Source organism: Sediminibacillus massiliensis (assembly GCF_900156915.1).
GTDB classification, from domain to species: Bacteria; Bacillota; Bacilli; order Bacillales; family Amphibacillaceae; genus Sediminibacillus_A; species Sediminibacillus_A massiliensis.
In genome coordinates this window covers 1-57,671 of sequence record NZ_LT732533.1, presented here as the reverse complement: position 1 = coordinate 57,671, position 57,671 = coordinate 1, and the positions used below count along the sequence as shown (strand labels likewise).

Sequence of the window (57,671 nt, the reverse complement as noted above, 5' to 3'; positions counted from 1 at the left end):
CGATTGCACAATCGTTATAGATACAAAATCCGGAAGCTTTTCTTTTAAAGCCGTGATGCAGTCCGCCACCTAAGTTGAGTGCGTGTTTATTGTTGCCTTCCAATACAGCATCCACAGCCGTAAGCGTGCCGCCGACCAATAAAGCGGCAGCTTCGTGCATGTTTGGAAACATCGGAGTATCTTCGGTTCCAAGCCCGTATTCCCAGCCATCTTCCGGTGTCAGCTTCCCGTTTCCCGCTTTTTTTACAGCATCTATATATTGTCTGTCATGAACCAAAGCTAAATCCTCATCATTTGCCATTTTGGGTGTGAGGATATCGGCTTCATTCAAAAGATATTCTGCATCAAGGAGTTCTTTGGTCATTTTGACACGTAATTGATTGAAGGGATGGTCGTTTGCAAATTGATAGTTAGTAAACTTATCCGAATAGATAAATGCAGATTTGCATGTCATAGGAATAACTCTCCAGTATCAGGCGTCAGCACTTTATAATCAGCAGCTTTTAAGTCTTCTATGATTGGAAGCGGATTCATTGTTTGGATGCGAAAAACCAATATTTTATAATTCGGGTCGTTTTTATACGGATAGACGAGAACAGAGCTGATATTCACTTTCCTTTTTCCAAAAATGCCAGCTACTTCAGGCAGAATCCCAGCCCGGTGGGGCACTTTTACTTCTATTTGTGAACTTTGGACATTCGTGCCCGTCAATTGGATCAAAGTATAGAGCATGTCTTTTTCCGTTACCAATCCAACCAGCACGTTATTTCTGACAACAGGAACACAGGCAAATTCGTGTTCATAAAAAATAGCAGCAGTTTCTTCTACAAAGTCGAGCGGATGGACGGTGATAACCGGCTGACTCATAATGGTTGCTATTTTATTTTGTAATTCGCCTGAATCGGTGTCTTGATGGAAGATGGAAGGACTCGCATCGCGCACATCCCGATCAGAAACAATACCAATCACTTTATTCTCGTTATCGACAATTGGGATATGTCTTATTTTGTTTTCCGTTAAAAGTTTCAAGGCTTGTTGAATAGAGGCTTCAGGAGGCAGTGTAATGACCTCCGTTTTCATTATCTCTTCTACTAACAATTAAATTCCCTCCCTTAAGGATCTGTTCTTTTCTCGGCCTAAAAAGCGAAGCCTGTCGAATTTTTGGACAGAATCCTCTTCTACATGTTTTCCAATTTTCACCATTAGACAATTGGCAGGATGGGAAATGATTTCAGGATCATCAGTGGGGGCTGGAGTAAGACCACCGGCAAACATCATTTTTTCCATCACTTTTCGGTAATCCCAAACACTCATTTGTTTGCCCTTTAAATCCCAATGCCAGTAATATTCAGTTGAAATGATTATATAATTTTCCATAGCTTCATCCATCATCGAAACCCTCAATAATTTTGAACCTATTTTATAGCCTCTGAACTCCGGTGCAATTTCAATTGCGCCCAATTCAATCAAGTCTTCCATGTTGAATATGGACCATCTTTCAAGTGGGTCAGGATGCAAATAGGTAACATAACCGATAATGGTATCACTTGTTCGGGCTACTATAATTCTTCCTTCGTCAAAGTCAGCAATATCCAAAACAGCATCAAATTGTTTTCTAGCTGGGCGGAAAGCGTTCAATTGTTCGTGAAATTCATATTTTCTCAGTTCGGAAGCTGGAAGGGGGCCTTCAATGATAATTGTCCCAAATTCTGTATTTACTTTTTCTGTATGACATGTTTTCTTATGTTCCATGTGCTTCACCACCTATAGAGGACAGTCATTTATTTTTATTATACAGGATTTTCAGACAATTTTATATCGAAACCAAAAGGGGGCAGGGAGATAAAAAGAACCTCTGCATGTAATAGCAGAGGTTCTTTTTGTTGATTACTCTTCGTTATTTTGTTCACCTTCGTCTTGATTTTCGCTGTTTTCCTGTTCAGTTCCTTCATCTTCTTGGTTATCATCATTCCCACTATTTTCTTCAGATGTTTCGGAATCTGATTCGGAGCTTTCGTCCGATTCGTCTGCATTTGTTTCTTGTTCATTATCATTTGATTCTTCTTCGTTGGCATTGTTTTCTTCAGAGTCAGGTTTTTCTTCTTCTTCTTCCTGCTTTTCCTTTTCTTCATTTTCACTGTTCTTGTCGTTATCTTCTTCAGGTTTGTCTTCTTCTATTTTCCCAACTTGGACTGCATTGGATGCAGAAGAGACTCCACCGAAATAATCAACAGCTTTAACATGGTAAATAGCTCCGTTTGTTGGAACCGTATAACTCGTATCGCTTGTATTACCAATCAAACTGAAGGAACCGTCAGGACGGTCGGCGCGAAAAATCCTGTATCCCACGACATCCCCGCTGGAAGATTTTTTCCAACTCAGACTCTTTCCATCATTGGAAAGGGAAGTAGGAGGGGATGGATTCTGACCATCGTCTGAAATATCATTCGATAATTGTCTCCCGGAAGGAATCGCTATGTTGTTCCATCCTCCGCTTGCATTTCTCGGAATTAACTGAGATAAATCATCAAGTTTATCGTACATGTTAGCTGCCAACCATTCTGGATTGAAGGTCACACCGTTTCCGCTCGTATATTCTGATGGAGTATCATCACCGGCAGCCACAGCCTTGCCATCAATTTTTACGAAATTACCGCTGATTAGACTGTTATCTTTCTCATCTGGTACGAATTTTGAGTTGTAAATATCAGAACTTACCAATCCAACTTCCTGACAAAGGCCGGAAGGTGCCATTCCAGAAGTTTGACAATAAGATCTTTCCGTAATACCTTCAGGCCGGCTGAAATTATCAGAAGGAGCCATTAGTTCAGGGTCGACTTCTGTTGCGGCATTAACTAATTCTGCCCACAATCCTTGGTTCCGCTGGCTGTATCCGGTACTGCACGGATACTGAGAATTACATTCCAATGATTTCGGGTTGTCGTACCCGATCCATGTACCTAATGTCACGTTCGGGTTCGTTGCCACAAACCATGCATCGGTCCAATCGTAGGTGGTACCTGTTTTACCAGCCCAATCGACACCAGGATTGTTTAACCTTGCTTTCGCATAGGTAGCGGTTCCGCTGTTTAATACGTCCCTCATCATGTCGAGCGTAAGGTAATTTGTTTGTTTACTGAATACCTCTACAGGATCGCTTTCATGTTCGTAAATGACATCGCCATCAGTTGTTTCGATTTTTTCGATCATATAAGCATCTGCAAATTGCCCGTTATTGCCAAAAGTAGTGTAAGCATTCACGTTTTCTTCAATCGACACCCCATTTACAAGGGAGCCGATCCCTGTTGAAAGATTTGTATGATCTTCCTCATCTAAATTGGTGAATCCCATTTTCTCTAGATATTTAGACGCAGGGTCCCCGCCTACAATCTCTGTATAGGTTTTGACAGCCGGTATGTTATAGGATTGCTCCAAAGCTTTTCGAACAGAAACTAATCCATGGTAGTTGCCTGTATAGTTCTTTGGCCAGTTCCTATTATTTACCCACATTTGCGGATATCTGGCAGGGAGGTGGACATCCAGTACCACAGAACCCGGTTGAACGACTCCTTCTTCCATTGCAGGTCCGTAAACAAGCAGCGGTTTCATTGTACTACCATTATCCCGATGGGTATCTGTCGCATGGTTCACTTCAGAAACATCGAAACCACGGCCGCCAAGAAAGCTGATAATTCTACCGGTGCTATTTTCGACCAGCATACCGCCTGACTGCACCGGCTCCATGATGGTAGTTTCTTCACCTGACTCAGGATCTATGACAACCTCCGGCTTGTCAGGTCCGTAATTGTTGTAGTTCTTTCCAATTTCCTGAAACTTTTCGTATATTTCTTTGTTGATTGTGGTGTGAATCTTGTAACCATTTCGCCGAAGCTGTCTGTCTGCCAGAATCATATATTCTTCATGCAGTGCATCGTTATTATCGATGTCATCCTGTGTGTAGCCATCTTCTTCAGCCAACTGATACATGAGAATTTCTTTTGCTCTGTCTTCCACTTCATTGGTCAGGTATGGGTATTGATCCAATGGTGTAGGTGTCGGTTCGGCAAAATCGGCAGTAATGTCATAATTGATCGCTTCATCATATTCTTCCTGGTTGATGTAGCCGCCTTCCAGCATTCTCCCCAAAACGGACTTCATTCGGTTCAATCCCGGTTCCAAGCCGTCTTCATCCTTTTGTTCTCCACTGTTGGTGAAAGGTGTGTAATAGGAAGGACTTTGCGGAAGACCTGCTATATATGCTGCTTGAGGCAAACTGAGTTCGCTTGCTTCGACGCCGAATATTCCTTCTGCAGCTGTTTCGATCCCTGCTATATTCTGCCCGGAAGCATTTCTTCCAAATGGGACAATGTTGAGATAAGCTTCCAGGATTTCGTCTTTGCTTAGAGATTTCTCCAACCGCATTGCTAGAAGTATTTCTTTTGCTTTTCTTTCAAACGATACTTCATTGGTAAGTATCTGGTTTTTGATCAATTGCTGGGTCAAAGTACTACCGCCGGTTTTGACAGCAGAATTGGTCGCTTCCTGATAGATGGCACGCATGATCGCTTTTGGAACTACTCCGTGATGTTCACGAAAGTAAGCATCTTCTGTTGCGACTACAGCATCTTTTGCATAATCGGATATGTTGTCCAAAGTAGTTTCTTCCCTGTATAAATCTGACCGGATATTACCTAAGTATTTATTATCAGCGAAAAATAATTGCGACGTCTCTTCGTAATTGTATATGTCTTCCTTCATACTTTCTGCAGAGCGTACAGGCTCGTCTTTGACCAGCGAAGCAAAGTAGCCTGCTCCTACACCGCCTGCAAAGAAAAGGCCAATACAGCCTATCAGGATGAAAAACAGGATGACATTCCATACGACATCGTACGTGATTCGGAAACTTCTTTGGACTTTCCCCCTTTGCCACCAATCTTTCAACTTGTTAATAAATTTATTTATGATATCTTTGTTCACGGCAAAACCTCCTAAAATTCAACTTTATTATAGCATAGCCGTCAATCTTCCCGCAGTATTTTCCGCTGGTTCAATATTGCAATTCCCCAAAACTTATGCTAATAATAAAGAAATAGAAATTTTTGTTGAATATTTGTAATCTGAACTTCATAAGCCTATTGGTTTTAAGCTGAATAGATATGCAAAGAAGGAACGGAGTAGCAAAGCAATTCCCTGTTTAAAGAGAGCCGGCGGGTGGTGGAAGCCGGACATAATTGCTTTGACGAATTACATTCTGGAGCATCTTTCCGTAATGGGAAAGACGGTGATCCATCACCGATAACAATCTCGAGTGGCATAGTGATATGCAACAAGGGTGGTACCGCGAGTGAACCTCGTCCCTTTATTGGGATGAGGTTTTTTTGCGTTATTTCAACCATTATTCGGCAGAAGTAAAGCAACGTTTAAATCATCATAAAAGGAGTGGGTAATTATGGATATATTACAAGATTTGCAACAAAGAGGCTTGATTCATCAAACAACGGATGATGAAGGGTTACAAAAACACTTAAGTGAAAACATTGTAACATTGTACTGTGGATTTGATCCTACAGCAGACAGTTTACATATCGGTCATTTGCTTCCCGTATTAATGTTGAAAAGATTTCAGCGAGCTGGTCACCGTCCAATTGCTTTAATTGGCGGTGGTACGGGAATGATAGGCGATCCAAGTGGACGATCAACCGAAAGGACACTGAACAGTGCGGATGTTGTTAAAGGTTTCAGTGAAAAAATTAAAGAACAATTAGCGAAACTGCTTAATTTTGACGAAGGGGAAAATGCCGCTGTTGCTAGAAATAATTTTGATTGGTTATCCAGAATGTCTATTATCGACTTCCTAAGAGACACTGGCAAACATTTTGGCATTAATTATATGCTTGCGAAAGATTCAGTTGAATCCAGAATCGAAAATGGGATTTCATTCACTGAATTCACTTATATGATCCTCCAATCCCTCGATTTCCAAAATCTATATGAAAAAGAAAATTGCACACTTCAGATTGGCGGGAGTGACCAGTGGGGGAACATCACAGCAGGAATGGAATTGATCAGACGTACACGCGAAGAAGGCACAGAGGCAAAAGTATATGGGCTTACGGTCCCGTTGATTACGAAAGCCGATGGTACGAAATTTGGTAAAACGGCTGGAGGTGCGGTATGGCTGGATCCAGAAAGAACTTCCCCATATGAATTTTACCAGTTTTGGATCAATACAGATGACCGGGATGTCATCAAGTTTATCAAGTACTTTACATTCCTTGAACAAGAGGAAGTAGCTGAACTTGAGAAAAAATTGCAGGAAGAACCGGAAAAACGGGCCGCACACACAAGACTTGCTGAAGAAATGACGGAAATGGTACATGGTAAACAAGCTCTGATGCAAGCGAAGAAAATATCTGCTGCCTTATTCAGCGGGGATATAAAGTCTCTGAATGGAACTGAAATCGAACAAGGTTTCAAGGATGTCCCATCTGTTGGTCTTACTAAAGAAGAGGTAAAGCTTATTGATTTATTGGTTGAAGCTGGGATTTCTTCTTCCAAACGCCAGGCCAGGGAAGATATAAGCAATGGAGCGATTTATATCAATGGGGATAGATACCAGGATTTGAATGCAATGGTAGGCGCCGGAGAGAGAATAGACGATAAATTCACGATTATTAGAAGAGGGAAGAAAAAATACTTCCTGATCCGGTTTGAATAAAGAAAAGCAGTCCAAGGCGGACTGCTTTTTTATTAATAAAAAAACTTGATTCCCTAAGGGAACCAAGTTTTTTCAAGAAGCTATTAACGAGAGTAGAACTCAACGATAAGTGCTTCGTTAATTTCTGCAGGTAATTCAGAACGCTCAGGGAAACGAGAGTAAGTTCCCTCAAGTTTGTCCTCATCAAATGAAAGATATTCAGGAACGAAGTTGTTTGATTCAACAGATTCCTTAATAATATCAAGGCTTTGTGATTTCTCACGCAAACCGATTGTTTGACCAGGCTTTACGCGGTAAGATGGAATATCTACGCGTCCACCGTCTACAGTTACGTGGCCGTGTCCTACAAGCTGGCGTGCTTGTCTGCGGGTACGGGCAAGTCCAAGACGATAAACCAGGTTATCCAAGCGGGATTCAAGTAAGATCATGAAGTTCTCACCATGGATACCTTTCATTTTACCGGCTTCATCAAACATACGACGGAATTGACGTTCGTTGATTCCGTACATGAAGCGAAGCTTTTGCTTCTCTTGTAGTTGAAGACCAAATTCTGATAGTTTACGGCGCTGGTTAGCACCATGTTGTCCAGGTGGGTAAGGGCGTTTATCTAACTCCTTACCAGTACCAGTTAAAGAAATTCCAAGACGACGAGACTTTTTCCATACAGGTCCTGTATAGCGAGCCATTGTGCATCTTCTCCTTTATATATAAGATTTGCATAAAATAAGACAGTGTGTTCCCGGGTCGCTGCTCATTTTGTTTTCATGTACCATCGCTCCAGCAGCAGAGAGTTACGCGATACACCTCGATAGCGAGGAACAAAATGAATCAGTCGGAGGTTCACATAGGCTACCTTTTTTACACAAAGACCATTATATGTTTTTTTTTAGAGGAAGTCAATAGAGAGGGGAAAGGGAATTATGTTCGTCCTGATAAGGCTTGGTAATTTAATAGGAATAGAACGTAATATCGTTTATAATATAAATATCGGAATTAAATTTTAGAAATAATTTATATATTCGGACTAAACGTTTGGAAAAACTTGTGTTTCTTCCATTTAGACGGGTGAGATACTTATGAATACTGATTATAAATCACTGCTCAGGCAATTGAGAAGACAAATCGTCGAGGAGTTTATCAACGATCCAGGGGACTCGTTCGGGGAGCTGGCAAGCAATATATGTATGAAGATAAAGGGATTGCCGGCAGTCTGCGATGCAGGGATTTATTTATTTAATCAAGAGTTAAGGGCATATTTCCTAGTTTCCTGCAAAAGCGGGGAACGCGGACATTTAATAGATAGGGTGGATGGTCAAGCCGACTTGACTACCGACCATATAATAAAAGAAAAAGACCGGTTGAACGACGCCTATTCATTTCTGCTGCCTATATATAAGAACGAAACTGACGTATTGGGCCAATTGTTCATCTCATTTAAAGCAAATTCCCGGATACCATTCGCGATATGTGAAAAAATCGGCAGATATGGTGCAAATATACTTGGGGAATTCGGTGATTATTTTGATGATATCCGTAAAGATAGAAACTATCAATGGCATTACCGGATAACTTCCTGCTTTCATGCTTCTATAGATACCAACGAGGTATTGAACAACATCGTGGTCACATTGAAAGAAGTATATCAAAAGGCAGCTTTTTGTTTGTATTTGTCACAGGATTTTCCTGAGGTAGAGGGATTGCCTGTTAAGGAATTAGATTTCAACGATTCAAAGAACATATTGAGCAAGCAGGCTTTTATGAAGGAAAGGCTCCAATATGATGACTTCGAATCTGGGGGCGAATTTTGTGTGTATGTCCCCATACAGGGCAGGCAGGGAGTCTATGGGGTTTTGGAGATTAAAACCTATGACCACTCTCTACTTTCTTTTGATGGGTCTGATTTGCTTAAGGTATTAGCAAAAACCGCAGGTAACGCTCTGGAAAATGCGAGGTTGTATCAACAGTCCAGGCAATTAATCTCAGACTTGCAGTTAATAAACGAAACTTCCCAAACATTGAATTCAAACTTAAGGTTGACGGAAACAACGTCCTATATGAATAGACAGATTAAAGACAAATTTGGAGCGGACGAGATTGGATTTATCATGTTTAAAGAAGAAGCCGAAGGAGGCATGGAAATCCTTGAGGGAAGTACAGATTTCTTTCTTTATAAGGATGCACAGCCATTTATAAATAGTATCGTCGACAAGGTCGACAGACAAAAAGATCCTGTTTTTATTGGGGACTTTGCCGCCAAGCATCCGGAGATACCTGCTTTTCATCATTCTGTCATGGCAATTCCCATGGTTCAGTCGCAGCAAATAAGAGGGGTTATCTTGGTCTTGCATAAGCAGGCATACTCTTTCACTTTCGAAGCGTTCAAATTGATTCAGTCCCTTGTTCACCATTCCACCCTCGCATTTGTCAATTCCATGCTGAGAGAGCAATTGGAGTATCTCGTCATCACAGATTATTTAACAGGATTGTATTCACGAAAATATTTGGATGAACGATTGCAAGATCACTTGACAGTTGATGAACAAGGAGCATTCTTGTTAATCGACATTGATGACTTCAAGAAATTCAATGATACCTACGGCCATGAACTTGGTGATGAACTGATTATACAAGTTTCAAATATAATTAAAGGCCATTTGGATGGGGAAGACTTTGCTGCCAGGTGGGGTGGAGAAGAACTGGCAGTATACTTGCCGAATGCAACAATGGACGATGGAGTGGATATCGCCATACAGCTGGTCAGACAAGTGGAAACATTTACAGAACCGACAGTGACAATCTCGGTAGGAGTGTCTTACTGGCAGAAGGGGAACGATAATCAGCCCAAGTGTATATTCGACAGGGCGGATAAAGCGCTCTATGAAGCTAAGAAACTAGGTAAAAATTGTGTGGCAAAAGGAAAACGAGGCTGACATCAGGTCAGCCTCGTTTGTTAAATGTGCTTTTCTAAAATAGCGGTGAATTTTTCCAAATAAACCTGGTCTTGTTCATCAAAACGGTCTTTGATCGGACTGTCTATATCCAAAACGCCGAAAATCTGACCATCTTTATAGATAGGAACGACGATTTCGGACTGACTTGCTGCGTCACATGCGATATGTCCCGGAAATTGATGGACATCTTCCACGCGTTGTGTTTTTCCTTCGCTTATTGCAGTCCCGCAGACCCCTTTACCGGAACGGATCCTTACACAAGCCGGCAAGCCCTGGAACGGCCCGAGTACAAGTTCTTCTTCTTTCCATAGATAAAAACCGACCCAGTTTACTTGATCCAGGAACTGATTTAAAAGAGCAGAAGCATTGGATAAATTTGCAATGACATCCTTTTCGTCTTCCACAAGTGCTTCTAATTGTTTCAATAACAAGCTGTAATCTTTTTCCTTCGTTCCGGAGTAGTTTTTAACTTCAAACATAATGATGACCTCCTTGATCAATATAGATTAATAATTGCATTGGAAAAATTGGTTTGCGTCAATTTCATGCCTCGTTCGACAAAGAGCATGCGTGATTTGACGAGCGATATATAAAGGAATTCCTGCTTGAACGTCGTAATAGAAGAATAAGGAGTGAAAGCCATGAAAAACAATGCTACAAAACAAAAAGTGATGGATGCCGCCTGCCAATTGTTTTTCACTAAAGGATATCACGGAACATCGGTCAGGGATATTGCCAAGCTAGCTTCTGTAAATGTTTCTCTGATCAATTATTATTTCAAAAGCAAACAAGGCTTATTGGAATCCACTGTAACTTCCTATTATGAACAGTATTTAGATCAAGTGGAAACTACAATCGCTGCCACAGAAAATCAACCGAAAACGGACAGGCTCAAGAAACTGATTGAAACTATTATACAGTACAAACAAGGACGCCATCAATTCAGTTGTTTCATCCAAAGAGAATTGACATTGGATTCCATGTTTGTAAGAGAAATGATGGTTACTTATATGGCAAAGGAAAATTACTTGCTTGGAAAGGTATTCAATGATGCGTTGACTGGAACTAACCATACGCAAGTAGACAGGAAGTTTTTATTTATTCAGTTGAAAGGTATGCTGAGTGCTCCATATATTTCTGCAAATGAATGGAAACATTTTGTGGAATGGGATCAATCTCAAGACTTTTTCACTGTAAAATACATGAAATTGATTTACAAATGGGTGGATCATGTTGTTGGTTGGAATGCCTCTTATCAAAAAAGCGGAACAGCAAATACCCTGTTATTATGAAGGGTAGCGGCTGTTCTTTTTTTATGCTTTGATCACCCATTTTCACGCGATGAAAAAATTGTCGCTATGTGAATAAATTTGAAAAATTATAACCAAAAAATAGAAGATACATGGTATCATATTATTAACAATTAATCTGGAAAAATTAAGGTTCTCTCCTTAAGTCAGCACGGAACTAGGAGGTTTAAGATGGAATACATAATTGGAGGTATCCTCATAATCATAGTATTGATTATCGCAGGATTGATTTGGCGCAAAAAAATCTACGATGAAGTGGATCGGTTAGAAGGCTGGAAGATGGATATTATGAACAGGAATGTCACATCCGAGCTTTCTAAAGTGAAAAATTTGAATTTGTCCGGAGAGACCCAGGAAAGATTTGAATCTTGGAAAGATAGATGGGATCAGATTCTTACCAAGGAGCTTCCTGACTTGGAAGAATACCTTTTTGATGCGGAAGAGTCCGCTGACCGCTACCGTATTTCAGCAGCCAAGAAGAATTTGCGAAATGTGGAAGAGGAACTGAAAGGTATTGAAGCTGATATCGATTCTATGTTCATCGAACTGGAACAGCTGTTGGAATCTGAGCAAAGCAGCCGTGAAGAAGTGGAGGAATTACAGCCGAAAATAAAAGTTTTGCGAAAAATCCTCATCCAAAACAGGCACGAGTTCGGCAAAGCGGAAAGTTTGTATGAATCAGAAATCAATGGCATGGATGAAAAGATGAAACAATATAACGGCCATGTCGAAGATGGGAATTACTTCGAAGCTCAGAAATTGGTGCACGAACTGAAAGAACAACTATCAAGTCTGGAAGAACAGATAGAACAGTTCCCGGTATTATACAGAAGTTGTAAAAAAGAACTTCCTGCACAGTTGAATGAATTACTGTCTGGTATAAAAGGAATGAAGAAAGACGGGTACCATATAGATCATCTGGGTTTTGAAAAAGAATTGCATGATCACCAGTTAAGAGTGGAAAATGCTGTCGGGCAATTGAATAAGGGGTCAATGGAGGGAGTTCAAGAGCTGATTACCACCATTGAGGAAAGAATCAAAGAAATGTATCAGTTGCTGGAGAAAGAAGCGATAGCAAAGAATTATGTAGAAAAACATTTGCCTGGCTACCGAAAAGAATTGGAAAATGAGATAAGTGATTTTGAAGAAACGAGGTTTGAAGTAGAGGATCTTCAAGAGTCCTATTATTTTGAGGACCAGGACGTTGAGGTGTTCTTGACCCTTCAAAATCGGGTAAAACAGTTGAAAGATGAATTGGAAAAAATGGATGAACAGCTGGAGCTTAAGGAATCTACACATATAGACATACGGGAAAGCATCGAAAGTAGGTTTGAAGAATTATCACGCCTCCATGAACAACATGAAGAGTTTCGGGTCCAAATCCAAACATTAAGAAAAGAAGAATTGGAAGCCAAGGACCAGGTTTGGCAGATGAGAAAAGACTTTCAAGATACACAGCGGGCTATCCAAAAAAGCAATATACCCGGAGTGCCGGCTCATATTTGGGAGTTATTAGATACTGTGGCTGTAAAAACAGAGGAAGTCGAGCTGCAATTGGAAAAACATCCGCTTGATATGGGGGAAGTTCAAAGCGCTTTGACAGAAGCGGAGGAATCTACACGATTGATGATCGACCAGACTGAACAGTTACTTGACCAGGCAGCCTTAGTTGAATTAGTGATTCAATATGCCAACAGGTATCGTAGTCAACATCCTGATTTAGCTTCTAAATTAGGTGAAGCGGAGACCCTTTTCCGTGATTATGAATACGAAGAAGCTTTGGAACATGCAGCTAAAGCATTGGAGGAGATAGAGCCCGGTGCTTTAAAACGGTTGGAAGATTATAGAAAAGTACCAAGTTAGGAACGGTAATCAAATAAAAACTTTTTCCATTCTACTTCTGGTTACCAAAAGGTATATTCATATAATGATGACTGTTTCGTTTATAAGCATAACAATCCCCTGTTACGATAATTGTGGCAGGGGATTATTTATGATAATATAGTTGATTGCAATATATCAGATAGGAGCTAATCCGATGATTTATTTAGATAATAGTGCTACTACTAAGCCATATGATGCTGTATTACAAAGCTTTCAAAAAGTATCGGAAAGCTATTACGGTAATCCTTCTTCTGTGCATAGTTTGGGGACGGACTCAGAGAGGCTTCTGTCCAAAGCAAGGCAGCAGGCTTCCAGGCTGTTAGATGTTCGAACAGAAGAAGTCATCTTCACATCAGGAGGAACAGAAGGAAACAATACTGCGATAAAGGGGATTGCGCTAGCCCACCAAAACAGGGGGAAACATATCATTACTTCGCAAGTTGAACATCCATCAGTGATTGAAGCTTGTAGAGCGTTGGAAAAAATAGGCTTCTCTGTAACTTACTTGCCGGTAGATGAGAGTGGTATGATTTCCATCGAACACCTTGAAGCAGCCATAACGAAGGAAACCATCTTAATCAGTATCATGCACGTTAATAACGAAATAGGAACCATTCAGCCCGTCGAAAAGATAGGCGAAATTGCCAAAAAGCATCCAAAACTTTTCTTCCATGTCGATCATGTGCAAGGATATGGGAAGGTTCCGCTTAAGTTGTCGGGAAGTGGTATTGACCTTTGTACCATTTCTGGCCATAAAGTCCATGGGTTAAAAGGGACTGGTTTGCTTTATATTAAAGAAGGGACACATTTGTTTCCGCTTCTTCATGGCGGTGAACAAGAAATGGTCTATCGTTCGGGTACAGAGAATGTTGCTGGAGCGGTGTCCCTGGTGAAAGCCATGCGAATGACCACAGAAAGCTATGCGACCGGTAAGGACCACTTAAAATCGTTAAGAAATTCCATGATAAGCTTTCTTCAAAAGAAGGAAAACATCTATATAAATACACCTGAGACAGCTGCACCGCACATCATCAATTTTTCAGTGCCAGGTTTCAAGCCAGAAGTGATAATTCATGCGCTTGCTGAAAAAGGGATATTTATTTCGACTAAATCTGCTTGTTCTTCTAAGAAACCAGATGAAAGTGCGATATTGATTGCCTGTGGATTGGGAAAAGAGCGGGCAGAATCTGCTCTGAGGGTAAGTCTGACTTATCAAAACAAGCTGGAAGAAATCCAATTGTTCTGTACGAGGTTCAATGAAGTCATCGATCAACTAAGTGAAGTAATGGGGTAGATAGAGATGGAATATGCACATATTTTAATCCGATATGGGGAACTAACGTTAAAAGGTAAAAACAGAAAACAGTTTACAATCCAGCTCCAGGAAAATATTAAAGAAAAGATACAGGACATGCCGACCGTAAAAATCAAAAGGCAGCGGGATCGGATGTATATCATTTTGAATGGGGCAGACCCGGATCCGATCATCGAACGTTGTAAACACATCTTCGGTATCCAAAGTTTAAGCCCTGCGATCCGGGTAGTGAATGACGAAGAGAAAATCAAAGAAGCTGCCTTATATGCTTTGACATCCGAACCAGATGTGCAAACATTCAAAGTCACTGCTAAAAGAACAAATAAAGATTTTCCGATTAAATCGCAGGATTTGAACCAGGTACTTGGAGGGTATTTGTTGACACATTCAGACGGGTACTCTGTCGACGTTCATGAACCAGACATGGAAATCAGAGTGGAAGTGCGTCAAGATGCAACATATATAACTTCCAAAAACATACAGGGATTGGGCGGTCTTCCTGTTGGTACTTCCGGAAAAACGTTGTTGCTTTTGTCGGGTGGCATAGATAGTCCGGTAGCAGGTTATTTGACAATGAAAAGGGGTGTGAAGATTGAAGCGGTACACTTTCATTCACCACCATTCACAAGTGAACGGGCCAAACAAAAGGTGTTTGATCTGGCTCGCAGTTTAACAGGCTTTGGACACTCTATCCGGATTCATGTCGTACCATTCACAAAGCTACAACAAAAAATCAGCAAAGAAATACCGCATGGTTACTCTATGACTGTCATGCGCAGAATGATGATGCGCATCAGCGAAAAGATTGCTGAAAAGGAAGGTATCCTGTCATTTACTACTGGAGAGAGTCTCGGACAAGTGGCAAGCCAGACGATGGAAAGTATGCATGCCATCAATGATGTAACGAGTTACCCAGTATTGAGACCGCTCATTGCAATGGATAAAGAAGACATCATCAGTATCTCTCAATCCATTGATACGTATGACATATCGATAAGACCTTATGAAGACTGTTGTACAGTATTTGTTCCGGACGCTCCTAAGACAAAACCGAGATTGGAAAAAGTGAAATATTTTGAAGATATGATTGATTTTCAAGAAGAAATGGAAGAAACATTGGCTGGAATAGAAGTAGTTAGAATATCTCAACATTCCAGGCAAGATAAAGAGTTTGACGACCTTCTCTAAACCTTCAAAAGGGTGGTGGCTGCACTACCCTTTTCTTTTATGAGTAAAAATAATAAACTGAGAGAAAGATTGTGAAATAGACAGAAATCATGAATCAAGCATAAAAGGGGTAAAGCTTATGGGTACATTATGGTACGGAGGAACCATCTATACAATGAGGCAGGAAGGGGATATCACTGAAGCAGTTTACACAGAATCCGGCATCATTAAAGAAACAGGATCGCTTCAAACTTTGGAATCGAAATATTCGGATAATATTGAGGCAAGGCATAATTTGCAGGGTAAAACAATGTTACCCGGGTTTATCGACAGCCATTTGCATATCATTGGTCATGGGGAAAAATTGATCCATTTGGATTTGTCTGCCATGCATTCCCCCGAACAAGTAAAATCTGCTTTAAGGGAACGGGCGAAGACACTTTCTCCTGGTGAATGGTTGATAGGAGAAGGGTGGAATGAAAACCAATGGGAGGAGCCGGTCATCATTCCTAAAGAGGAATTGGATGAGATTAGTCCTGATAATCCTATGATGCTGACAAGAGTTTGCAGGCATGCGTTGCTGGCTAATTCACAAGCAATCAAGAAAGCCGGCATCGATGAAGCCACTCCCGATCCGCAGGGCGGAGTAGTGGTCAGAGATGGGAATGGCCAGGCAACCGGATTGTTCTTGGATACAGCTCAGGAATATATCAAGTCTGTTGTGCCGGAAATATCGGAGCAAAGCCTGACTTCCATTGTCGAAGTGGCAGTAGACGATTTATACAGGTATGGAATTGTTGGAGGTCACACAGAAGATCTAAACTATTATGGCGGCTTCAGAAAAACGTATAATGCATTCAAAAATGCGATAGACGGCAACAAGAGGAAATTTCGGGCCCATTTACTAGTCCATCATGAGGTATTGAAAGATATGGTGGAGGAAGGTTTGGATTATCATCAAGGAACGGTCTATATAGAAATGGGTGCAATGAAAATCTTTTCGGACGGGGCGTTGGGAGGCAGGACAGCCTGGTTATCAGAGCCATATGAAGATGATCCGGATAATAATGGAATTAACATCCACACTCAGGAAAACCTCGAGCTTTTAGTGAAGAATGCCCGCGAACACGGTATGCCTGTTGCTGTTCACGCTATCGGGGACAAGGCGGTAGAAGCTGTTGTGTCAGCCCTGAAAAAAAATCCTTTATACAACGGCAGAAGAGATAGAATTATTCATGCTCAACTCGTCAATGACTCGTTGTTAGATTCATTGCAGGAACTCGATGTTGTGTTGGATATACAACCAACCTTTGTGGCTTCCGATTTTCCTTGGATAATAGACAGAATCGGTACGGAAAGATTGGAATATGCGTATGCGTGGAAAACTTTTTTGCAGCGGGATATTGCTTGTGCAGGAGGTTCGGACGCACCTATTGAAAGTGTTGATCCTTTGCTCGGAATAGAAGCGGCAGTATGGAGAAAGTCGTCCGTCGACGGGAAAAGCTATACAGAAAGCGAGAAACTTTCCATGTATGAGGCTGTTTCCTTATATACAAAAGGCAGTGCATATGCTGCTTGTCATGAAACGGAGCAGGGTATCATCGAGCAGGGCTTTACAGCTGATTTCACCATCTTGAATAAAGACTTGTTCAAGATAGATGCTGATGACTTTGATTCTGTTAAAGTGGAAACAACCGTTGTCGGAGAAGATATCATGTACCAAAGATAAAGTGTTTATGCTGCGGTGTTCAAACAAGATGGGTCTCCAATTTTCTTCATGCGATGCCATGCTGACGAAGCTTTCCTTGTCCTGCGGGAAAAGCAAAAGGTCTTCGATGGGACGAGTAATCGCAGTCCCAAAAGGTCTTCGATGGGACGAGTAATCGCAGTCCCAAAAGGTCTTCGATGGGACGAGTAATCGCAGTCCCAAAAGGTCTTCGATGGGGCGAGTAATCGCAGTCCCAAAGGGAGCAGAGAAGCTTATTCAAGTAGTCCCCTGGCTGAGGCCGTGCCTGCGGAAAGTGAAGTGTTCTGCCACAGCGAGTACCAACACTCAATAAACATCAGAATGAGTCAAAAAAGAAAATTTTTCACTAGGTCGTAACTGGCCTCAACTAAGAAGACTAAGAAGTCACCATGGAATAGAGTTATATGAAAAAAGCAGCTACCGCCGGGTTGACCGGTCAGGAAGCTGCTTTTTTATTATAGGAAAGTCCGTTTAACACGGTCCCAATAGGAGTTATTCTTCAGTTTTACAGTTTTAACAATTTTGTCACTCATCGTCACTGTTAAGTCTTTGATATTCCGTACAGAATAGGCTTCATTATCATACCCGATAATCGGATAATCATTTCCATCCTGGACTACCTTCAAAGTGAGTTTCCTTGATTTATCAAGAATGAAGGAGGAACCCAGTGTGCGGTAGCGGTTGTTATTAAGAGATGCCAACTCGCTGACTTGGAAACATGGTGTCTTGGGATCGACTACAGCTCCATTCGTCGATTTATTGTATCCAGTACTGCCAGTGGGGGTAGCTACAATCAATCCGTCTCCCCGGAAGGTTTCAAAGTGCTGATCATCGATAAGGACTTCCATTACGATTGTTTTAATCAGTGTACTTCGAATACTAACTTCGTTCAGGCATTGGAATTGCGCTTCTCCATTCGCAGTGACATCAATGACCGGAAAACGGCGTACTTCCAATTCCTCATGCATGATGGAATGGACCATCTCATCATAATTATCCAAGCTGAAGTCACAATATAAGCCGGCTTCATTGGATCGTGCTATCCCAGTGTAAAGACAATCCTGGCGAAAGCCTGTTTTTCGTACGGCTTGCAAAAAGGCACCATCACCGCCCACACTTATGATTATATTTGCATCTTCTGCATCTTCCACAATAGTAAATTGGTTTTCCCTGGCCAAGTTGAACAATGGTTTTAATTTTTCTTCTAATTCTTCTTCTTTAGGGTAATAGAAATATAAGTTGCGACGGTTATCCATATTTGTTTCCTCCTATCTGCCTTTATCCTTCCGTTGAAAAAACGCTTTATCATTTGTCGGAGAAGGATTGGTAACACTTCCATGTTATCATCATTATTTCGATAATCCCAGTAAGAAAGCCTTTTTATAATTGGGTTTAAACCGGAAAAAAATGAAGATAATAGGTAAAAGATGGAGGTGTTGGAATGGCATGGTTGGTTGTCCTGATTGTTTTATTCCTTTTATTTATTTTAAGTCTTTTTCTAAGGATCTATACGACGATAAGTTTTGTGTATGAAAATGGCAAAGAACAATGGAAATTCCAAGTGAGGATAATAAATATTACTATCTATAAAAAAGAAATAGGGGATGAACAGGCCGATGAAAAGATGGAGAGCATCATCGCCCGACTTAACCCTGATGAACCAGGTTTTATCGAAAACATGAAAGCCAGATGGATAGAATTTCTGGAAATGAGGCAGATGGTACATAGGTTAATTCCAAGGTTATTAAAGTTATTTTCCAAAACGAAAGTACATAGTCTGAAATGGCATACAAAAATAGGGACAGGGGAGGCCAGTTCTACTGGAATGATCACAGGTGGAATTTGGGCATTAAAACAAATTTTGGTGGGTTGGATGAAAAAAAACATGAAGAAAGTGAATCAAACAGTGGTGTTTGTGGATCCGATATTTAAACAGAAGTACGCAGGCACTCATTTTATCTGCATGTTTTCGGTCAGACTGGGACATGCTATTTTAGCAATCATCTATCTTTCTTCTTTAACACAAAAACAAAAACAAACTCATAAACACAATCAACAGCCTGACTATAAGGAGGTAAATGTATGAGTGAACATCCAATTGAAGGATTAATGACGACAGCAATGGAAAATTTAAAAGACATGGTAGATGTCAATACGATTATTGGCGACCCGGTGGAGTCCCCGGATGGGAGTGTCATTATCACGGTCTCCAGGGTAGGATTTGGTTTTGCCGCCGGGGGTTCGGAATTCAATGGGGCTCAATCAGGAGATCAATCGGAATCATCAGGATCTTCTGATTCCTCCTCGTCATCTTCTTTCCCTTTTGGGGGTGGGAGTGGAGGCGGTGTCTCAATCACACCGATTGCTTTTTTGGTGGTAAATGAAAAAGGGGTCCAAATGATTCATCTGAATCAACAAACCCACTTATATGAAAAATTGCTTGAGTTCGCGCCTAAGGCATTGGAAAAAATACAAGAAATCATGCAGAATAGCGGACAGCAAGGCAGTAAAAATGATAAGGGAAAAGATGATTCGAAGGAAAAAGGGGAGAAGGGCGATTCAAAAAGCAAGAAAAAAGCAAAACAAGAAGAGGATGAAGATGAGGAATAAGCCTGCTAAATGTTAGACAATCCCAAAATCTGCCTTCATAATATGATTGAGATAGCTTATAAAAACATAGGAGGTAGATGTAAATGGCAAATGTGACATTTAAAGGTACGCCTATGACATTGGCAGGCCAAGAAGTTAAAGTTGGTGATACAGCTCCTGATTTTCATGTGTTGGATAATAATCTAAACGAAAAGAAACTGTCGGATTATAAAGGTCAGGTGAGACTGATAAGTGTCGTTCCCTCTGTAGATACTGGCGTATGTGCGGAACAAACTCAACGATTTAATGATGCAGCAGAGAAGCTGGACAATGTAAAAGTGTTGACCGTGAGCATGGACTTGCCATTCGCCCAAAGGCGTTGGGTCGCAGCCAATAATATCGAACACGTGGACATTTTTTCCGATCATAAAGACGCCAGTTTCGGCGAAGCTTATGGTGTATTGATGCAAGAACTGCGGTTGCTTGCACGTTCTGTTTTCATTGTGGACTCCAACGACAAGGTAACTTACACAGAATATGTGAGTGAAGGTACCAACCACCCCGATTATGAACAAGCATTAAGTGCAGTAAAAGAAGCAAAATAATACTTCAAAGAGAAGCCGGCAGATGTTGCCGGTTTTTCTTTGGGTAATACTGATACATAACAAGTGCGATAAAATCAGTAATTCTGATACAATGATAAGCTGATGAGTTAAATGAATGGAGGAAATATATTGGAACACAATAATGTAGAACATATCTTTAGCTGGGTGGATGAAACGGCCGAGCAAGTTCAACATCAATTGAATCAACCATATTTGGATAGTGTTGGCATCGTGCTGGAATACTTGTTCACCAGGGATACTGCCGAAGAGTTAAATGATGTTTTGAAACGGCAATTGGAAAAAAGAACGGATTCATTCCATATTACCTCTTATGAAAAGGAAGAAATAAGAAAAGGGATTCAATTGGCAATCTTAAAAGGCATGAAGGGTGCTACACAGCAACAACATTTAATTACTCCTGATACGGTAGCTATGTTCATCGGTTATTTGGCAGGAAAGTTGTTCCCGTCTCGATCCCAAATACGTTTACTTGATCCAGCAAGTGGAACAGGAAACTTAATAACGGCTGTCGTCAATCAACTAAAACAAGAAGTAATACCGGTGGGAAGCGAAGTAGACCCGTCCCTTCTCCGCTTGTCTGTCATGAGTGCCAACTTGCAGCAAATTGAATTGGAACTGTTCCATCAAGACAGTCTAAGGCCGATGTTGTTGGAACCTGTGGACTTGGTTGTCTCTGATCTGCCTGTCGGTTATTACCCAGATGATATCATTGCACGGGAATACGAGTTGAAAGCAGACGAAGGCCATTCCTATTCCCATCACTTGTTTATCGAACAAAGCCTCCGCTACCTTAAATCAGGAGGATATGCTGTATTTGTCATTCCGAATTTTTTATTTGATAGCGATCAAGCCGATAAATTGAACGCATTCCTTCATAAGAATGCCCATATCATTGGACTAGTGCAGCTTCCTGACAGCCTATTCGCCTCTGAAAAGCAGGCGAAAAGCATACTGATTCTGCAGAAAAAAGGGACCAACACAAAGCAGCCGAAACAAGCATTGCTCGCAAAATTACCTTCCTTTAAAAATGGAAAAGCATTGGATGAGATATTGAATAAAATCAATAGATGGTTTAAAGAAGAGGGATTTCCGGAATAGGAAGTTTAGAAAGTAAATACATCCATCATCTGCTGGAATATTTCGAAAATAACAAATTCGGATAGCAAACGTTATCATCAATTGTTCTGTATTGCAAACTTTATAGACGGGTGTTTAAATGGTTAAGGGAAATAAAAACAGGACGCATACATGAAAGGATTGAATTGCATTGAGCAATATTTTGGCTATTAATGCAGGCAGTTCATCACTAAAGTTTCAATTGATTGAAATGCCTGAGGAAACAGTGATGGCAAAAGGACTAGTGGAAAGAATAGGGATTGCAAATTCTGTTTTTTCCATCGAAGTAGATGGGGAGAAGGATGAAACAACTACCGATATTCCGGATCATGAACAAGCTGTTAAGATGCTTCTCGATAAATTGATCGCTTCTGGCGTTATAAAATCTTTCGATGAGATAGATGGAGTAGGCCATCGCGTTGTACATGGCGGTGAACGTTTCAGCGATTCTGTCAAAATCACTGATGAAGTTATCAAAGAGATTGAGGAAGTGTCTGATTTGGCTCCTCTTCACAATCCGGCGAACTTGACAGGAATTCAAGCATTCCGTGAAATTCTTCCGGATGTTCCGGCGGTTGCGGTATTTGACACTGCGTTTCACCAAACAATGCCTGAGCAATCTTATTTATATAGTCTTCCATATGAATATTATAAAGAATATGGAATCAGGAAGTATGGTTTCCACGGAACTTCCCATAAGTATGTCTCCCAAAGAGCATCAGAACTTCTGGGAATTCCGCTTGAACAATTACGCCTGATTTCTTGTCATTTAGGAAATGGGGCAAGTATCGCTGCTATCGAGAATGGCAAATCAATTGATACTTCCATGGGATTCACTCCTTTGGCCGGTGTAACAATGGGAACTCGTTCCGGGAATATCGATCCGGCTTTGATTCCATACATTATGGACAAAACTGGTAAGTCCGCAAGTGAAGTTATGAACGTGTTGAATAAAGAAAGTGGTATGCTTGCATTATCAGGTTTCTCAAGTGACTTAAGAGATATTACACAAAAAGCGAACAACAAAGATGAACGTGCTGAATTGGCTTTAGAGGTGTTTGCAGAAAGAATCCATAAATACTTGGGATCCTATGCCGCAAGAATGCGCGGTGTAGATGCTATCATTTTCACTGCAGGTGTTGGAGAAAATAGTGTGGAAATCCGTGAAAGAGTCTTGAAAGGACTTGAGTTCATGGGTGTCTACTGGGATCCGTCCCTAAACAATGTGCGAGGAAAAGAAGCATTTATTAACTATCCTCATTCACCAGTGAAAGTCATTGTAATCCCGACAAATGAAGAAGTAATGATCGCTAGGGACACTGTAAGATTGTCCTAAAGTATGGAAGCCCGACAATATTTGCCGGGCTTTTTTTTATCGTTCATCTCTTAAGAACGACGTCTATTGCTGTCTGGTTTATGTTAAGATGGAAAAAAGGGTGTTACCCGGGGAGGACGTTAAATGGACACTCAGTATGTCCTGGAGGAAATCGAGGAGTGGGAGAAAAGTTTCGATCATAAGCATAGTGATGTGGAAACAAAAATTGATGAATGGATCGGCAAGATTGTTGCTTTAGCTGGCAGATCTGAAAAAGAATCCGTTATCGAAAAAATCGATGAGCTCCTGTTTTTTATCCACGCTAACCTACAAGGGACCAGGCTCCAAAAAGAAGCAAGAGATTCAATTATCGACACAGCACGAATTTTCAACTCTGATATCAGATCCATTCAGGATTTGCGCCATTTATCCATCCACCAATTGACATATCTGGCTAAACAAGAAATAGCCAGGGGTAAATTATCTTCCTTCGTACAGGGCGGCTTATCAGGAACAGGAGGCTTGTTTCTGTTAAGTGTAGATTTTCCGCTGATGCTCATCATGAATCTCCGCCTTGTTCAACTTATCGGTCTTTGTTTTGGAAGGGATGTCAATCATCCATCCGAAATGATGTTTTCCCTTAAGCTGTTTCACGCTGCAACACTGCCAAAGAGATCACGAAAATCAGCATGGCTGCAGTTGATTGACGAAGCAAAAAAAGAAACGGCTTATTTGTATGAAGGGGAGGATAAAGTATTCGATGCCAGTTGGCTTGACCAGCCTATCAAACAATTGACTAAATCACTCATCCTGTACACAGCCAGGAAAAAGACAACCCAAGGCTTCCCAATAACCGGGATGGCCATTGGTGCTGTAACCAATTATAAATTGACTTCATCTATTTCCGATCATGCTCTACGTTTTTACCAGAAACGATATTTCATTGATCAACGAATGTAATGAAAGGTAGGAGTGTATATTTTGTCTGTTGTAGAACATAAACAGCCGTTTGAGAGAAAAATTCAATGTATGGTTTTGACAGTCAGTGACACGCGGGATAAGCAATCCGACAAGAGTGGACAACTGATGATGGAAAAACTTAAGGAAAGCGGGTATCAGATAGAGGAATACCGGATTGTCAGAGACGAAAAAACGGAAATCGAATCTGCGGTGCTTTCTGGATGTGAAATGGAGAGAATCGATGCAATCCTGATAAACGGTGGAACAGGAATCGCGCCGAGAGATATTACAATTGAAACGCTACAGCCTTTGCTGGATAAGGAGATTGTCGGGTTCGGGGAAATTTTTCGTATGGTAAGTTACTTGGAAGACATCGGATCTGCAGCGATTCTTTCCAGGGCATTGGCCGGCGTCATTAAAAGGACAGCTGTCATTTCAACTCCGGGCTCAAGTGGGGCGGTACGTCTGGCAATGGATAAATTAATCCTGCCCGAACTGGGACATATAGTGAAGGAAATAAATAAATGAGACGGTCCCCCATTAATAAGGGGGACATCGGATTTTCAGTTGCGTACGATCAGTACGTCGCAATCTGCATAACGGGTAATGCTTTCGGAAACACTCCCAATGAGGAACCTTTCAACTGCATTCATTCCTGTAGCACCGCAAATGATTAAATCTGCTTGATGCTTTCTCGATATTTCCTTGGCAATCTTCATTTTAGGAGAACCATACTCGATATCGGATTTTATTTTTGTTACGCCGGCTTGTTCCGCTTTTAGCTGATAGTCTGCCAATAGCTCTCTTGCGTAGTTCTCTGCCCGCTCAGCAAGTGTCCGATCATATGCCTCCGCTGTTGCAAAAGTTCGATGATCGATTACATGGGCCAGTATCAATTGGGCATCATTACGCTTTGCGATATCCACAGCCTTGTTGAATGCGAGTTCAGCGGTCTTAGAACCATCTACCGCTACAATTATTTGTTTGTATTCAAATTCCATACCGAACTCCCCCTTCTCCTTTTCTTAATTATAACATGACAAACCTTTTCTACTACAGAGACAATGTGACAAGCAAATTAAGAATTTATGAAATAAGCTTTTGTTTCAGAGTTTTATTTACAAACATTCTGAAGGACTATTCATAACAAGTTTCGAGTGCTATGATAAAAGTGTCCAAACAGTTCTTGTCCAACTTGGGCGAGGATTGAAGGCCAAAAAATATACATAAGTAGTAGACTGAAATTTGTAATCATCGTGCAGGAAGGGGACTTGTAATGAAAATAGGTATTCCAAAAGAGATAAAAAATAATGAAAACAGAGTTGCCGTAGCTCCTTCAGGAGTCGTTGCTCTGAAGGAAGCGGGTCATTATATCTTCGTAGAGAAGAATGCTGGAAAGGGTTCGGGTTTTACTGATGAAGAATATCTTCGTGCCGGTGCCGAAATAGTTTCTTCGGCTTCTGAAGCATGGAGCCAGGAAATGGTTATGAAAGTGAAAGAACCATTACCTGAAGAATATGAATATTTCTATGAAGGCTTGATTTTGTTTACCTATTTGCACCTTGCACCAGAACCTGATTTAACCAAAGCGTTAATTGACAAAAAAGTTACAGCAATCGCATATGAAACAGTCCAACTCTCTTCAGGGTCTCTACCTCTTTTAACTCCTATGAGCGAAGTTGCCGGCAGAATGGCAGCCCAAATCGGAGCCCAATTCTTGGAGAAATCAAAAGGCGGGAAAGGAATACTGTTAGCAGGTATCCCTGGAGTCAGAAGGGGCAAAGTGACGGTGATCGGCGGCGGGGTAGTTGGAACAAACGCTGCGAAGATTGCTGTAGGACTTGGGGCAGATGTCACCATCATCGATCTTAACCCCGACAGGCTCCGTCAATTGGATGATATATTTGGGTCATCGATTAATACGTTGATGTCTAATCCGCTGAATATCGCCGAATCTTTGAAAGAGTCAGACTTGGTGATTGGTGCCGTTCTTATTCCGGGCGCAAAAGCACCAAAACTTGTTACAGAAGCAATGGTGAAAGACATGAAGGAAGGTTCAGTAATAGTAGACGTGGCCATAGATCAGGGCGGCATTTTTGAAACTACCGACAGAATTACTACTCATGATGACCCGACCTATACCAGGCATGGGGTTTTGCACTATGCAGTTGCAAATATGCCAGGAGCTGTACCAAGAACCTCCACGATCGGATTGACTAATGTGACTGTACCGTACGCTTTACAACTTGCCAATAAAGGATACCGGCAAGCGTGCTTGGACAACGAATCCCTGCGTAAGGGTATCAATACTTTAAATGGCTTTGTCACATATCGTGCGGTTGCAGAAGCACACCAACTTGACTATTCGGATGTGCATTCACAGTTGGAAAATTAATAAGAAAGCTAAACAAGGGCAAAATCGTGATTAAAATGATTTTGCCTGTTCTTTTATAAAAACCTTACCATTCACACATACATTTTTAATGTCGTAGTTGAGAAAAATTGCGAACTAGTGAATTTTTTTGTGCCATGTTCTCTCATTCTGATGTTCGTGAGTGCTGGGACTCGCTGCGGCAGAATACTTCGCTTTCCATGGGCACGGCCTCAGCCTCCGCAGAAGCAAAGAACGCTTCTTAACGGGGGTCTTAGATGGGACTGCGGTTACTCGCCCCATCTAAAACCTTTGCTGTTCCCATAGGAGTCTGTGTATTCTGCCTTCGCTGTTAGAGGTTTTCTGAATTTAATATTAAGATTACCCAAGTTAGAGAAATGGTGGAAATTTTCTATCCTAGCGGTAAATTGCTTACCTTTTTCCGCAGCGCTGGACTACTACTCAATCAGAAAAGGATGGAAGGAAGACACACTTCAGTTATGACGTAGTACATGAGTATTGTGCAATAGGTAATTTTGTTGGGACGGGTGATATAGTCCTGTTATCATATAATAGTGAGCTTTCTTAAAAAAATTTTAAAAGATGAAACTTCATCGTGATTTGAACCGTATGCAATAATATAGAAAAGAGGTGAACCAATGGGACTATTCTCCAAACTTTTTTCAAAAAAAGAAAATAAACCTGAAATAAAAGAACGTTCGCCGTTATCTATCGAAGTAGGCGACATCATAACTTATGATTTAGTGGATTATGAGGTTGTGGGAAAAATCACTTATCGTCAAGAGGCATATGAATGGTTTGGGTATCAATTATTGGAGGGAAAGAATATCCTTTGGTTATCTGCCGAAATGGATGAAGAGCTGGAGTTAGGAATATATCAGCAAATAAACCTGCCGGTGAACAAACCGCTCCCAAACCAATTGTCCTATCAAGCTAAGGATTACTTCCTCGATGAACAAGGAGAGGCAAGAGTAGTAGGGGAAGGCAGAAGCAGAAATATCAATGGCAGAACTATCAAATATGCAGAATACTATGATGAAGAAGAGGAGCATTTCATCAGCCTGGAAGACTGGGGAAGCGAGTTGGAAGTAAGTTATGGATATCCGATAGAGCCATATGAAATAAAAATTATTGCAGGCTCATAATATAAAGGAGGAAAAATTTATGTTTAAATTCTTTAAAAGAGTAAGCACTGTGGTCAATTCCGAGTTGAACGCTATGTTGGACAAAGCAGAAGATCCCGTAAAAATGCTTGATCAATTTATGAGAGATATGGAATCCGACATCAGAGAAGTGGAAAGCTCTGTGGCCAAACAAATTGCGAACGAAAAGATGTTAAAAAGAAAGTATGACGATGCTCATGCTCTTGTTGAGAAAAGGCAAAGTCAGGCAGAACAGGCGATTGAAGCTGGCAATGAAGATTTGGCGAGACGAGCCCTTCAAGACAAAAGCGACCAGGCAGAACAAGCTGAGACTTTGAAGGAATCATGGGAAAGAGCAAAAAGCGATTCAGAAGCCTTGCGAAGCAAGCTGGACGAAATGAAAAAAGAATATCAACAAATGAAACTGAAAAAAGATTCTTTGAAAGCCCGCGCGGAATCCGCTAAAACCCGTACAAAAATGAACCGCACACTGTCTTCAATTGGAAACGACGAATCAAAACGCGGTTTTGAAAGAATGGAGGAAAAGGTTCTTCAGTTTGAAGCGGAAGCAGAAACAAGCGAAGACCTCTCCGCTCAAAGTAAATCGCTTGATGATGAATTTGAAGAATTGGGAAAAAATAATGTAGATGACGAACTGGCTGCTCTGAAAAAAAAGCTTGGCAAAGAGTAATAGTCCAACCAGACTTTCTATGGACTTTGACAAGCCCTTGTACCTAACCGGCTGCAAGGGCTTTACCTTTGAGTCATTTGCTTGAGTAAGCTGGAGAGAACACGGGATAAGGGAGGGTTGAGAATGAAAAAACTACTTTGTGCTGTCATATTGCCGTTGTGTTTACTTCTGGCAGCGTGCGGACAATTAAATTATTCTGAGATAAATGAGTCATCCAGTGAACCCTCTGTATCTGTCGAAGATTTACCTGAAGAACCAGCTAAATCGGAAGTAGTATCACAGCTAGAGAATTCTTCTGGCGGCAACATCGAAGCAATCATCTCCAATAATTTTCCTATGCTGGATTCGGTTTCGGGTGAAGATGGTACAGCGAATATCTATGGTACCAAATTGTTTAAAAGAGAAGAGCTGGTTTCGCTCATGACAGAATTGTTTCCCCCCGAAGAAGTGAGCAAAGTAGAAGATAATCAACAGATATTAATTTATCCGGACCATTTCGTAACATTCAAACCTAGTGAAGAAAACGGCGATGTATTGTTGATTGAAGTCGCTTCAGATGCGTTCGTCAGAAATAATTACTCTCCTAATTATTTGAATAGTTTCTTCACATTCTTAATATTAAACAGGATGCTCGACTCCGCGAATTGGGGTCAGCGAAGAATGGAGCAGTGTAGAAATAGTAATTGTTATGGCGGTTATACCACGCAAAACAGAGGTGGGTTGAATACGAACAGAGGAATGTCCACATTCCGTGGCGGCGGCCCGGGTTCAGGAAAATAAAAGGAGGTAGTATAGATGGGACCGTTTATCGCAACATTGGTATATTTTATCATTGCTATCCTGGTAGTGCTTATCGGATTAGTAATATTTGAATATTTAACAAGGCAATATAAGGATTGGGAAGAAATTTCCAATGGCAACACAGCCGTGGCGTTATCTGTCAGTGGGAAAATAATTGGAATTTGCATTATCCTTGCATTTGCTGTTTATCACAGCATTACTGTTTGGGAAACATTGATATGGGGAGCTTATGGAGTGGTCTTGCAAATGATTGCTTATCTATTGTTTGAAGTGTTGACCAGGAAGTTCTCTGTGGAAACAAAACTAAAAAACAACAATGTGGCTGTAGGGGTTGTTTCCTTGGCTGTTTCGGTTGGTTTAGCATTTGTAATTGGAGCGTCCATTACATAAAGCGTGTATTCTACCGTTGATAACCATAAAAAGGAGTCATACTCGGAAACTTCACATGAATAATTCGCAGGGTAAATTCACATTTATACTTTTATGCCTGACTTAAAGGGAATCACATTAAGTCAGGTTTTTTTGATAATTAGCTTTATTAAGCAAGCGGAGTGGATGAAAATTGGATCAACAATCAATTAGGCAAAGTCACTTTATTTATTGGGCATCAGGAATTGTGTCTATTTGCGGCATTATTTTTGAAGTGCTGTTTGGAGCATTAGGTTCCTATATTTTGGGGGATGGAGTAAAGCAATATACTTTAATAATTTCCTTTTTTTTAACTGGGATGGGAATCGGGGCAAGTTTTAGTGAGAAGGTACTGAAACATCTGATTGTTTCCTTTGTGTATATCGAATATTCCGTCGGATTGATCGGCGGTTTTTCCAGTTTCGCCATGTTTGGCTTTACAGCTTTTTCACCTGAAGGTACTGATGCTCTGTTTCTTTACGCTATTACTTTAATAGTAGGAGCTTTGACAGGGGTGGAGCTGCCCTTATTGATCCGGAAAGCAAACGAAATAGGCGTCAGTCTGAACCGCAGTACAGCACGAGTTCTTTTTTCCGATTATGCAGGTGGATTGATTGGCGGGTTGTTATTCGCCTTCTTTCTGCGCCCCTATTTGGGAATGGTTAAGTCTGCATTCTTGGTGGGATGTATTAATGTAACGGTAGCCTTGATTGTTTTGTGGCTGTTCAGAAAAGAAATTAAAAAAGCGGCCTTTCACTTTTTTACTGGAGGAACGATATTGCTTCTCTTGATAGCAGGTTTTTTCTTCGGTGAGGAAATGGCCTTCTCCTTCGAGCAAAAACTTTACCAAGATCCCATTTTACATATGGAACAAAGTAAATATCAAAAGATAATTGTTACGAAAGATAAGGAAGATATCAGGCTTTATTTGAATGGCGGGCTGCAGTTCAGTTCGACCGATGAATATCGGTATCATGAAACATTGGTCCATCCGGCCATGACACAGGCTGAATCACATAGCCATGTCCTGATTCTTGGCGGGGGAGATGGTATAGCCGCCAAAGAAGTATTGAAATATGAGGAAGTTGATCAAATAACATTGGTGGATTTAGACCCTGCAGTGGTTGAATTAGCAAACCAAAACCAAGATTTACTTCGATTAAATGAAGGCTCTCTGAAAAATGAAAAAGTTGAAGTAATTCACGAAGACGCTTTTGAATTTCTCGAGAATGCAACTGATTGGTATGATGTTATAATCGTAGATCTTCCAGATCCTAACGACGAAAGTCTGAATAAATTGTACACAAAAGAGTTTTACTCCCTGATTAGGAATCATCTATTGCCAGAGGGGGCGTTGAGCGTCCAGGCGACCAGTCCAGTTTTTGCAAGGGAGGTTTACTGGACAATATCAGAGACGATAGCTTCTACCGGTTTATCAACAGAGCAGCTGCATGTTGACGTTCCTAGTTTCGGGAATTGGGGGTTTATACTGGCCAGCCGGACTCCGATAAACCTGAAGGGGGTGGATATTGAAGTGCCGACTAGATTCCTGACAACAGAGATTTTGCCGAGTTTGTCTAAATTCGGTAAAGATGAAAACAAGCAAATATTGGATTCGGATGGAGAATTGATAACTTTGGAGCCTAATACTTTAATAAATCCGATTCTAATTCAGAAATATGAAAAATCCTGGCAAAATTACTGAATGAAGCAAGAAAATTTTAAAATAGTTGCCGACAGGGTATATGTTTTGTATCATCCTGTCTCTATTGATAGGATGGGAATGACTAATCTAGGAGGAGTGATGTAAAGTGAAAGTATCCTTTCACGGGCAATCAACAGTAAAAGTCGAAACAGACAAGCATACTATATTGATTGATCCCTTTATAACAGGGAATGATACTTCCGATCTTGATGCAGCACAAGTACAAGCTGATGTTATCTTACTTACCCATGGTCATAATGATCATGTCGGGGACACCATTGATATCGCAAAACGGAACAACTCCTTAGTAGTGGCACCCTTTGAACTGGCTGAATATCTCGGGTCGCGAGAACTGAATACACATCCGATGCATATTGGCGGTTCACATGAGTTCGACTTTGGGAAAGTAAAGCTGACTCAGGCTTTTCATGGTTCTGCCTTTACAGATGAAAACGGCCAAAGTATCTATACCGGTATGCCCGCTGGGATATTGCTCACAGTAGAAGGCAAAACGATCTATCATGCCGGAGACACTGGACTGTTTTCTGATTTGAAATTAATCGGGGATATGAACGATATTGACTTGGCATTCCTGCCGATCGGTGACAATTTCACCATGGGACCAGAAGATGCATTGGTCGCAGCAGAATGGACAAAAGCAAAACGAGTTGTTCCTATCCACTATAATACGTTTCCTTTGATTGAGCAGGATGGAGAGGCATTTGCTGAAAAGGTGAAGCCTGGAAAAGGACATGCCCTTAAACCAGGAGAAAGCCTCGAACTATAAATCATTTATTCCACCAGAACCTGGAGCATTTAGCCTCCAGGTTCTTTTTTCAACCCTCAGACCGCTGACTTTAAAATGGTTAATTTTACACAATAAACATAAACTGCGACATAACTGGGCTCACTGAACGTGACTTTCTACCATCCTTTTCGGATTAAGAGGTGGTCCAGCGCTGCGGAAAAACACTCGCTTTCCGTGGGGAACGCTTCAGCCAGGGTACTCCTTGAGTAGGCTCCTTTGCTCCCTTGCACCGAGGAAGCTTACTACGAAGCGATACTAGAAGACGCAGGTGCATCACTGCGGGGTCTTCAGACTGTTCCTTTCCCACAGGAGTCTCGCATTTATCCTCCGCTTCATTCGTTTTTCTGATCAAGTGAGAAGTTGTTCTAAAGTATGTCTGACAGGAGGTATTCCTAACATCAAAATTCAGAAAATCCTAACAGCGAAGGCAGAACACGCAGACTCCTCGAAAATACAAATCGATTTTCTTCGTGCGATGTATTGCTGACGAAGCCTTCCTTATCCTGTGGGAACAGCAAAGGTCTTAGATGGGGCGAGTAACCGCAGTCCCAAAAGGTCTTAGATGGGGCGAGTAACCGCAGTCCCAAAGGGTCTTAGATGGGGCGAGTAATCGCAGTCCCAAAGGGAGCAGGGAAGCTTATTCAAAGTAGTCCCCTGGCTGAGGCCGTGCCCGCGGAAAGCGAAGTGTTCTGCCGCAGCGAGTACATAAGCTTAACTAAAATCAGAACAAGAATAAGCTTCAAAAAATAGAATTGTCACTATGTCGCAGTTCCCATCAAAGGTAACTCTAAAATACCGAAGCTCGATTCTGGATTAATCATATAGTCGCTGATAACTCATGATAAAAATGGGCCAGGCATAGAATAATAGTATCTCAGAAACAGAAGGAGGAAGAAAATTGAGACAGTATGCAATGCTTAGAATTTTGCTGGCATGTTTTTTTCTATATCTAGCCTGGCCGTATATACATGAAATCAGCGGCCGTCTATCATCCATGTTTTGGGCAGCGTGGTTGGTCTTCTTCTTATTGGTGGCAGGTTCCAATTTTGCCTCCCTATTAAGAATGGTCAAACCGCCAGTCATGGAACAAGACGTACAGAAGCGGAAGGAATTTGGAAAAAATTGAAGGCTGATGTAATCATCTGTATAATAACAATTAGATAAAAATTATTAGTACAGATGGAAAGAATGGTGAAAAGTTTGGCTACCAAACACGAACAGATACTAGCTTTTATCGATTCGCTGACAGTCGGCAATAAAATATCTGTCAGACAAATTGCCAAAGAATTGAATGTCAGTGAAGGCACTGCCTACAGAGCAATTAAAGAAGCTGAGAATCAAGGCATGGTAAGTACGATAGAGCGTGTCGGAACGATCAGGATAGAAAAGAAAAAGAAGGAAAATTTCGAACATCTCACATTTGCTGAGATTATCAGTATCGTCGACGGACAAGTCCTTGGCGGTAGAGAAGGGCTGCATAAAACCCTCAACAGGTTTGTGATTGGTGCCATGAAACTGGATGCAATGATGAGATACACGGAGCGGGATTCGTTGTTGATCGTAGGTAACAGAGTTCGTGCGCATGAACTGGCTTTGCAGGAAGGGGCTGCTGTTTTAATAACAGGCGGGTTCGACACGGAAGAAAATGTCAAAAAACTCGCCGATGAAAAAAAACTGCCGATAATGTCCACCAGTTATGACACGTTCACGGTTGCCGCCATGATTAACAGAGCGATATATGACCAATTGATCAAAAAAGAGATAGTCCTGGTCGGGGATATCTATACACCTTTAAAAGATGTGGTGTATTTATCGCCAAGAGATAGGTTAGACAAATGGTATCAGTTCAACGAACAAACAACGCACAGCCGTTATCCTGTCGTAGATGATGGAGGGCGTGTTACTGGTATGGTCACTTCCAAAGATGTGATCGGAAAAGACCGCTCTATGTTCATCGAAAAGGTAATGACAAAAAACCCGATGACGGTCCAAAAAGAAACTTCTTTGACCTATGCGGCACATATGATGGTTTGGGAAGGAATCGAAATCATGCCAGTGATTGGACCGCACCACAAGTTGCAGGGGCTTGTTTCCAGACAGGATGTTTTAAAGGCACTGCAACATATCAATCGTCAGCCGCAGGTCGGACAGACGATCGACGACATAGTAGCAAGCCGCCTGGAAGCTGTCGAGGACGGACAAGATGAGGGAACCGTTTACCAGTCCCTTGTCACCCCTCAGATGACAAATCAGTTAGGGACCATGTCCTATGGAGTATTTACCTCGTTTGTCACAGAAGCATCCAGCCGTCTGCTCCGAAAGTATAAAAAAGGGGACCTAGTCGTTGAAAATTTATCCATCTATTTTATTAAGCCGATCCAACTGGAAAGCATGTTGACCATAAAACCGAGATTGTTAGAAGCCGGAAGGAAATTTGCCAAATTGGATATTGAGGTATTTCATGAAAAAGTATTGGTCGGCAAAGCGCTGCTACTCGCACAGCTGATAGACCGATAAAAACAATAAAAAGCTGACTCTTCATTTAGAGTCAGCGACTGTTTTTTTTGTTATTTTCCGGCCTTTTTTAGTTCTTTTCGATAATGCCTTGCCCTTTTCAGTCCATCTGCAATTTGCATAGCACCTAATAAAACAAAGACAATTCCTATGTACAAAGCAATCTTGGTTTCATAAAACAAGTAGGAATGAATCCCGAAGAATAGAATAAAAACGCCAAGAGATACTTTGCCTTTTGAATTAAGGTATAATTGATCGAGCGGGTCATCAATCCTTAGAATGGTGACTTTATAATAGACGTATAAGACAAGAGAAATAACAATTATAATAGGAAAAACAAACATGGGAAATCTACTCCTAACTGAAATGTGCAATGTAATCATTGTAGCTTTTTTTACGTGTATTTACTAGAAAACACAAGAAATTTATTTGCTGCAACAGTTAATATAGTTAATATAATAACAAATTCCCTTTTTTTTCAGAATAATAGAGGAGGCCGAAAATGGTCAAAAAGAAAATTATCGAGACGATAAAAGATTACCAGACGATTATCATTCACAGACATGTAAGACCTGATCCGGATGCTTATGGATCCCAAGCAGGTCTTGGCGAAATGTTAAAACAATCCTTTCCGGAGAAACAAATATACATAGTCGGAGATGAGGACCCATCATTGAACTTTTTGGCGGCAATGGATTCTATTGGTGATGAAGTTTATCAAGATGCATTGGCTATTATATGTGATACCGCTAACCAAGAGAGAATAGCGGATCAAAGATATTCACTGGCAAAGCAGATAATTAAAATAGATCACCATCCAAATGTCGATCCATATGGAGATCCGGCCTGGGTTGAAACTGCAGCCAGTTCAACAAGCGAGATGATTTATGAGTTATTTTTGGAAGGCAAGGCAGAGGGACTGCAATTTAATGATAAAGCTGCAAAACTTATTTATGGCGGAATAGTTGGCGACACAGGAAGGTTCCTATTCCCGAGTACAACTAAAAAGACATTCAAATACGCTTCTGATCTTGTTGCTTACTCGTTCGATCGTACTGAACTTTATGAAAAAATCTATAATACAAAGAGGCATCTTGCCCGGTTTAAAGGATTTATTCTTCAGAACTTCGAGGTAACGCCTGCCGGGGCCAGCAGCATTAAAATCAGCAAAGAAACTCTCCGGGAGTTCGGCATGACCTCTCTTGAAACAAGCCAGTTAGTTGGTGTCCTGGGAGATATCGAAGGGATTAAAGCCTGGGTCTTTTTCGTCGAAGAAGAGGATACAATCAGAGTGAGGCTCCGTTCCAGAGGTCCGGTTATAAATGAAATTGCCGCTAAATACAACGGCGGAGGGCATCCAATGGCTGCTGGCGCTTCAGTTAGAAATTGGGAAGAGACGGAAGATGTTATAAGCGATTTGGAAAAAGTCTGCGGACAATTTGAATAACAAAAAGAAAGGCTGTTCCTATTCACTTAGGTTCAGCCTTTTTCCATAATAGAAATTTTTCCTGTATTATCAGCATCACCGGTTTGGATTTCAGGGATAAACCAACAGCCAGCATCAGAACTGTCATAAACTACAGATAGATTTTGTTTGTCGATCTCTTTTTTAACCAATCTTATCAATTCATCTGATTCCGCATAAGCCGAATATCCATTCATCAAACTTTTCATTTTCTCCTGAGCCATTGCACGCCTGCTTATGATCAACATGCAAACCACTCCTATCCCATGGTTTTATGTTCTATCTTCAGTATATTCCCTGTTTGCGGGCGTGCTATCCGTTTATTGGTAATTTTAAAAAAATATTCAAAAATTCATGTCCATTCTGGCTCATTTTTTTGGTTCTGTTATTAATTGGAGAAGTGAAGTTTGATGGTCAATTTAATCTCTGGGGCAATAATCAACTTGGAAACTGTGGCCCTATATGTTATGTCGTCAATCCGATATGTTTTATTCTCGATTGTGGATACAAGGAAATAATCGTTTTCGGACAAGCTGACAATGTCTTTCCCCACTACATCCCGAATTTCTTCTTTAATGTTCTCTTCCAATTGATGAACAATTAAACGGTCTAACCTTAATTCTTTCCCATTTTCAACTTCTACATCAATCGTTTGAACCGTCACCTTTTCTTTCGTTTTTTCATCGATATCTTTTTGATTTTCCAGGAGTGCCTCTTTCTGGCGGTCCAATTCAGCAATCTGAGCATGCAATTCCATGTTTTCTTCCACCCATTTTTCATAAAATTGTCCATAGATGTACAAGAAAAGAACAAAAGCCATTATGGCACCAATGAAAACTCCGGAAAAAAAACGCTGCCAGCTTTCTCTTTTGTAATATGGCGGGATATGCATCAATCAATTTCCTGTTGTGTAAACCATTCTATTATTAGGAGAGAGGTCTGTACGCCTGCCATAGCTGTCAGCATCAACAAACCTTGTTTGACAATATCGATAGTCGATCCTTCGAAAATACCTCGTTCAAGATTCGATATCGCATCAAAGGATCCACCGATAGCTGCTACAATTGCCCATATCCTCAGCCTTTTAGCCACATTGCTGACCGCTGTCAGTGGCGGATCGCCGGTAACCAAGTATCCTATTGCTCCTATAATCGAACCACCTAGGATGACGCCTAAAGCTATGAAATAACAATGGATGAGTAAGAAAATAAAGCGCTCTTCCATATTGTTTTCTCCACCTTTTTACAAAGTCCTTGCTTATAGATTATGAGCGGTTAGTACAAGTTATGTTAATCTTATTGATTTAAAATTGGGCAGCCATTCAGCTATAATAGGATTACGAGAAGGCGGGTATGATATATGGAATTTACACATTTACAAGTCCGAAGCGGCTATAGTTTAATGAAAAGCTCAATTACAATACAAAAATTGGTTGATCAAGCAGCCAAACTGGGATTTTCTTCGCTAGCGCTGACAGATGAAGGTGTCCTTCACGGCGTCATTCCATTTTATCAAGCATGTAAAGAACAAGGGATAAAGCCCATCATCGGATTGGTTGTACAAGTTACTCAAGATGATGCCGGTACAACTCCTTGTCTTCTGCTTGCGTTAAATGAATCAGGCTATCGGAACTTAATCCACTTAAGCACGATTCTTCAAACTCAAGACGAACATATAATTGATTGTGAAACATTGTCATCCCATTCCGACCAATTGATAGGTATTATTCCGTTCGGCCATCTTGCTCAGGATACCTCTGATTCTAGACAAGCTGGCATGACTTCTATTTTGAATTATTGGAAGCAGATGTTTTCAGAGGGTAATTTTTACCTCGGTATAGACGAGAATGTTTTTTCTTTTCCGGGAATGGATACTGAACTGAGAAATGCCAGCTTGCAGGCTGAGGTTCCTGTTACTGTGCTGAATGATGTCAGATATTTATCTTCACAGGATTATCAAGCATTTGATTGCTTGCAGGCAATACGGACTGGGGAAAACTGGCGGCCGGAACAAGCGGTCAAGGAAAATGGTATTTCTTACCTTGCTTCCGAAGAAGAGATATGGCAAGCATTTGATAGCTGGCCGGAAGCTGTTGAAGAGTCTGGGAAAATTGCTGCTCGCTGTAACGTCGAATTGGATCTGAATCAAAGGATGCTCCCGTCCTATCCAGTACCTGGGGGTGAGACTGCATCTGTTTACTTAAAGAAACTATGCTATGAAAAGGGAACAGAAATATACGGCCGTATTACTGGAAAAGTGGAAGAAAGGCTGAATTACGAGCTGGAAATAATCACTTCTATGAAATTTAGTGACTACTTCCTGATCGTATGGGACTTTATCCAGTATGCGAAGACCAATCAAATAATGGTCGGACCGGGCAGGGGCTCGGCAGCCGGTTCCCTTGTGGCTTATGTACTTGGTATTACAGAGGTAGACCCACTAAAGTATGATTTGTTGTTTGAAAGGTTTCTCAACCCTGAACGGATCAGTATGCCAGATATAGATATTGATTTTTCCGATACAAGAAGAGAAGAAGTCATACAGTATGTAAGAAATAAGTACGGAGAAGAGCATGTTGCTCAAATAATCACTTATGGTACTTTTGCTGCCAGGTCGCTGCTCAGAGAGCTAATCAAAACAATGAGAATCGATAATCAGGATGCTGCATTTATCATGAAAGAGATCCCCTCTCAAAGTTCTCGCAAAATTGCCGAAATCGTGAAAGCTTCCGATACTTTGACTGATTATGTCAAAAATTCATCTGAGTTGAAGACGCTCTTTAAAGTTGCGGCAAAACTGGAAGGATTGCCAAGACATGTATCTACCCATGCTGCCGGGATAGTAATCAGCGAACAGCCTTTGACACAGCATGTTCCTTTAATACCAGGACAGAATGGCGTTGCATTGACCCAGTTTGCCATGAAAGAATTGGAGACAATCGGCCTGCTGAAAATGGATTTTCTCGGCTTGAGAAATCTAACCCTGATGGAAAGAGTACTTTCGTCTATCAAACAAAAAGAAAAATTGGATATTAACGTTCAGGATATTCCGTTTGACGATAAAGAGACCTTTCAACTACTTAAGGAAGGGAAAACGGCTGGTATTTTTCAACTGGAGTCATCCGGCATGCAAGGTGTTCTGACCAATTTATTGCCGACACGGTTTGAAGATGTTGTTGCCGTAAATGCTTTATACAGACCGGGCCCGATGCAATATATTCCAGTGTATATCAAGCGAAAACACGGAAAGGAGAATGTTTCATACCCACATCCTGATTTGGAGCCAATCCTTTCCAACACTTACGGAGTACTGGTATATCAGGAGCAAATCATGCAGATAGCTAATAAAATGGCTGGTTTTTCACTTGGACAATCTGATATTCTGCGCAGAGCTGTCAGTAAAAAGCAAAAAGAAGTGATGAACAAGCAGAAAGAAGCATTTATCGCAGGGTGTATAGATAATGGGTATAGTGAAACAGCGGCACAGCAAATATTCGAATGGATTGTCCATTTTTCCAATTATGGGTTTAATAGAAGTCACGCTGTTGCTTATAGTATGATTTCATACCAGCTGGCCTACCTGAAGGCACATTACCCTTCCTATTTTCTGGCTGAATTAATGAGTTCTGTCATGAACCAGCAAGATAAGATTCAACTGTATATACGGGAGGCTGCCGAGTCTGGGGTGGAAGTGCTCCCACCTTCCATAAATAAGAGTTCTGGCGGCTTCAAGGTGGCAGGAAACAGTATCAGGATGGGCTTGCTTTCCATTAAAGGTGTCGGGGCACAAGCTGTAAGAGAAATTGTGCATGCACGAAAAAAAGGTCCATTCAAAAACTTGTTTGACTTTTGCTTGAGAGTCTCCTTGAAAGTTGTCAACCGTCAAGTGATAGAATCCCTGATTTTTGCTGGTTCATTCGATGAGGTTTATAACAACCGGGCCAGCTTGTTGGGAACTATAGACCAGGCAATGGAACAGGGGGAGTTGTTTGGAGAATTCGACGACCAACAATCCCTTTTCCACAATACTATAGAGCTTGAAGGTGATTATAAGCAAACAGAAGATTTCAGTGAAATGAGAAAATTGGCTTTTGAAAAAGAAGTGCTTGGAATATACATGTCAAGCCATCCTTTGTCGAAATACAGAGAAAAACTCCGTTCAGCCGGATTTGTCGACTTGACAAATGCCAAAAATATAATAGGGCAAAACAATGCACGTTGCGCAGCTGTTGTCCAAGGTATTAAGACAATTAGAACAAAACGGGGAGAATCTATGGCCTTTGCGACTCTTGGTGATGAAAAAGGGCAAATGGATGCAGTTATTTTCCCCGAATTATACCGGCGGGTGAATCGCTGGCTGGAAGAAGAATCAATGGTGTTGATCAAAGGGAAAGTAGAAAATAGAAACGAACGGCTCCAATGGCTTCTATCCGATTTGGAACCTTTCGATGAACAAAAAATAGTCAATCGGGAAACACGGCGGGTTTTTGTCAAAGCAATCGAAGAAGACAATCAGCGAGTAATGAACATTCTGAAGAAGATATCGACAGACTTTCCTGGCCATAATCCGATTATTGTTTATCATGCTGATTCGAAGCGATCATACCAGTTATCCAGCAATTACAATATAAAAATAAGCAGTGATAGTCTTAACCGATTGTATGAGGCATTTGGTAAGGAACACGTTGCGGTCAAATAAAACAACTTTACAGCAAATAGCGTTTTGTTATAATAGAGTAGTTAAGTGGTCAGACCAATTTCTGGGATATTAAAGGAGCGGATCTGTAATGTCTAAATTGAGGGATGAAGCACTACATATACACCGGATAAACAAGGGCAAATTGGCAACCCAGCCAAAAATTCCTGTAAAAAATGCAAAGGATCTAAGTCTTGCCTATTCGCCCGGTGTGGCAGAACCATGTAAAGAGATTTATGACCGCAAGGAGTCTGTCTATGAATACACGATGAAGGGAAATATGGTAGCTGTAGTCAGTGACGGATCTGCTGTACTTGGTCTTGGTAATATAGGACCTGAAGCAGCCCTGCCAGTAATGGAAGGGAAGTCTGTATTGTTTAAGAGTTTTGCGGGTGTCGATTCCTTTCCGATTTGTCTGGATACCCATGACATGGAAGAAATCATCAAGACAGTGAAGTTAATGGAACCTACCTTTGGAGGGGTGAATTTAGAAGATATTGCCGCCCCTAACTGTTTTATTATAGAAGAACGGTTGAAGAAGGAAACAAATATCCCTATTTTTCATGATGATCAGCATGGGACGGCCATTGTAACAGTGGCTGGATTGTTGAACGCTTTAAAATTGGTTGATAAAAAATTCTCGGATATAAAGGTAGTCGCAAACGGTGCAGGAGCAGCCGGGATTGCAATAATCAAGCTCCTTCACAGCCTCGGTGTAAGGGATGCAATCATGTGTGACTCAAAGGGTGCCATATTTGAAGGCAGAGATTACGGCATGAATGAAGTGAAAGACGGGATAGCCAAAATCACCAATAAAAATCGGGAAGAAGGCAGTTTGGAAGAAGTTATCGTTGATTCCGATGTTTTCATCGGAGTTTCAGTGGGTGGGCTGTTGACCGAAGATATGGTGAAGAGCATGAATGACGATCCGATCATATTTGCCATGGCAAATCCTGAACCGGAAATAATGCCGGAAAATGCGAAAGCAGCCGGAGCGAAAGTGATCGGGACAGGCCGCTCAGACTTTCCAAACCAAGTAAACAACGTACTTGCTTTCCCGGGTATTTTCAGAGGCGCGCTTGACGTACGGGCTACCCGTATCAACGAGAAAATGAAGATTGCTGCAGCGGAAGCCATCGCTTCCCTAATAGAAGAAGGCGAATTGAATGCCGATTATGTTATACCGGCTCCGTTCGATTCAAGAGTGGCTCCTGCGGTTGCTGCTAGTGTAGCCAAGGCCGCGATGGAATCAGGTGTGGCCAGAATCCAGGTGGATCCGGAAGAAATAGCGGAAAAAACGCGCAGATTGACCATAATAAATGAAGATTAATAAATATTGCCCTCTTATATAAAGTGCAATCAAGCAGCCTTGATTTCTATTTCTGTTATAGTAAATCAGGGTTGAGCTGTTTTAAAAGGAGTGACCTTTTGGTGCAAACGCCGGCAAAAATAAAAGTATATGAACAAGTACTGGATGAAATCAGGAATTATATTGAAAAGCACCGATTATCCCCAGGTGATAAACTTCCATCTGAGCGTGAATTAGCTGTGCAGCTTGATGCCGGAAGGTCTTCAATTAGAGAGGCACTAAGAGCCATTGAATTGTTAGGCTTGATTGAGACAAGAAGAGGTGAAGGGACATTTTTGCGGGTTTATCGTCCTTATCATACAGTTGAATTATTATCTACTTTTATCCTGCAAGATCCCAGAACGAGAGACGATATTGTTAATACTAAACAAATTATGGAAAAAGAAGCGGCTAAGCTTGCGGCCGGGAATATTACACCTGTACTCATTAGAAATTTGAAAACAGTGCTTTCAGCAACGGATTTTCAAGAGAAACAACGTCATTATCATTTTTTCCTGATTATCTTTCAACACACGGATAACCTGTTGTTACAAAAAATATGGCAGTTATTAGAAGACTTTGCCTATACTATTAATGAGATTAGCTATAATAATTCATTCTACAACGAATTGCTTGAAAGTTTTTCAAAAAAAGAACTGGAGCGAATTGATCATTTGTTCCATGATTTATATAGATATGGTTCATCTACTTAAACCCTTGAAAAATGATTATAGATTGACCATGTGGTAAACAACTATGTCACAGTAAGAGAATGACAATCACTCTTCTGCATTTGAATTACTTGAAAAGCGCATGGACTGTAGGAAAAGGGAGGAATTATCCTTGCTTAAGGACTTTTTTAGCAAGAAAAGAAAATACGCATCCATACCGAGAGAGGAAGCCAAGCAGGACATTCCTCAAGGATTGATGCAAAAATGCAACAACTGCCAAAAAATTTATTATGCCAAAGAAATGAAGAAAAACCTCAATGTGTGCATCAATTGTGGGTATCATCATCAAATGCCGGCCTATGACAGAATCGAGGCAACGTTTGATGCAGGATCTTTTGTAGAGTGGGACAAGCATTTGATATCCAGCAACCCGTTGGATTTCCCGGAGTATGAAGGAAAACTGGAGAAAGACCGGGAAAAGTCCGGGTTGAATGAGGCTGTGGTTACCGGAAAAGGCACCATTAATGAATTTCCTGCCGCGTTCGCGGTGATGGATTCCAGGTTTCGAATGGGAAGTATGGGTTCTGTGGTTGGTGAAAAAATCGCGAGAGCAATCGAAAAAGCAAGGGTGGAATCTCTTCCTTTTATCATATTTACCGCTTCTGGCGGAGCCAGGATGCAGGAGGGTGTTTTAAGTTTGATGCAGATGAGTAAAACATCTGTTGCGATTCAAAGGTTCTCTGAAGCCGGTGGATTAATGGTTTCTATCATGACGAACCCTACGACCGGCGGAGTTTCTGCAAGTTTTGCTTCCTTGGGCGATTATAACTTTGCGGAACCGGGAGCTTTGATTGGATTTGCTGGTAGAAGGGTCATTGAACAGACTATCAGGGAAAAGCTGCCTGATGATTTTCAAACAGCAGAATTCCAATTGAAGCATGGCCAGTTAGACAAAGTCATCCAACGGCATGACATGAAACCTGTTTTGACATCATTGCTTGACATCCATCAAGCAGGGAGGGAAACACGATGAAGCATGCACTCGAATTTGAGAAACCTGTATTCGAATTGAGAGATAAAATTGCTGAACTTAAAGATTTCACCAAAGATAGTGATATTGACCTGACAGATGAAATTTCCACATTGGAAGCTCGTCTGGAAAAACTGGAAGCAGATATATACGGCAATTTAAAGCCTTGGGACAGAGTCCAGATCGCACGTCATGCCGAACGTCCAACGACATTGGATTATATTGAGCATTTGTTCACGGACTTTATGGAATTTCACGGAGACCGTTTGTTCGGCGAGGATGAAGCGATTGTAGCCGGGATTGCCAAGTATAAAGGGGCTCCAGTGACAGTGATTGGTCACCAACGAGGGAAAAATACCAAAGAAAACATCAAGCGTAATTTCGGCATGCCCCAGCCGGAAGGATATCGCAAGGCATTGAGGCATATGAAACAGGCGGAAAAGTTCAAGAGACCGGTCATCTGTTTTATTGATACAAAAGGAGCATATCCAGGAAAAGCTGCCGAAGAACGCGGGCAAAGTGAAGCTATTGCCAGAAACCTGATGGAAATGGCTGGATTGCGTGTTCCTGTTATTTGTATCGTAATAGGTGAAGGAGGAAGCGGCGGTGCCTTGGCGCTTGGAGTCGGCGATAAAATCCATATGCTGGAAAACTCTACATACTCGGTTATTTCGCCGGAAGGAGCTGCAGCCTTACTATGGAAGGATTCCACACAAGCACAAAGAGCCGCTGAAACGATGAAAATTACTTCCTATGATTTAAAAGAACTCAAAATTATTGACGAGATCATTCCGGAAGTAAGAGGCGGGGCACATCGTGATATAAATAATCAATCGGTGAATATTGATCAAGTTCTTGATCAATCATTGGCAGAATTGGTTAATCTGGATACTGAAGAACTGTTGGAGAATAGATGGGAAAAATATAAGGCGATAGGTGAATATTCGGAAGAAATGACAGAGTAATGAATACTTTAATGAATGGAAGCTGTCCTTTTTTTGGGGCAGCTCCTTGATTGTCAGCATGTTTTTATATATTCTATTAGGTGTTGCTTACATATTCAGGTATAATTTATTTGATAATATAGGTGTTTAGGATTATCTTGGAATGGGGAGAAAAGTTACAAGCAATAATTTTTTAAAATAGAGGTGAATTACATGAAGAAAATAGGTGTACTTACAAGCGGCGGAGATTCACCTGGCATGAATGCTGCAATCAGAGCAGTAGTCAGGAAAGGTATATACAGTGGATTGGAAGTGTATGGTGTTTATAATGGATACCAAGGACTGATTGAAGGCAACATCAAAAAGATGGAAATTGGATCTGTAGGTGATATAATCCAACGCGGTGGTACTATTCTTTATACGGCAAGAAGTGATGAATTCCGTACAGAAGAAGGACGCCAAAAGGCCATCGACCAGTTAAACAAATTCGGAATAGAGGGTTTGATTGTCATTGGTGGCGACGGTTCATTCCGCGGGGCTGAAAAACTGACACAATTAGGATACCCTTGCATCGGAGTTCCCGGCACGATTGACAATGATATTCCGGGTACAGACTTCACCATTGGTTTTGATACAGCTTTAAACACTGTCATTGAAGCCATTGACAAGATCAGAGATACGGCTACTTCTCATGAGCGTACATACGTTGTCGAAGTAATGGGCAGACATGCTGGTGATATCGCGCTTTGGGCAGGCTTGGCAGACGGAGCAGAAAGCATTCTGATCCCTGAGCATGCTGATGATTTTCAAGATGTTGTCGACAGGTTGAAAAGAGGGCATGAACGAGGTAAAAAACACAGTATTATTGTGCTTGCTGAAGGAGTTGGCTCTGGTCTGGACTTTGGTCAAAAAATTCAGGATGCCACTAGTCTTGAAACACGTGTTACAGTATTGGGGCACACCCAACGCGGTGGTTCCCCGACAGCTTCGGACCGTGTACTTGCCAGCCGTCTTGGTGCAAAAGCTGTCGACCTTTTGTTGGAAGGCAAGGCTGGAAGAGTGGTAGGAATGCAAAACAATAAGCTAGTAGATCATGACATTTTAGAAATTTTAGATGAGAAACACGAAGTCGATTTTGATATGTATAAGCTTTCTAAAGAGCTTTCCATATAATAGATAGGATTTTAGTTAAGAATTTTGAAAGGAGGAGATCATTGTGAGAAAGACAAAAATAGTTTGTACAATCGGTCCGGCCTCAGAATCAGTTGAAAAATTGACCCAATTGATGGAAGCCGGAATGAACGTTGCACGATTAAACTTTTCTCATGGAGATTTTCAAGAACATGGACAACGAATTAAAAACATCAGGACTGCTGCTGAAGCAACAGGAAAAACAGTGGCTATCCTATTAGATACCAAAGGGCCGGAAATAAGGACTGGCACTCTTAAAAATGGTGAGGCACAGTTGAACAAAGGGGATACGGTATTTGTATCCATGGAAGAGATCGAAGGTACTGCCGAGCGAATTTCGGTAACATATCCGGATCTTATCAATGATGTTCATGTAGGCTCTAAATTGCTCCTTGATGATGGCCTCATCGAGTTGGAGGTAACAGAAATCCTCCAGGACAAGAATGAGTTGAAAACAACAGCATTGAACTCTGGATTGCTAAAGAACAAAAAGGGCGTCAACGTACCTAACGTTAGTGTAAACCTTCCAGGGATTACCGATAAGGATGCCAATGACATCAAATTCGGTATTGAACAAGGTGTGGATTTCATAGCAGCTTCATTTGTGCGTCGTGCTACCGATGTGCTGGAAATCCGTGAACTTTTGGAACAGCACAATGCCGGCGATATTCAAATCATTCCAAAAATCGAAAACCAAGAAGGTGTCGACAATTTAGACAGCATCCTGCAAGTCAGTGATGGATTGATGGTGGCACGTGGAGATTTAGGGGTGGAAATTCCACCGGAAGATGTACCGTTGGTTCAGAAAGATATGATCCAAAAATGTAATACAGCCGGAAAGCCTGTCATCACAGCGACACAAATGCTTGACTCGATGCAGCGTAATCCTCGGCCGACCAGAGCAGAAGCTTCTGACGTGGCAAACGCCATTTTTGACGGTTCAGATGCAGTTATGTTGTCCGGTGAAACAGCTGCAGGTGACTATCCTGTAGAAGCTGTCCAAACAATGAGTAATATTGCCAAAAAAGCAGAAACAGCCCTGAATCATAAAGTGATTTTGGATGTGCGGTCGAAAACAAGCGATATGACAATCACAGATGCAATCAGCCAATCTGTTAATCATTCAGCGATGAATCTGGAAGTAGATGCTATTTTAGCTCCTACTGTCAGCGGGCACACAGCACGGATGATTTCCAAATATCGTCCTAAAGCTCCGATAATCGCTGTAACTTTCGATGAAAAAATCAATCGCAGACTTGCCTTGGTCTGGGGTGTTAATACGATTCTTGGAGAACCAGCCCACTCTACTGACGATGTATTGGCGGTGGCAATTGAGCGAGGTCTTTCTTCAGGCTTATTGACCAGAGGAAACAGGGTGATCATAACAGCTGGTGTTCCGGTAAGTGAGAGCGGAACAACAAATATTATGAAAGTTCATGTGATCGGTGATGTACTTGCCAAAGGACAAGGTGTCGGTAAAGGAAGTGCATACGGAAGGGCTGTTACTGTCAAAAATGCTGAAGAAGCATTGGCGAAAGTCGAGCAAGATGATATTGTCATCACTTACGGAACTGATAAAGAAATGATGCCTGCGATTGAAAAGGCAGCAGGTATTGTGACAGAAGAAGGCGGTCTTACTTCTCATGCAGCCGTAGTCGGTCTTAGCTTGGGAATTCCTGTTATCGTCGGAGTGGACAAGGCAATTGACTTGTTCGAAGATGGGCAGGAAGTTACAATAGACGCAGGCAAAGGTGATATTTACGAAGGTCATGCAAGTGTCCTTTAATCAAGTGTAAAGAAGGGGGAAACCCCTTCTTTTATTTTCTAAAAGTACTTACAGCATCCAGTACAAAAAACTACTAGAACTTTGTAGTTGAGGGAAACTGCGACATAGTGACAATTTATCTTAGAGAGACTGTCTCTAACCCTTTACAGATATGTGCTAATCCACCGCTACGGTAAAATACTCGCTTTCCACGGGGAACGCTTCAGCCTCCTCGCTGGCAAAAAGCGCCAACTGCGGGGTCTTCAGACTGTTCCTTTCCCGCAGGAGTCTCGCATTTTACCGTAGCTTGTAATAGCAATCTGCATTGGCAAGAGGAAATAACAGTTGTGGAGTTATAGAGATTTTTCTACCCAAAATGCAGAAACTTACAAACAGCAGAGGCAGAACTCTTCGTTTACCCTTGGGCACGACATTAGCCAGCTGACTAGTTGAATAAGCTTCCCAGCTCTCGTAGGACTGCGATTACTCGCCCCATTGATGACCCTTTTCTGTTCCCATAGGATAAGGAAGGATTCGTCAGCATTACATCGCACGAAGAGAATTGGTTTGTATCTTCAGGGATTCTACGTGTTCTGACTCCGCTGCTAGGGGCTTTCTGAATTTTGTTTGAGAAATACGCCATATACCCATATTAGACATATTTTAGGACCCCTTATCGCCTAATCAGCAATCTACTGAAAGCGGAGGAAAAATGCGACACTCCTAGGGAAGAGCAGCTTCCGAAGACCCCGCAGTGATGCGTCTGCGTCTTCTAGTATCGCTACGTAGTAGGCTTCTTCGACGCAAGGGAGCAAAGGTGTCTACTCAAGTAGTACCCTGGCTAAGGTGCTGCTCCCGGAAAGGGAGTATTTTTCCGCAGCGCTGGACTACCACTCAATCCGAAAAGAATGGAAGGAAGCCACAAAAAAGTTATGTCGTAGTTTATATATTTTGTGTCAAATCATGATTAATTGGACTTTTATTTCTTTTACTTGTGTCTTTGCACTTAAAAGTATTTATAAAAGGGTTTAAAGAAGGCAAAAGGTGGTGGAGGTTGTGTTTCGTTGGTTGATGCTTTTGGTTTTAATAGTACCGGCCTTGGAAGTAGGGATACTGGTTTGGTCCGGCAATGCTATTGGTCCATGGTGGGTGGTGCTTCTTATTGTTTTGACTGGTGTGATCGGTGCTTGGCTCGCAAAGCGACAAGGCTTGGAAACATTGAACAGAGCAAAACAGGCTATGAGCTATGGCCAAGCCCCACAAGAAGAAATTCTGGATGGAATATGTATTCTGCTGGGTGCAGCTGTCTTATTGACTCCGGGATTCATTACTGATGCTACCGGATTTGTATTGTTACTTCCCATAACCAGAAGGCCGATAAAGAGATGGATGGTTAGAGTGCTCCGCAACATGCTTGAAAGAGGGACAATCACTATTTTTCGAAGGTAGTTATAAACACCCGGACAAATGATGTCCAGGTGTTTATTTTTGGTTGTTTCCTACAATATAAAGCCATATGTGTGTAATTATTCCGCTTTGAACCACAGTCATACCAATAACCAATAAAGCAGGGCCGATAATCAATCCCCAGAATCCGAAAAGCTGGAATCCGGCGAACAATGCAATCAGTGTAGCAAGTGGATGGAGTCCCATGTTGTCGGATAATACTTTTGGCTCCATGATCTGTCTCTGGATAATGATGATAGCATATAGAATAGATATTCCGATTGTTAAATCATGTTCACCGCTAAAAAAGGAATAACAGATCCAGGGCAGGAAGATTAGACCAGTTCCTAAATAAGGGAGCAAGTCAATTACAGCAATGATGGCGGCTATGGTCAGGGTGTGCTCGATTCCGAGTATAAACAGTCCGCATAAAACGATAATAAAGGTAATGAAAATCAAAGTTAACTGTGCTTTGATAAAACCCAGAAAGGCGTTGTTTAGGCCGGCGAGTATCTCGGAAACTGATTTCGTGAAAAAAGGTGGCGCAAACTGAAAGTAATATTTTCTTAGCTTGTACCAATCTTTACTGATGAAAAAAGTGCCTAACAAGGAAAATAGAAGAACAGAAACAAAATTTGGAAGGCCTATAATGGTATTTGGTATGGCCTGTAAAATCGTCTGAAGAAGTTCGGCTCCATTTTCTGATATATCTTGTCCCACTTTTTTGATATGTTGCAGAATGAGTTGTTGCTGTGCAGGTTCGAGGGTTTTTATAAGGGATAAAAGATGGTCATAAAGTGGAATGACCTGTGTTGTTATGAAAGCTTCGATAAAACTGACAAGTGTTTTGAAATGGTGGGGAATCATTTCAGCCAAATAAGTTGTTCCATTAATTAATTCTATGAGTATCAAGGTGAAAATACCTATGATGACGAACAAAGACCAAAAGAGGACAAGGATTACTGCCATTGCTCTTGGCATATACCCCTTATTTTCAAAAAAATCGACGAGCGGGTTCAAAAGAAAAGCCAATATCAAAGCTAGTAGAAATGGGTATATATATCCTGCAACATAGTAAAAAATGACCAATCCTGCGGTAAAGGCCAGAATTACCAGGATTGCCCTAAGTAATTGATGAAAAGTTGTAAGCGGCATATGTACACACCTTTCGCTGACGGGTTTAAGAAAATATACAAGTAGTGGAGAGGATTACATGTTCAACCAGTCTACATTATTTTTGCTTATATTATTTATATTAGGTTACATTGGAAAAAATCAGTCCATAATGATTGCGGTTTATATTTTATTCGGATTGCAGCTGCTTCGCCTGGACCAAAAATTGTTCCCAGTGCTTTCTGACAAGGGAATCGGTTGGGGAGTAACTATAATCACGATTGCCGTGCTGGTGCCGATAGCAAGTGGAGAGATAGGCTTTAAAGAACTTTTAGGAAGCGTTAAATCCTATTATGGATGGATTGCGTTAGCATCTGGCATTATTGTAGCATTGATTGCAAAAAACGGACTTGATCTACTGGCAAATGACCCTCATTTAACTACAGCCCTTGTAATGGGGACAATTCTTGCGGTGGTTTTTTTTCAAGGGGTCGCAGTAGGTCCGCTTATCGGTGCAGGGATTGCATATATAGTTATGAAGGCAGTCGATTATATTACTAAATTTACATAAGCAATTAATGATTTTGACAAGCTTTTTTATCCGCCGGGTAGTCTCGGCGGATTTTTATTGGTAAACAACTTCACATGGTGAATAACCGCCAATGAAGTCAATCAAGTTGATTATTGTTCACCAAAAGAAGGGGACGATAAGTTGAGCGTCAAAGTGAATTCCTGGAGGCTAAGCGGGGTTCACTTAAAGAGATCAATTATTTGAAAAATAGATAAATTCGAGTTAATCTATAAACTAAGGGGTTTTTATTTTTACATAGTTTGGGAGTAATTCTTTGCATTTACAATCCCCCATTGTCACTATCCTTTACACCGAGTCCAGCATCATATTAGTGACTATGCATCACTCGTTTTTTAATTGTAAACATCGGGTAAGCTGACAGTGAAAAGAAAAAAGAAAACGTTTCACTTTAGTATATAATTTGTTTATAATTAACTTGGGGATGATATGGGGAATTTCTATCAATCTAGCAAAGAATGTCTGGTTCATTTCTGGACCTGAACAGTGGGAGCTGCCTTTTTTTCATCTGCATATTTACGTAGAACGGAACCGTTACGGACGGGAAAGATTTACGGGCCGATAATATTTCAAGCAGATGAACACAAGGGAGAATATGGAAAAGGAGAGGGATACTATGTCAACAACGAAAGGGCTGGAAGGAATTGTAGCGACAGAATCATCCATTAGTTCCATAATTGATGACCAATTGACTTATGCCGGGTACAAAATTGATGATCTGGCAGAGAATTCTAGTTTTGAGGAAGTTATCTTTTTACTTTGGAACAAGCGTCTGCCATTGGAAAACGAATTGGCAGAATTGAAGGAAGATCTAGCTTCCAATATGGCACTTCATGATGGAGTCATACAACATTTGAAATCTTATGACTTGAAGTCTGTTCATCCCATGGCAGCTTTAAGAACTGCTGTTTCCCTGCTTGGTTTGTATGATGAAGAAGCCGATGTTATGGAAGAAGCAGCGAACAAGCGTAAAGCTGTTCGTATCCAGGCACAAGTTTCATCTGTGGTAGCAGCTTTTGCACGTATTCGTAACGGAAAAGAACCTGTTGCTCCAAAGAAAAATCTTAGCTATGCTGCCAATTTCCTATACATGCTCAACGGAGAAGAACCCAAAAACTTGGAAATAGAAGCTATTAATAAAGCATTAGTATTACATGCGGATCATGAGTTGAATGCATCCACTTTTACTTCTCGTGTATGCGTTGCCACTTTATCTGATGTTTATTCAGGCATTACTGCTGCAATTAGTGCCCTGAAAGGACCATTGCACGGCGGTGCCAATGAACGTGTGATGAAAATGCTCGAAGAAATTGGTGAAGTGGATAATGCGCTGCCGTATATTCAAGAAAAATTGACTAACAAAGAAAAAATCATGGGCATGGGACACAGGGTGTACCGTACAGGAGACCCACGAGCAAAGCATTTGAAGAAGATGTCCAGAGAGCTGACAGAACTCACCGGGCAATCAAAATGGTATGAAATGTCAGTGAAAATTGAAGATTATATTAAAAACGAAAAGGGACTGCCGGCGAACGTGGACTTCTATTCTGCTTCTGTCTACCATAGCTTGGGAATTGAACATGACTTGTTCACTCCTATTTTTGCTGTCAGCAGAGTGTCCGGCTGGTTGGCACATATTCTGGAACAATATGAGAACAATCGCTTGATTCGCCCGCGGGCTGAGTATGTAGGTCCTAAAAATCAAACATATACTTCAGTCGAAAACAGATAGCAAACTAGTTTGAAGACTGGCAAAGCCGGTTTTCTACCGGCTTCAGGCGGCTTTATCGTCTCAACCATGTAGTGAAAGACTATTCGCTATATGATACTATTTAATGGAAGCTGAATTATGATTAGGAGGTCAAATAATATGGCACAAAGTGAAAAAATTACAGTAGAAAATGGGGTAATGAACGTACCAGACCATCCAGTGATCCCGTTCATAGAAGGTGATGGAATCGGGCCGGATATTTGGGCTGCGGCTAAGAGGGTTATCGAAGCTGCAGTTGAAAAAGCATATGATGGCAAAAAAGAAATTGACTGGAAAGAAGTATATGCAGGGCAAAAAGCTTTTGACAAAACCGGTGAATGGCTGCCTGAAGAAACATTGGAAACAATCCGTGACTACAAAATTGCCATTAAAGGTCCTTTGACAACTCCTGTCGGCGGTGGCATTCGTTCTTTAAACGTAGCACTACGCCAGGAACTAGACTTGTTTACTTGTCTGCGTCCTGTTCGTTATTTCGAGGGTGTTCCGTCCCCTGTCAAACGTCCTGAAGATACTGACATGGTGATTTTCCGTGAAAATACAGAGGATATCTATGCTGGAATCGAATGGCAAAAAGGTTCAGATGAAGTGAAGAAAGTAATCGAATTCCTTAAAAATGAAATGGGTGTACATAAAATCCGTTTCCCAGAGACTTCCGGTATCGGTATTAAACCGGTTTCAGAAGAAGGGACAAAACGGCTGGTTAGGGCTGCTATCGATTATGCAATAAACGAAGGCAGAAAAAGTGTAACACTGGTCCATAAAGGCAACATTATGAAATTTACGGAAGGCTCCTTTAAAGCATGGGGATATGAGGTTGCTGAAGAAGAATACGGTGATAAAGTATTTACATGGTGGGAGTATGACAGAATAGTAGAAAGTGAAGGAAAAGATGCCGCTAATAAAGCACAGGAAGATGCGGAAAAAGCAGGCAAAATCATTGTGAAAGATGCCATTGCTGACATTTTCCTTCAGCAAATCCTTACTCGTCCGCGTGAATTTGATGTCGTGGCAACTATGAACCTGAATGGCGACTATATTTCTGATGCATTAGCTGCACAAGTCGGTGGTATCGGCATAGCACCTGGAGCCAATATCAACTATGAGTCCGGGCATGCTATCTTTGAAGCTACACATGGTACAGCTCCTAAATATGCTGGTATGGACAAAGTAAATCCATCATCAGTAATTCTTTCCGGTGTTCTAATGTTGGAACATTTGGAATGGAGGGAAGCAGCTGATTTAATTATCAAATCAATGGAGAAAACAATTGCTTCTAAAGAAGTTACCTACGATTTTGCCCGGATGATGGATGGGGCAAAAGAAGTGAAAACTTCCGGATTCGGTGATGCTCTTATTAGGAATATGGACTGATTACCACTATTATGAACTAATAGAAAGGGGTATATCATGACTATTAAAAGAAGAAAAGTTTCTGTAGTAGGCGGCGGCTTTACTGGTGCCACTACAGCATTGATGATCGCACAAAAAGAGCTGGCAGATGTTGTTTTGGTAGATATTCCGGATATGGAAGACCCTACTAAAGGGAAAGCACTGGATATGTTGGAGGCAAGTCCTGTTCAAGGCTTTGATGCCAAAATCAAAGGTACTTCTGATTACGGTGAAACAGAGGGGTCAGACCTTGTCATCATCACAGCCGGAATTGCCAGAAAGCCTGGAATGAGCCGGGACGATTTGGTAAATACAAATGCGAAAATCATGAAGAGCGTTACCAAAGAAATAGTTAAATACTCACCAGATACCTTTTTATTAGTTTTAACTAATCCAGTCGATGCAATGACCTATACGGTTTTTAAAGAGTCTGGATTTCCCAAAAATCGCGTAATCGGTCAATCAGGAGTATTGGATACTGCGAGATTTCGTTCGTTTGTAGCTGAGGAGTTAAATCTTTCTGTGAAGGATATTACTGGATTTGTTCTTGGCGGCCATGGCGATGACATGGTACCGTTAATCCGTTATTCTTTTGCTGGAGGCATTCCTTTGGAAAAATTGATTTCAAAGGAACGACTGGATGCAATTGTGGAACGAACAAGGAAGGGCGGAGGAGAGATTGTTAACCTGCTCGGTAATGGGAGCGCCTATTACGCTCCAGCGGCTTCTCTTACCGTCATGGCTGAAGCTATTCTTAAAGACCAACGGCGTGTGCTTCCTTCGATTGCTTATTTAGAGGGTGAATATGGGTATTCCGATATTTATCTAGGAGTTCCAACTATCATCGGTGGTAATGGAATCGAAGAAATCGTGGAACTTGATTTACAAGACGATGAAAAGGCAGCATTGGACAAATCTGCTGATTCTGTGAAAAATGTACTAAAAGTTTTAGAATGATAATTAAGATAGAGGGCTTTTCCTTAAGGAAAGCCCTCTTACACATTTCAAAGATGCAGTAAACATACTTTGCTCTGATGAGATATAATTACCAATTTTCAAAAAGGGGGTCTTAAAATGTTAGGAAAAAAACGTCCTCTAGGCCGAAAAATAACGGACTTGCGTGTAGGCGATTATTATAGTACTTCCCACCTTATTGAAGACAAAGAATTACTTTTATATCTGGGGATCACAGGTGATGCAAATCCGCTGTACACCCAGCATGACTATGCTTCTCAGACACCATTCAAATATCCTCTTGTTCCTTCAGTCCTGTTATTTGGCATTGTTTCTTCGATTGTTTCAATGCATCTTCCCGGTCCTGGAAGCCATATACTGCAGCATGAAATTATTTTTCCACAGCCGGTTTATCACCAATCAAAAGTTTCCTTCCATGTAGAAATCATCTCAGTCGATCTAAATGAACACACAGTTGCCATGAGTGTAGTTGGGAAAAATCAGGAAGGTGACAAGGTTCTTTCAGGAAAGTTGAAAGTGTGCCCACCGTATGAACCACAATCCATGACAGCAACCTCTCTGGAGAATTTCAATTAAATAACCAAAAGGATTTGTAAAGAAATCTTTACAAAATTTACGGTATATATAAAGAATTATGGTTCACATAAATTAGCTGTGAAGGTATGATGTATAATACATACATACATATTTTACAGTGGGGTGTTTGAATGGCCAGGAAGGTACTAATCGTAGACGATGAAGAATCAATAGTAACTTTGTTAAAGTATAATATCGAACAAGCCGGCTTCGAAACAGATGTTGCATACAACGGGTTGGACGCATTTCAAAAAGCGGTGCAGATCCCTTATGATCTGATTGTTTTAGACCTGATGCTGCCAGAATTAGATGGTACAGATGTGTGCAGGCAACTCAGACAAAAACAGGTTGACACCCCCATATTGATGCTTACAGCCAAGGATGATGAGTTTGATAAAGTGCTCGGTCTGGAACTGGGTGCAGACGATTATTTAACGAAACCTTTCAGTCCCAAGGAAGTTGTGGCGCGAATTAAGGCCATTTTACGGAGAGCTAGCAAGCAAGAACAATTAATTCCCGATGCGTTTATTAAAATTGCAGATCTTATTATTTACCCCGAACAATATGAAGCTGTTTTTAAAGGTAATAATTTAGAATTTACAAGGAAGGAATTTGAATTGCTGCTTTACTTGGCGAAGCATAAAGGTAAAGTATTGTCCCGAGATCAACTGTTGAGTGCAGTCTGGAATTATGATTTTGCAGGAGATACCCGGATAGTCGATGTCCATGTCAGCCATTTGAGGGAAAAAATAGAGCCAGATACCAAACATCCGATTTACATAAAGACAATACGGGGCCTTGGTTATAAGATGGAGGACCATGTACATGGGCGGAGTTAATATAAGGCCTTTTATTAGTTACCTGCTTGTTGTGATATTTATCATGGCGGCAATGGGAGCTATATTAATTCCGCTTTTATCACCAATGGAAAGGGTCATTGGTATCCTCACTATTTCGGGGAGTTTAATTGTTTTTCTGGTATTGATAGTCAATATCTTCGAGAAGTATATCAAACCTGTCCAATCGTCTGCAATGGTGGCTGATGAGCTTGTCAAAGGAAATTATAAGGCAAGAACCTATGTCAGTTACTTTGGGGAAGCTGGGCGATTGAGCAACTCCATCAATAAGTTGGCGAGTAGCTTACAGGAGATCACTCTTCAAGAGAAAATGCAGGAAAACCAGCTTGGGACGGTTATTGACAATATGGAGAGCGGATTGATGCTTGTGGATGAGAAAGGTTACGTCCATATGGTCAATAGAAAATTCATGGATATATTCGGTGGAAAGTTTAAAGACTATGTAGGTTTTTTATACTATGACGTTCTCGAGGAGGAAAAAATCCATCAGGCAGTACAAGAGGCGTTCTTGTACGAAGAAAAAGTGAAGGATTCCTTTATCAATAACCATGGGATTCAACGAAGGTTTGTTGAAATTGTTGGTGCTCCTATATTCAATGAAAAGCAAGTGTTAAAGGGTGCTGTCATTGTTTTCCATGACATAACAGAGTTAAAGAAGCTAGAAGAAATGAGAAAAGATTTTGTTGCCAATGTTTCGCATGAATTAAAGACACCGATTACTTCGATCAGAGGATTTGCTGAGACCCTGCTGGATGGAGCAATGGACGACCCGGAAGCCAGAACACAGTTTTTGAACATCATTTATAAAGAAAGTGCAAGATTACAGGCCTTGGTTCATGACTTGTTAGAACTATCTAAGTTAGAAAAAGAAGAACTACAATTATACCGGGGCAAGGTCCATTTGAACAGAATAATTAATGATGTCGTACCGTTGATTTCCCAACAAGCAGAGAAAAAGAACATTTTATTCGAAAAAGATATTAAGGCCAATATTGAGTTTATTGGAGACATGGATCGAGTTAAGCAGATTTTGATTAATCTTCTGAATAATGCTGTCAACTATACTCCCGAAGGCGGGGTTGTGAGACTAAAAGCAAACGAAGACGAAAATACCATTTACTTAGAAATTTCTGATACAGGAATAGGCATACCAGATAAAGACAAGACAAGAGTTTTTGAACGATTTTACCGAGTTGATCCAGCACGCAGCAGAAATACCGGCGGGACAGGACTTGGCCTAGCCATAGTCAAACATATCGTTGAAACTCATCATGGTGAAATAGAAATGGAGAGTGAAGTTGATAAAGGGACTACCTTCCTTATCAAGCTTCCAAAGAATTTGAAGTGAAAGGTGAAAGGGGCGGCCCCTTTCACTTTCTTGTATGTATTGAATAAAAACAAACAGTGTTTGTCTTATAGCGATAGACATAGTAAAGAAATCAGAACAAGTTACTTCGCTTAATCCATATACTGCAACCTAACTAACTTCACTTAACGGGACTTCCATCCATCCATCCTTTTCTGATTGAGTGGTAGTCCAGCGCTGCGGAAAAATACTCGCTTTCCGTGGGGAACGCTTCAGCCAGGGTACTACTTGAGTAGGCTCCTTTGCTCCCTTGGGACTGCGATTACTCGTCCCACCGAAGACCTTTTGGGACTGCGATTACTCGTCCCACCGAAAACCATG

52 protein-coding genes and 1 other annotated feature (1 of these 53 running past the window's edge) are annotated in these 57,671 nt (G+C 41.2%); of the genes, 39 read left to right on the top strand and 13 right to left on the bottom strand.

What is annotated here, in order from left to right; all coding sequences use genetic code 11:
* From CZ434_RS00325 to CZ434_RS00310, 4 genes are all read right to left on the bottom strand, one after another.
* Window positions 1-454, bottom strand: the beginning of a protein-coding gene (locus CZ434_RS00325; RefSeq protein WP_077621240.1) for an acetoin utilization protein AcuC. Its footprint begins 731 nt before the window's first position; the window shows 454 of its 1,185 coding nt (coding positions 1-454); it begins with the start codon at window positions 452-454; its stop codon lies off the left edge, out of view.
* Entirely contained in the window at window positions 451-1,098 is a 648-nt protein-coding gene (locus CZ434_RS00320; RefSeq protein WP_077621239.1) for an acetoin utilization AcuB family protein, read from the bottom strand. The genes CZ434_RS00325 and CZ434_RS00320 overlap by 4 nt, the downstream gene beginning before the upstream one ends.
* A complete protein-coding gene (locus CZ434_RS00315; protein WP_077621238.1) occupies window positions 1,099-1,752 on the bottom strand; it encodes a GNAT family N-acetyltransferase in 654 nt (217 codons plus the stop codon).
* Window positions 1,753-1,887: 135 nt separating this feature from the next.
* Entirely contained in the window at window positions 1,888-4,977 is a 3,090-nt protein-coding gene (locus tag CZ434_RS00310) for a transglycosylase domain-containing protein (protein ID WP_077621237.1), read from the bottom strand.
* Between the two features lie 175 nt (window positions 4,978-5,152).
* Window positions 5,153-5,362 (top strand) — a binding site (T-box leader).
* An 87-nt stretch (window positions 5,363-5,449) separates the two neighbouring features.
* On the opposite strand from CZ434_RS00310, the gene tyrS reads away from it, so the two are divergent.
* Window positions 5,450-6,718, top strand: a complete 1,269-nt coding sequence (gene tyrS, locus CZ434_RS00305) for a tyrosine--tRNA ligase (protein WP_077621236.1) — start codon at window positions 5,450-5,452, stop codon at window positions 6,716-6,718.
* Between the two features lie 83 nt (window positions 6,719-6,801).
* On the opposite strand, the gene rpsD is transcribed toward tyrS, so the two are convergent.
* Window positions 6,802-7,404: a 30S ribosomal protein S4 gene (gene rpsD / locus CZ434_RS00300; RefSeq protein ID WP_077621235.1), complete on the bottom strand. Its 603-nt coding sequence runs from the start codon at window positions 7,402-7,404 to the stop codon at window positions 6,802-6,804.
* A gap of 390 nt (window positions 7,405-7,794) precedes the next feature.
* Between rpsD and CZ434_RS00290 the strand changes: the two genes are divergently transcribed.
* Entirely contained in the window at window positions 7,795-9,648 is a 1,854-nt protein-coding gene (locus CZ434_RS00290; protein WP_077621233.1) for a sensor domain-containing diguanylate cyclase, read from the top strand.
* 20 nt (window positions 9,649-9,668) lie between these two features.
* Here CZ434_RS00290 and CZ434_RS00285 read toward each other — a convergent pair whose 3' ends face one another.
* On the bottom strand, window positions 9,669-10,148 hold the full coding sequence (locus tag CZ434_RS00285; RefSeq protein ID WP_077621232.1) for a GAF domain-containing protein: 480 nt from the start codon (window positions 10,146-10,148) through the stop codon (window positions 9,669-9,671).
* A gap of 162 nt (window positions 10,149-10,310) precedes the next feature.
* On the opposite strand from CZ434_RS00285, the gene refZ reads away from it, so the two are divergent.
* The 5 genes from refZ (at window position 10,311) to CZ434_RS00260 (ending at window position 17,074) form a co-directional block, all read left to right on the top strand.
* On the top strand, window positions 10,311-10,961 hold the full coding sequence (refZ, locus tag CZ434_RS00280; RefSeq protein ID WP_077621231.1) for a forespore capture DNA-binding protein RefZ: 651 nt from the start codon (window positions 10,311-10,313) through the stop codon (window positions 10,959-10,961).
* 189 nt (window positions 10,962-11,150) lie between these two features.
* Window positions 11,151-12,842 (top strand): septation ring formation regulator EzrA, encoded by a 1,692-nt coding sequence (ezrA, locus tag CZ434_RS00275; protein ID WP_077621230.1) that lies wholly within the window; start codon window positions 11,151-11,153, stop codon window positions 12,840-12,842.
* Between the two features lie 175 nt (window positions 12,843-13,017).
* On the top strand, window positions 13,018-14,157 hold the full coding sequence (locus CZ434_RS00270; RefSeq protein WP_077621229.1) for a cysteine desulfurase family protein: 1,140 nt from the start codon (window positions 13,018-13,020) through the stop codon (window positions 14,155-14,157).
* Between the two features lie 6 nt (window positions 14,158-14,163).
* On the top strand, window positions 14,164-15,366 hold the full coding sequence (thiI, locus tag CZ434_RS00265) for a tRNA uracil 4-sulfurtransferase ThiI (protein WP_077621228.1): 1,203 nt from the start codon (window positions 14,164-14,166) through the stop codon (window positions 15,364-15,366).
* A 118-nt stretch (window positions 15,367-15,484) separates the two neighbouring features.
* A complete protein-coding gene (locus tag CZ434_RS00260; protein ID WP_077621227.1) occupies window positions 15,485-17,074 on the top strand; it encodes an amidohydrolase in 1,590 nt (529 codons plus the stop codon).
* A 473-nt stretch (window positions 17,075-17,547) separates the two neighbouring features.
* On the opposite strand, the gene CZ434_RS00255 is transcribed toward CZ434_RS00260, so the two are convergent.
* Window positions 17,548-18,348, bottom strand: a complete 801-nt coding sequence (locus CZ434_RS00255) for an NAD kinase (RefSeq protein ID WP_077621226.1) — start codon at window positions 18,346-18,348, stop codon at window positions 17,548-17,550.
* 185 nt (window positions 18,349-18,533) lie between these two features.
* On the opposite strand from CZ434_RS00255, the gene CZ434_RS00250 reads away from it, so the two are divergent.
* From CZ434_RS00250 to CZ434_RS00220, 7 genes are all read left to right on the top strand, one after another.
* Complete coding sequence (locus CZ434_RS00250; RefSeq protein WP_077621225.1) at window positions 18,534-19,178, top strand: DUF2953 domain-containing protein; 645 nt, start codon at window positions 18,534-18,536, stop codon at window positions 19,176-19,178.
* On the top strand, window positions 19,175-19,702 hold the full coding sequence (gene ytfJ / locus CZ434_RS00245; RefSeq protein WP_077621224.1) for a GerW family sporulation protein: 528 nt from the start codon (window positions 19,175-19,177) through the stop codon (window positions 19,700-19,702). Before CZ434_RS00250 ends, ytfJ begins: the two co-directional genes overlap by 4 nt.
* Before the next feature lie 83 nt (window positions 19,703-19,785).
* Entirely contained in the window at window positions 19,786-20,286 is a 501-nt protein-coding gene (gene tpx, locus CZ434_RS00240; protein ID WP_077621223.1) for a thiol peroxidase, read from the top strand.
* Between the two features lie 129 nt (window positions 20,287-20,415).
* Window positions 20,416-21,405 carry a class I SAM-dependent methyltransferase gene (locus CZ434_RS00235; protein WP_077621222.1) on the top strand — a complete coding sequence of 330 codons (990 nt, stop codon included), beginning with the start codon at window positions 20,416-20,418 and terminating at the stop codon, window positions 21,403-21,405.
* A gap of 169 nt (window positions 21,406-21,574) precedes the next feature.
* Window positions 21,575-22,759, top strand: a complete 1,185-nt coding sequence (locus CZ434_RS00230) for an acetate kinase (protein WP_077621221.1) — start codon at window positions 21,575-21,577, stop codon at window positions 22,757-22,759.
* A gap of 123 nt (window positions 22,760-22,882) precedes the next feature.
* Window positions 22,883-23,698 (top strand): EcsC family protein, encoded by an 816-nt coding sequence (locus CZ434_RS00225; protein ID WP_077621220.1) that lies wholly within the window; start codon window positions 22,883-22,885, stop codon window positions 23,696-23,698.
* Window positions 23,699-23,719: 21 nt separating this feature from the next.
* A complete protein-coding gene (locus CZ434_RS00220; protein ID WP_077621219.1) occupies window positions 23,720-24,226 on the top strand; it encodes a MogA/MoaB family molybdenum cofactor biosynthesis protein in 507 nt (168 codons plus the stop codon).
* Window positions 24,227-24,261: 35 nt separating this feature from the next.
* Here the strand turns inward: CZ434_RS00220 and CZ434_RS00215 are convergent, their stop codons facing one another.
* Window positions 24,262-24,699 (bottom strand): universal stress protein, encoded by a 438-nt coding sequence (locus CZ434_RS00215; protein ID WP_077621218.1) that lies wholly within the window; start codon window positions 24,697-24,699, stop codon window positions 24,262-24,264.
* A 275-nt stretch (window positions 24,700-24,974) separates the two neighbouring features.
* Between CZ434_RS00215 and ald the strand changes: the two genes are divergently transcribed.
* From ald to CZ434_RS00170, 9 genes are all read left to right on the top strand, one after another.
* Window positions 24,975-26,093: an alanine dehydrogenase gene (gene ald / locus CZ434_RS00210; RefSeq protein ID WP_077621217.1), complete on the top strand. Its 1,119-nt coding sequence runs from the start codon at window positions 24,975-24,977 to the stop codon at window positions 26,091-26,093.
* A gap of 635 nt (window positions 26,094-26,728) precedes the next feature.
* On the top strand, window positions 26,729-27,235 hold the full coding sequence (locus CZ434_RS00205; RefSeq protein ID WP_077621216.1) for a DUF4178 domain-containing protein: 507 nt from the start codon (window positions 26,729-26,731) through the stop codon (window positions 27,233-27,235).
* A 19-nt stretch (window positions 27,236-27,254) separates the two neighbouring features.
* Window positions 27,255-27,923 (top strand): PspA/IM30 family protein, encoded by a 669-nt coding sequence (locus CZ434_RS00200; RefSeq protein ID WP_077621215.1) that lies wholly within the window; start codon window positions 27,255-27,257, stop codon window positions 27,921-27,923.
* A gap of 123 nt (window positions 27,924-28,046) precedes the next feature.
* Window positions 28,047-28,703, top strand: a complete 657-nt coding sequence (locus tag CZ434_RS00195; protein WP_077621214.1) for a DUF4247 domain-containing protein — start codon at window positions 28,047-28,049, stop codon at window positions 28,701-28,703.
* A gap of 15 nt (window positions 28,704-28,718) precedes the next feature.
* Entirely contained in the window at window positions 28,719-29,114 is a 396-nt protein-coding gene (locus tag CZ434_RS00190) for a DUF350 domain-containing protein (protein ID WP_077621213.1), read from the top strand.
* Window positions 29,115-29,286: 172 nt separating this feature from the next.
* Window positions 29,287-30,837 carry a polyamine aminopropyltransferase gene (locus tag CZ434_RS00185; RefSeq protein ID WP_077621212.1) on the top strand — a complete coding sequence of 517 codons (1,551 nt, stop codon included), beginning with the start codon at window positions 29,287-29,289 and terminating at the stop codon, window positions 30,835-30,837.
* A gap of 106 nt (window positions 30,838-30,943) precedes the next feature.
* Complete coding sequence (locus tag CZ434_RS00180; protein WP_077621211.1) at window positions 30,944-31,624, top strand: metal-dependent hydrolase; 681 nt, start codon at window positions 30,944-30,946, stop codon at window positions 31,622-31,624.
* A gap of 919 nt (window positions 31,625-32,543) precedes the next feature.
* Complete coding sequence (locus tag CZ434_RS00175; RefSeq protein ID WP_077621210.1) at window positions 32,544-32,771, top strand: hypothetical protein; 228 nt, start codon at window positions 32,544-32,546, stop codon at window positions 32,769-32,771.
* A gap of 74 nt (window positions 32,772-32,845) precedes the next feature.
* Window positions 32,846-34,162, top strand: coding sequence for a DRTGG domain-containing protein (locus CZ434_RS00170; RefSeq protein WP_077621270.1), 1,317 nt, complete (start codon window positions 32,846-32,848; stop codon window positions 34,160-34,162).
* Window positions 34,163-34,212: 50 nt separating this feature from the next.
* Here the strand turns inward: CZ434_RS00170 and CZ434_RS00165 are convergent, their stop codons facing one another.
* Complete coding sequence (locus CZ434_RS00165; protein WP_077621209.1) at window positions 34,213-34,503, bottom strand: YtpI family protein; 291 nt, start codon at window positions 34,501-34,503, stop codon at window positions 34,213-34,215.
* A gap of 158 nt (window positions 34,504-34,661) precedes the next feature.
* Here CZ434_RS00165 and CZ434_RS00160 point away from each other — a divergent pair, with 158 nt between their 5' ends.
* Window positions 34,662-35,606 (top strand): DHH family phosphoesterase, encoded by a 945-nt coding sequence (locus CZ434_RS00160; protein WP_077621208.1) that lies wholly within the window; start codon window positions 34,662-34,664, stop codon window positions 35,604-35,606.
* A gap of 32 nt (window positions 35,607-35,638) precedes the next feature.
* Here CZ434_RS00160 and CZ434_RS00155 read toward each other — a convergent pair whose 3' ends face one another.
* The 3 genes from CZ434_RS00155 to ytrH form a co-directional block, all read right to left on the bottom strand.
* On the bottom strand, window positions 35,639-35,872 hold the full coding sequence (locus CZ434_RS00155) for a YtzJ family protein (RefSeq protein ID WP_077621207.1): 234 nt from the start codon (window positions 35,870-35,872) through the stop codon (window positions 35,639-35,641).
* Window positions 35,873-36,012: 140 nt separating this feature from the next.
* A complete protein-coding gene (ytrI, locus tag CZ434_RS00150; protein WP_077621206.1) occupies window positions 36,013-36,516 on the bottom strand; it encodes a sporulation membrane protein YtrI in 504 nt (167 codons plus the stop codon).
* Complete coding sequence (gene ytrH, locus CZ434_RS00145; protein ID WP_077621205.1) at window positions 36,516-36,848, bottom strand: sporulation membrane protein YtrH; 333 nt, start codon at window positions 36,846-36,848, stop codon at window positions 36,516-36,518. The genes ytrI and ytrH overlap by 1 nt, the downstream gene beginning before the upstream one ends.
* Before the next feature lie 135 nt (window positions 36,849-36,983).
* Here ytrH and dnaE point away from each other — a divergent pair, with 135 nt between their 5' ends.
* The 8 genes from dnaE to CZ434_RS00105 all read left to right on the top strand — a co-directional run bounded on the left by dnaE (window position 36,984) and on the right by CZ434_RS00105 (window position 48,717).
* Window positions 36,984-40,322, top strand: coding sequence for a DNA polymerase III subunit alpha (gene dnaE / locus CZ434_RS00140; protein WP_077621204.1), 3,339 nt, complete (start codon window positions 36,984-36,986; stop codon window positions 40,320-40,322).
* Window positions 40,323-40,410: 88 nt separating this feature from the next.
* Entirely contained in the window at window positions 40,411-41,649 is a 1,239-nt protein-coding gene (ystJ, locus tag CZ434_RS00135; protein ID WP_077621203.1) for an NADP-dependent malic enzyme, read from the top strand.
* Between the two features lie 101 nt (window positions 41,650-41,750).
* Window positions 41,751-42,380 carry a FadR/GntR family transcriptional regulator gene (locus CZ434_RS00130; RefSeq protein WP_077621269.1) on the top strand — a complete coding sequence of 210 codons (630 nt, stop codon included), beginning with the start codon at window positions 41,751-41,753 and terminating at the stop codon, window positions 42,378-42,380.
* 130 nt (window positions 42,381-42,510) lie between these two features.
* A complete protein-coding gene (gene accD / locus CZ434_RS00125; RefSeq protein WP_077621202.1) occupies window positions 42,511-43,371 on the top strand; it encodes an acetyl-CoA carboxylase, carboxyltransferase subunit beta in 861 nt (286 codons plus the stop codon).
* A complete protein-coding gene (gene accA, locus CZ434_RS00120) occupies window positions 43,368-44,333 on the top strand; it encodes an acetyl-CoA carboxylase carboxyl transferase subunit alpha (RefSeq protein WP_077621201.1) in 966 nt (321 codons plus the stop codon). The genes accD and accA overlap by 4 nt, the downstream gene beginning before the upstream one ends.
* Window positions 44,334-44,525: 192 nt before the next feature.
* Window positions 44,526-45,485 carry a 6-phosphofructokinase gene (gene pfkA / locus CZ434_RS00115; protein ID WP_077621200.1) on the top strand — a complete coding sequence of 320 codons (960 nt, stop codon included), beginning with the start codon at window positions 44,526-44,528 and terminating at the stop codon, window positions 45,483-45,485.
* A gap of 43 nt (window positions 45,486-45,528) precedes the next feature.
* On the top strand, window positions 45,529-47,289 hold the full coding sequence (pyk, locus tag CZ434_RS00110) for a pyruvate kinase (RefSeq protein ID WP_077621199.1): 1,761 nt from the start codon (window positions 45,529-45,531) through the stop codon (window positions 47,287-47,289).
* A 1,035-nt stretch (window positions 47,290-48,324) separates the two neighbouring features.
* Window positions 48,325-48,717: an FxsA family protein gene (locus CZ434_RS00105; protein ID WP_077621198.1), complete on the top strand. Its 393-nt coding sequence runs from the start codon at window positions 48,325-48,327 to the stop codon at window positions 48,715-48,717.
* Window positions 48,718-48,750: 33 nt separating this feature from the next.
* Here the strand turns inward: CZ434_RS00105 and ytvI are convergent, their stop codons facing one another.
* Complete coding sequence (ytvI, locus tag CZ434_RS00100) at window positions 48,751-49,869, bottom strand: sporulation integral membrane protein YtvI (RefSeq protein WP_077621197.1); 1,119 nt, start codon at window positions 49,867-49,869, stop codon at window positions 48,751-48,753.
* Window positions 49,870-49,927: 58 nt separating this feature from the next.
* Between ytvI and CZ434_RS00095 the strand changes: the two genes are divergently transcribed.
* From CZ434_RS00095 to pnpS, 7 genes are all read left to right on the top strand, one after another.
* Entirely contained in the window at window positions 49,928-50,398 is a 471-nt protein-coding gene (locus CZ434_RS00095) for a DUF441 domain-containing protein (RefSeq protein ID WP_077621196.1), read from the top strand.
* 634 nt (window positions 50,399-51,032) lie between these two features.
* A complete protein-coding gene (citZ, locus tag CZ434_RS00090) occupies window positions 51,033-52,148 on the top strand; it encodes a citrate synthase (RefSeq protein ID WP_077621195.1) in 1,116 nt (371 codons plus the stop codon).
* Between the two features lie 138 nt (window positions 52,149-52,286).
* A complete protein-coding gene (icd, locus tag CZ434_RS00085; protein WP_077621194.1) occupies window positions 52,287-53,558 on the top strand; it encodes an NADP-dependent isocitrate dehydrogenase in 1,272 nt (423 codons plus the stop codon).
* 36 nt (window positions 53,559-53,594) lie between these two features.
* On the top strand, window positions 53,595-54,533 hold the full coding sequence (gene mdh, locus CZ434_RS00080; RefSeq protein ID WP_077621193.1) for a malate dehydrogenase: 939 nt from the start codon (window positions 53,595-53,597) through the stop codon (window positions 54,531-54,533).
* A gap of 117 nt (window positions 54,534-54,650) precedes the next feature.
* Window positions 54,651-55,127: a MaoC family dehydratase gene (locus CZ434_RS00075; protein ID WP_077621192.1), complete on the top strand. Its 477-nt coding sequence runs from the start codon at window positions 54,651-54,653 to the stop codon at window positions 55,125-55,127.
* Between the two features lie 131 nt (window positions 55,128-55,258).
* The gene (locus CZ434_RS00070; protein WP_077621191.1) at window positions 55,259-55,966 is read left to right on the top strand and encodes a response regulator transcription factor; all 708 of its coding nucleotides are present in this window, start codon (window positions 55,259-55,261) and stop codon (window positions 55,964-55,966) included.
* A complete protein-coding gene (gene pnpS / locus CZ434_RS00065; RefSeq protein WP_077621190.1) occupies window positions 55,953-57,332 on the top strand; it encodes a two-component system histidine kinase PnpS in 1,380 nt (459 codons plus the stop codon). The genes CZ434_RS00070 and pnpS overlap by 14 nt, the downstream gene beginning before the upstream one ends.
* Window positions 57,333-57,671 lie beyond the last annotated feature (339 nt).

Excerpts from the sequence above, each read along its gene's own strand:
- CZ434_RS00250 (WP_077621225.1), top strand. The coding sequence starts at position 18,534 with ATGGCATGGTTGGTTGTCCTGATTGTTTTATTCCTTTTATTTATTTTA.
- CZ434_RS00315 (WP_077621238.1), bottom strand. The coding sequence starts at position 1,752 with ATGGAACATAAGAAAACATGTCATACAGAAAAAGTAAATACAGAATTT.
- ytrI (WP_077621206.1), bottom strand. The coding sequence starts at position 36,516 with ATGCATATCCCGCCATATTACAAAAGAGAAAGCTGGCAGCGTTTTTTT.
- citZ (WP_077621195.1), top strand. The coding sequence starts at position 51,033 with ATGTCAACAACGAAAGGGCTGGAAGGAATTGTAGCGACAGAATCATCC.
- CZ434_RS00190 (WP_077621213.1), top strand. The coding sequence starts at position 28,719 with ATGGGACCGTTTATCGCAACATTGGTATATTTTATCATTGCTATCCTG.
- thiI (WP_077621228.1), top strand. The coding sequence starts at position 14,164 with ATGGAATATGCACATATTTTAATCCGATATGGGGAACTAACGTTAAAA.
- tyrS (WP_077621236.1), top strand. The coding sequence starts at position 5,450 with ATGGATATATTACAAGATTTGCAACAAAGAGGCTTGATTCATCAAACA.
- ytrH (WP_077621205.1), bottom strand. The coding sequence starts at position 36,848 with ATGGAAGAGCGCTTTATTTTCTTACTCATCCATTGTTATTTCATAGCT.
- CZ434_RS00285 (WP_077621232.1), bottom strand. The coding sequence starts at position 10,148 with ATGTTTGAAGTTAAAAACTACTCCGGAACGAAGGAAAAAGATTACAGC.
- CZ434_RS00195 (WP_077621214.1), top strand. The coding sequence starts at position 28,047 with ATGAAAAAACTACTTTGTGCTGTCATATTGCCGTTGTGTTTACTTCTG.
- accA (WP_077621201.1), top strand. The coding sequence starts at position 43,368 with ATGAAGCATGCACTCGAATTTGAGAAACCTGTATTCGAATTGAGAGAT.
- CZ434_RS00075 (WP_077621192.1), top strand. The coding sequence starts at position 54,651 with ATGTTAGGAAAAAAACGTCCTCTAGGCCGAAAAATAACGGACTTGCGT.
- CZ434_RS00290 (WP_077621233.1), top strand. The coding sequence starts at position 7,795 with ATGAATACTGATTATAAATCACTGCTCAGGCAATTGAGAAGACAAATC.
- pnpS (WP_077621190.1), top strand. The coding sequence starts at position 55,953 with ATGGGCGGAGTTAATATAAGGCCTTTTATTAGTTACCTGCTTGTTGTG.
- CZ434_RS00255 (WP_077621226.1), bottom strand. The coding sequence starts at position 18,348 with ATGGATAACCGTCGCAACTTATATTTCTATTACCCTAAAGAAGAAGAA.
- pfkA (WP_077621200.1), top strand. The coding sequence starts at position 44,526 with ATGAAGAAAATAGGTGTACTTACAAGCGGCGGAGATTCACCTGGCATG.
- CZ434_RS00205 (WP_077621216.1), top strand. The coding sequence starts at position 26,729 with ATGGGACTATTCTCCAAACTTTTTTCAAAAAAAGAAAATAAACCTGAA.
- CZ434_RS00070 (WP_077621191.1), top strand. The coding sequence starts at position 55,259 with ATGGCCAGGAAGGTACTAATCGTAGACGATGAAGAATCAATAGTAACT.
- CZ434_RS00155 (WP_077621207.1), bottom strand. The coding sequence starts at position 35,872 with ATGTTGATCATAAGCAGGCGTGCAATGGCTCAGGAGAAAATGAAAAGT.
- CZ434_RS00160 (WP_077621208.1), top strand. The coding sequence starts at position 34,662 with ATGGTCAAAAAGAAAATTATCGAGACGATAAAAGATTACCAGACGATT.
- ytfJ (WP_077621224.1), top strand. The coding sequence starts at position 19,175 with ATGAGTGAACATCCAATTGAAGGATTAATGACGACAGCAATGGAAAAT.
- CZ434_RS00270 (WP_077621229.1), top strand. The coding sequence starts at position 13,018 with ATGATTTATTTAGATAATAGTGCTACTACTAAGCCATATGATGCTGTA.
- CZ434_RS00260 (WP_077621227.1), top strand. The coding sequence starts at position 15,485 with ATGGGTACATTATGGTACGGAGGAACCATCTATACAATGAGGCAGGAA.
- CZ434_RS00200 (WP_077621215.1), top strand. The coding sequence starts at position 27,255 with ATGTTTAAATTCTTTAAAAGAGTAAGCACTGTGGTCAATTCCGAGTTG.
- refZ (WP_077621231.1), top strand. The coding sequence starts at position 10,311 with ATGAAAAACAATGCTACAAAACAAAAAGTGATGGATGCCGCCTGCCAA.
- ezrA (WP_077621230.1), top strand. The coding sequence starts at position 11,151 with ATGGAATACATAATTGGAGGTATCCTCATAATCATAGTATTGATTATC.
- dnaE (WP_077621204.1), top strand. The coding sequence starts at position 36,984 with ATGGAATTTACACATTTACAAGTCCGAAGCGGCTATAGTTTAATGAAA.
- ytvI (WP_077621197.1), bottom strand. The coding sequence starts at position 49,869 with ATGCCGCTTACAACTTTTCATCAATTACTTAGGGCAATCCTGGTAATT.
- icd (WP_077621194.1), top strand. The coding sequence starts at position 52,287 with ATGGCACAAAGTGAAAAAATTACAGTAGAAAATGGGGTAATGAACGTA.
- rpsD (WP_077621235.1), bottom strand. The coding sequence starts at position 7,404 with ATGGCTCGCTATACAGGACCTGTATGGAAAAAGTCTCGTCGTCTTGGA.
- CZ434_RS00165 (WP_077621209.1), bottom strand. The coding sequence starts at position 34,503 with ATGTTTGTTTTTCCTATTATAATTGTTATTTCTCTTGTCTTATACGTC.
- CZ434_RS00225 (WP_077621220.1), top strand. The coding sequence starts at position 22,883 with ATGGACACTCAGTATGTCCTGGAGGAAATCGAGGAGTGGGAGAAAAGT.
- ald (WP_077621217.1), top strand. The coding sequence starts at position 24,975 with ATGAAAATAGGTATTCCAAAAGAGATAAAAAATAATGAAAACAGAGTT.
- ystJ (WP_077621203.1), top strand. The coding sequence starts at position 40,411 with ATGTCTAAATTGAGGGATGAAGCACTACATATACACCGGATAAACAAG.
- mdh (WP_077621193.1), top strand. The coding sequence starts at position 53,595 with ATGACTATTAAAAGAAGAAAAGTTTCTGTAGTAGGCGGCGGCTTTACT.
- tpx (WP_077621223.1), top strand. The coding sequence starts at position 19,786 with ATGGCAAATGTGACATTTAAAGGTACGCCTATGACATTGGCAGGCCAA.
- CZ434_RS00215 (WP_077621218.1), bottom strand. The coding sequence starts at position 24,699 with ATGGAATTTGAATACAAACAAATAATTGTAGCGGTAGATGGTTCTAAG.
- CZ434_RS00095 (WP_077621196.1), top strand. The coding sequence starts at position 49,928 with ATGTTCAACCAGTCTACATTATTTTTGCTTATATTATTTATATTAGGT.